The organism is Formosa sp. S-31 (genome assembly GCF_051172795.1).
Classification (GTDB): Bacteria; Bacteroidota; Bacteroidia; order Flavobacteriales; family Flavobacteriaceae; genus Formosa.
Genome location: NZ_JAENDK010000009.1, coordinates 228148 through 274793 on the forward strand (window position 1 = coordinate 228148; position 46646 = coordinate 274793).

Genomic DNA, 46646 nt, shown 5'->3' on the forward strand with positions numbered 1-46646 from the left:
GAGGCCACTATCACCATAAACCCAATAATTAAATAACCACTTGAAACGGCTTCTGAAGCCGCAGCTGCCTGAGCTGATTTTACTGCCTCAGCCCCCAAGCCTTCACTGGCGATAATTGCTGATTTTTCAGCAACTGCCGATTTAGATTTTAGCAATAATGCGGCAAGAAATGCACCCACATTACCACCAGCACCTACAATTCCTGAAATAGAACCTATCGCCTTTTTGTTTACAAAAGGAACCACAGAAAACGTTGCTCCTTCTGCCATTTGTACAGACAAACTAAACAATACCAGAAATACAATACCCAGAACCAGGCCATTAACAGATGAAAATACAGACAAGATTATACCTTCGGCAGCCAGGATTACAGAAAGAAAAAGCACTCGTCCTCTTAATCCTTTAAGACTCCCGAATTTATCTCCAAAAAAGCCACCTAAAGTACGTGCAAAAATATTCATTAAAGCAAAGGACAACACGATATTTCCTGCCGAAACACGTTCCAGTTGAAAAGTATTCTGCAAATAATCATCCATAGTACCGTATACCGTAAGCTCAATACCAAAACATGCGGCATACACAAAAAATAAAATCCAGACACGATAATCTTTTATAGCTTCCAAAAAGCCAACCTCATCTTTTTTAGTCTTTGGTAATTTACCTTCGGCCTTTAAAGCCTTAAAATTACCATCTAAAGTATCCTGAGTGAAATTGTAATACACCAGTCCCATTAAAAAACATACTACCCCGGCAATAATCATAGCGTATCTCCAGGCTTCAGCTTCAGCAACTCCGAAACCCACAACTGCAGCAGCAATTAAAGGCATTCCTAAGCGGTTGGCTCCTCCTCCTAAATTTCCCCAACCCGCCGAAGTAGCATTAGCAGTTCCCACGATATTAGGTGCAAACATTATAGACGTATGATATTGCGTAATCACAAAAGAAGCGCCGATAAACCCGATAAAGAAGCGACACACTAAAAACTGAAATGGAGTTTGTACCAGCCCAAGTAGCACCACAGGTATTGCTCCTATTACCAGCAACCAGCTATAACATAATCGCGGACCATATTTATCGCATAACTTACCTATAAGCAATCTGGCAAAGACAGTACCTGAAACAGCAAGAATTATTGAATTCCATTTTTGAGAAGGTGTTAAACCCAGATCTTTAACAACATCGGGCATAAATGGTACAATACCAAACCAGGAAAAGAAACAAAGAAAAAAAGCAATAGACGTAATCCAAAATGTACGTATGGGTAAGCTTTTAAAGTTTAAAAGATCTAATTTTGTGGCTTTTGCAGTTTTCATAATAGTCAGTATTATACGTTAACGACATAAAATTAAGTATTAATACTTAATTAATACTTAAAAATTTACGTATAATTTCAACTATTACGTACTTAACAAAAAATCAAAATTATTTTAATAAAAATTCAAAAAATCAGATTAAAAACTACGTTTTAACTAACTTAAATTCAGCGAAAAACTTAAATAAGATTATATTTTGAAGCTATTTTAGTTAATTCCATCAAGTTCTTAACCTCCATTTTTTTCATTAGATTAAATCGATGTACTTCTGCGGTACGTTTACTTACATTTAAATCTTCTGCAATTTCCTTATTACTTTTTCCGTCTAAGACCAAAGCCAGAATCTGCTTTTCTCTTTTGGTTAACTTAAATTGTTCTGCCAAAGTATCCTGAACAACGGGAGGCTCTGTCCCTCTGGCTTTAAGGTTATTTACTATAATTGAAGACACATCTCCAGAGAAATATTTCCCCCCTGAAGCCACCATATTCAAGGCTTTCATGAACTCTTCTTTACTCGACCCTTTTAGCAGATAGCCATCTGCCCCGGCATTTATAGCGTTTAAAACATACTCTTCGGAATCGTGCATAGACAACACAAGAGTCTTAACCTTGTGATTTTGTTCTTTTAACGCTGCAACCACCTCTATTCCATTCATTTCCGGCATACGAATATCAACAATAAGAATATCAGGGTCAGATACCTTTAAAATCTGGAGTGCTTCCTTTCCGTTTGAAGCTTCATTTATAACGTGAACCCCTTCCTGATCTTCCAAAAGCGACTTGATACCGTCACGAACTAAAACATGATCGTCGGCTAAAACAACATTTATCATACTATATTACCTATTTTTATATAAGTACAAATTAATTAAAATTTAAGTAAAATCACGTAATTAAATTGGGATATTAAGTGTAATTCTGGTTCCTGTTTCTGGTGATGAACTTAAAAACAGGCGTCCGTTTATATAATTAATACGTTCTTTCATAAAAGTCATTCCCATACCTCCGTCCCCGGTTCTTACATTTTTAGGTTGGTTTACATCAAAGCCTTTTCCGTCATCGTCTATAACCACGCTTAAAATATGTTCGCTATGAGAAATCGTAATTAATATATATGTAGAATCTGCATATTTAATAGCATTATTTATGGCTTCCTGCGTAATGCGATAAATATTTATTTCTACGAGATTATCTAAACGCTTATTAAAATTACTGGTATTATGAAGTACTATTTTTTTCCCGGTTAATTTAGAAAGCTCCTGAGTAAGCTTAGTTAATGCCGGCACAATACCATAATCGCTCAACTCTGGCGGTGTTAAATTAAAAGTAGCAGCCCGCACCCCCTGAATTATACTAGCGGCCAAACCTTTGAGGTCTTCTACTTTTTTGCTCGCCTTTTCAATATTATCCAGATTAATACTCTCCAGATTATACTTTAATCCCGTAAGCATCTGGCCTATGCCGTCATGTATATCCTTAGCTATTCTGTTTTGTTCTTTCTCCTGGTTTTCAATAATCTTACTCGAAATTATTTTCTGCTGATTCATTCGCTCTTCATAACTTTCGCGAGTAAGTGTTTCCACTTCCAGTTGGGCCTGTTTCTTATCTGTAATATCTGAAGCTATAATTATAAGTTCGAATTGTTCCTGTTTTAATTGCACCGGAACCATATACATTTCCAGCCAAAGCATATTTCCTGCTTTCGTTTCCGCCTTAATTTCACCTTGCCATCCTGATTTGTGATACGCCTTTAATAAATGTTCTAGATATTCCTGCTGTTTTTTGTCCTGACTTAAGATTTCTGAAAACGTCTGCCCATTCGAAGAGTTGGAAAAATTGAACAAGCGGGAAAATTTACTTCCGATGTGTAAAATATGTCCTTCAGAAGTCACTCGGGCAAATAATAAAGTCTTGTCCATTGCCTGACTCAAAACCCGTAATTCTTTAACCGATTTTTCATTTTCTTCCCGTAGACGATCAGCTTCATGAGCGGTATTAATGGCCTTTTGCTCAGACACCATTAATTTATTTATTATTTGCATGACCATACGGGCAGTTGGCTTAAATATGAAGAAAAACTCTGCCAGTAATAAAATCAAAGTAAATACCGTTAAGGCAAGTTCCCAGTGCTGTAGTAATTTTACTTTCTGATTGGTTTCAAAATCGTATTGATTTACAATATCATCCATTTTAATCAGAAACTGCTGTTCGTTGGCAATCACCTTATTCATATAAGGCAATAATTTCTCTTTTGATACTTCCGGATTAGAATCCAACACCCCAATCAACGACTTTGCTGCTTCCGAAATAACCGTATAGGGCTGCTCCAGATCTGAAAATTTAAGTAGTACAGCCGAACTGTTACGTCCGGATAAGTTGAGACTGGCATCGCCCTCTAATAAAGCTTTATGACTTGTTTGCCAAAGTTGTAAAGTAGATTTTAAAGTATCCTTAAGAGCTTTCCGCTCCGATACGATACTCGTATTAGTCAGTAACAAAACTTCTTTACTCAATTTCTGACTCAACATACGTTGCCGCCCGGCTACGTTTATAACGGTAGAGTCGTCCTGCTGATCCTTTAAGAAGTTACGGATAATAAACTGACTAACAATAATGGAAAATGCAATAGCACTTAAAGCAATAATATATAAACGGCGTAGCCTGTTAAATGTACTGCTATCTAAAGAACTACTGTTGCCATTCATGCAAAAATTAAGCTAAAGCTTGTTTTATAAGATTTAAACTCTTGTCTGAATATGATAATTCAAGTGCTTTTTTATGTCCGGTTTCAGACATTTTATTCCAGGTTTTTTTAACTATATCAATCAACTTTTCATCACTGTGTTTTGAAGCGAAATCTTCAAAATAATACTGAAGAAAAACCAGACACACTACATCCTCCAAAGTCTGAGAATCGGCGTCCTTTTTAAACGATTTTTTACTGATTAAAAACTGAACACGTGCTATAAATTCTTCGTCGTACCCCACTTGTTTCAGAATATCGCCCGCTAAACCAACGTGCATTTTTTTAAGCTCATTTCTCCAACTCATATAGCCAGGTTTATCCATTGGATAATCTTTTCTCGGGATTTCCCATCGGCAAATATGCTGAGCTCTGGCTGCAATTTGAAGAGCCTCTGAGGCATCGGATTTGAAATTTAACAAACAATCTGTCATTCGACGAGAATACACTAACTCCTTCGGATAAGATACTCCATCTATAATTTCCTGATTTTGATCTTTCGAGTTTTTTTCATCGATTAATGCTATAGCCTGTTCAAATTTTGTACTCACGCTGATTTAATTAGGTTAAGATATACTCAAATCTATTCAGAAAATCCGATATACACAAAGTTGTCCTCTACTTTTACCGGATAAATAGTAATTGCATTCAAATCGCCATTTAGATTTTCACCTGTTTCCAGAGAAAATGTTTTTTTATGTAACGGGCATGCTACTTTCGGAGTCCCTTTTTCATCGCCAATCATCCCTCTGGACAAAACCATTTCCAGTTTGTGCGGGCAAACATTCTGGCAGGCATACCAGGCATTACGTCTTTTAAAATAATAGACTGCTATTTGCTTATCCTTATACTTTACGCAAACACCGCCGTTAGCAGGAAACTTACTCACTTCAGCTGCCCGAAACCAGACATTAACAGCTGTAGAGGTACTTACACTGGCATATCGCTCTAATATTGTATTCATGACTTTGTATTTTTAGATGTTAAAAATTAAACCGTCCATGGTTCAGGCATTTTTTGATCGCGCATAGGTACAAATACCAGATTATCATCGGAATCATCGGAATTGATAAAATGTTTAAAACGCATTTTCTTTTCTTCACTTTCAATAACCTGTTTCCATTCGCATTCGTAAGCATTTACAAGACCTTGCATTTCGCGTTCTAGATCTTCTCCTATGCTTAAACTATCATCTATTACCACTTTTTTCAATTGTTCCAAACCGCCTTCAAGCTTCTCCAGCCAGGTTGCTGTACGCATTAAAGGCGCCGCTGTTTGGATATAATACATTAAAAACCGATCCAGATATTTTATAACAGTATTATTATCTATTTTTTCAGCCAGTAACACGGCGTGTTTAGGTGTTGCTCCTCCGTTCCCGCACACGTACAAATTCCAACCGCCTTCCACAGCTATGACACCGAAATCTTTACCTCTTGCCTCTGCACATTCTCTGATACAACCCGAAACTCCTCCTTTAATTTTATGAGGTGAACGCAGACCTTTATAGCGTTCTTCGAGTTCGATTGCGAAACTTACACTTTCATCCAGACCATAGCGACACCAGGTCGATCCTACACAGCTTTTTACGGTCCTTAATGATTTGCCGTACGCATGTCCGCTTTCAAAACCAGCATCTATTAATAATTTCCAGATGGCAGGTAAATCATTTAGTTCGGCTCCAAATAAATCGATACGCTGCCCACCGGTAATTTTAGTATATAAATCGTATTTCTTGGCTACTTCACCAAGTACTATAAGTTTATCTGGCGTAATTTCTCCTCCCGGAATTCGGGGCACTACAGAATAGGTACCATTGCGTTGAATATTAGCAAGAAACTTATCATTGGAATCCTGAATAACATCTTCTTTATTTGCGGTATCCATATAAAGGCTGGCAAAAATAGAAGCAACCAAAGGTTTACAGATTTCACAGCCATCGCCAGAACCACAAACTTCTAAAGCCTCATCGAAGGTTTTTAATTTTTTAACTTTTACAATGCCGTATAACTCCTGTCTGCTATAGGCAAAATGTTCACAAATTACATTTTTAACTGTTTTTCCCAGAGACTTTAAGGTTTCATTTACCAAATCGGTAACCATAGGCTTACAACCGCCACAACTCGTACTCGCTTTAGTACAGGATACTACTGCTGATAAACCTTCGCATCCTCCCTCGGATACAGCAGAACAAATTGTCCCTTTAGACACATTTTCACAAGAACAAATTTGAGCATTATCCGGTAAATCGAGCACGCTTCCAAAAGAAGAAGCCCCATCGCTGGCTGGTAAAATTAACTGAGACGGATCTTCCGGAATCGTCATTCCGTTTAAATATATTTGATGCAACATGTTATAATCGGAAGCATCACCTACTAGAATTCCACCTAACAGTGACTTTCCGTCTAAACTCACATTTATTCTTTTGTACAGGTGCTGGGTTTTATTTTCAAAAATTACAGAATGCCCCTTAGAAGCAGGCATAAACGGCTCTCCAAAACTAGCTACATCAACTCCTATTAATTTTAATTTAGTAGACATATCTATAGACTCAACCATCAATGCAGATTCTCCTAAAATCTGATTTACCGCAACCTCGGCCATATCATAGCCCGGAGCCACCAAACCATAAATCATGTCCTTATACAAAGCCACCTCGCCTATTGCAAAAATAGCCTCATCGGAAGTCTGCATCTTATTATTAACAACAATACCGCCACGAAATCCCATTTCTAAATTACAGGTTTTTCCCAGCTCGTCACGCGGCCGAATTCCAGCCGATATTATAAGCATCTCCACATCCAGCACATCATCCTCACCAAACTCCATACCCGTAATAGCACCATTCCCTAGAATCTGATTTGTTGCCTTACTTAAATGAATATTCAGCCCCATAGACTCTAGCTTTAATTTAAGTACCTGACTACTTCTTGTATCTAATTGTCTTGGCATTAATTTAGGCGCAAATTCTACTATATGAGGCTCTAAGCCCATATCTAAAACAGCCTTTCCTGCTTCCAGCCCTAATAGTCCACCTCCTAAAACTGCTGCTCTGGCCTTCGGATTCCTTGCTTTTAACTTAGCTGCATAATCCAGCATGGCTTCCAGATCTTCTATGGTACGATACACAAAAACACCGTCTTTCTCTACCCCTTTAATAGAAGGTACAAAAGCAGATGATCCTGTCGCCAAAACCAGATAATCATACGAATAATCAACATCTTTAGTCGTTGTAATTTTTTTACTTTCCCTATGAATATCGGTTACCCGTTCTCCAACAATTAAATCGATATTATTGTCCTTATACCATTCTGCAGGAGCCATTTCCAAAGCCTTCGCATCTTGATTTTCGAAGAACTCACTCAAATGTACACGATCGTAAGCTGGTCGGGGTTCTTCCCCAAACACTATTAGTTTATAAGCTTCTCCGACTAATTTAGCTACAAATTTTTCACAAAATTTATAACCAACCATTCCATTTCCAACGACGATAATTGTTTTCATATACGTAGTATATTTTCGATTACTTAATCAAAATTAAGTATTTATACTTAATTAAATATATTTTTACGTATAAAAATCTTACGCAATACGTATTTTTAACAATAATACATTTTGAAGCCTCTAATTTTATGAAAACTGAAAGATTTTGGATTATTTATGCGCCAAGTGTTATTTAATAACACTAAAATTCAAAGCCATAGACATCTAATTTACAGGCTAAGAGAAAGTCTTTTGAAGTAACACTAAACTATTTCCGGAATACCTGATTTTAAAATAAAGTATACATTAAAGCCATATAAATCGCCTGAATAAGGAAAATAGAAAGAGCCATTGAAATTTTGGCAGAAGGCTTAGTAAAGAATAAACTGGGACATTAAAAACTACATTAGTACTATTATAGTAAATAAAACAAAAAAGCCTGCCGAAAGCAGACTTTTTTGTTTTATTTATTAATTTACCAAATATTTAACGGGGTTTCCTTTATGTTTCCATTCCGAAATCCCGCCTTGCAGGTCGTAAACTTTTACAAAACCCGCTGCTCTCAGCTCTTTGGCACATTTGGAACTTTTTGTTCCACTGTGACAATACAAAACCACCGGGCGTTGTTTATCCAGATTTTTAATATCTTCTTTAAATGTTGGCGAATTAAAATCGATATTCTGTGAATTATGAATATAGCCGTGTTCTTCAATTTCCGACGGATGTCTGACATCCACAAGCTGCACATCGTCCATGGCTATTATCGATTGCATTTCAGTCACAGAAACCTGCTCTATAGTATTAGATGTATCGTCTTTACAGCTCACACCGCACAACAATACCAGAACAATTCCTAAATTTAGAACTAAGGGTTTCATATTTGATAAAATCTTATGGCTCAACAATATCTCCTGCCCAGTCCATAAAACCGCCTAAAAGGTTATAAGTGTTTTCAAATCCTAATTGATTCATAATAGCACAAGCCTTTGCACTACGCATTCCGGATCTGCAATACACATAATAGGTTTTAGACTTATCCAGAGCATCAACCTGTTTTACGAATTCTTCGCCTAAATAAATATCGATATGCTTCGCATTTGGAATATACCCCTGATCTACTTCATCATCGGTTCTTACATCCAAAATTACTGCATTATCATCGTTAGCCAGTTGGTCTGCCCACTCTTCCTGTGTTAAATCTGCCATGTTATTTTCGCATTTATTGCACAAATTTAGAATTTCTTTAAGAGATAAACGAAAAAAAATCCGAAATATGATATTTCGGATTTTAACATAAAATATTTTAGAAATACTAAGCCTTAATAGTACAGCCTATAGCTTTTGTTTCGGTTTCTTTTATTTCCTCACCAGATAACAAAGCATCTACAGCATTTTCTACATATTTTGTTTTTACTGCTGCAGGATCCTGATAATTATCGTCGATAGCTCCTATATATTTTACTACATTTCCTTTATTCGTTTTCTGAAGTACAAAAACATGCGGCGTTTTAGTTGCACCATACTGCGGATATATAGACTGATCGGCATCGATTACATACGGAAATGTAAAGCCTTTTTCTTTAGCTCTTACTTTCATCGCATCCAGATTATCAGCTGGTTTAATATCTGTATTATTTGGCATTATAGCAATTACAGGATACCCCTTAGAAGCGTACTTTTTATCTAAAGCTATAATTCTGTCTTCATAGGAAACAGCATACGGACAAGTATTACAGGTAAAAATAACAATATATCCTTTAGCATGTTTAAAATCCTTTAAGGATACCATTTTACCATCTACGTTTTTAAGATTAAAATCGGTTGCAATGTCGCCAACCTTATAGCCTCCTGAATTAATACCTGAGCTAAATGCAGACATAATTAATAGCATAATGACTGCAGAAAGTGTTTTTAGAGTTTTCATAATATTTAATTTATAAATTGTTTAATAGCGTGTTCTAATGCTTCATAAGTAAACGATTGCTCAAAAAATTCTCGCTTATCTTTGGTATATATTATAGTAGCCGGTATGGATCCAGACCAATCTGCATTAACCTTTGGTATCCAGGTATTGGCATCAGGATCGTTTAAAGCTATAACTTCCGATTGTATTTCATGCTCCCTTATAAACGGTTTAAGCTTAGTTTCGTATTGGTTTACAAAATCTAAACTTACCAACAGGACCTCTACATCTTTATCTCCATAAGTTGTTGGTAGCTCTTCAAAATAAGGTAATTCCTTTACACAGGGTCCACACCAGGTGGCCCAGAAATTCACAACATAAATTTTATCGCCTGTTTTATGTAATAGCGGCTCAAGTTCATTAAAATTATAAATAGTCAATTCCGGATTTACAATTTCTTGAGTTTCTCCCATCTCCTCCTTCGGGTGATTTAAAACAACGTTTTCTTTCGGAGCTTCTTTACAGGATACTACTGCCAATAAAACTAAAATTAATATATGCTTCATACTATAAATGTAACGAACCAAAAATGTCAATTTAAAAACTTTAACAAAAAAATATGAATTAAATGTATCGCGTATTCAAAAAATCCACTACATTTGTATATACAAATATTGTACATGAAACAATTGGAAGACATATTAAAATCTACAAAGCCTATTCCACTAAAACGGAAAACGGTTCTCAATATTAATTACTCCAGTATATGGACAAAAGATATTGTAAATTGTGTTTTAAAATCTTTCGATATTTCTAACGAACAATTTAATGTATTACGCATTTTAAGAGGTAAAAAAGGAAGTCCTGCCAACTTACAGGATATTCAGGATCGTATGATAAACAAAATGAGTAATACCACGCGATTGGTCGATAAACTTATAGCCAAAGGGTATGTAGAACGTTTTGTTTGCGAAAAGAACAGACGCAAAGTTGAAATTTTCATCACTCAGGATGGACTTAAACTGCTAAAAGAAATAGATCCTGTTCTGGAACAAACTGAAGCCGACATTACCGCTAACCTATCGGCCGAAGAAATGGAAACTTTAAATTTTTTATTGACAAAACTGAGATCGTAATTTTTTTAAAACTCAAACACTTGTATATACAATTAAAGTAAAGACAACAATACTATGAATACTTATATTAAACAACTTAACTGGAGATATGCTGTAAAGCAATTCGACAATACTAAAAAAATATCCGAAGAGGATTTAAACATTTTAAAAGAAGCTATTCAGTTGTCAGCATCTTCTTACGGTTTACAACCTTATAAAGTTATAATTGTGGAAGATAAAGCCACAAGAGAACAACTAAAAGCTGCTTCATGGAATCAATCTCAGATTACAGACGCCTCTCACATGATTGTTCTTGCAAATATGACTGATGCCGATGAATCGCTTGTAGACAACTATATTGATAATGTTAGCGAAACTCGAGGCATTGCCAAAGAAAATCTAACGGGATATTCAGACATGATGAAATCTAATGTTGTTGCACTTCCTACAGAAGTAAAAGACAACTGGACAGCAAAACAGGCCTACATCGCCTTAGGAAACTTATTATCAGCCGCTGCATTCTTAAAAATCGATGCCTGTCCTATGGAAGGTTTCGACAGTAAGGCGTACAATCAAATTTTAGGTTTAGAAAAAGAAAACTTAAACGCAGCTGTGGTAATTACTCTGGGATACCGAGCAGAAGAAGACCAGACACAACATTATAAAAAAGTAAGAAAACCTGAAAACGAATTGTTTTCAACTATATAATTAATTCAAATAAAAACAAAACCTAAATTAAATTTCAAATGAAAAATTCAATTAAAAGAGCAGCAGTTTTAGTATTAGCCTTAGCTTTTGCTTCATTCACAACTTTAAAAGACAAAAAAGTTGATGTTAAAGAAAGTACAATCACTTGGGTAGGTCACAAAGTAACTGGAGAACATAACGGTACTATCAGTTTAAAAGAAGGGGCGCTTTCTTTTAGTGGGAAAACCTTAGTCGGTGGTGACTTTACTATGGATATGACAAGCATTAATACAAAAGACCTTGAAGGAGAATGGAAAGATAAATTAGACGGGCATTTAAAAGCAGACGATTTCTTTGGTGTTGAAAAATATCCGACGGCTACTTTAAAATTCACGAAAGTTGAAGGTTCTGGAGCAGATTATACTGTAACTGGTGACTTAACTATTAAAGGAATTACTAAGCCTATTACATTTAAAATGCATGTAGCTGATGGAACTGCTACTGCAGCTTTAAAAATAGACAGAACTAAATACGATATTAAATACGGATCGGCTAGCTTCTTCGACAACTTACAAGACAAAGCCATTTACGATGAATTCGATTTAAACGTGTCTTTAAAATACTAAGAACTCCCTAATTCAATTCTTGATAGCAATGTGTGATTGCTTTAATTCCTGCAGTCTTAATAGTAAACTATTGAGCTGCAGGAATTTTTATTTTACTTTTTAAATATTTTTATTTGATAACTAAATATACATTGCTATATTTGATACAAATAAATAACAATTTTGAAAATAAATTTAAATATTACTTGGTGGTGGAACTCTCGAAACTCAAACTTCGTGAACTAGACCTATAGTATATTTTAAACATAATACAAACAAGGCTTGTCATTCACGACAAGCCTTTTTTATTGCAATTAAAAGATGAAAACATTCAAATTAACCACACATTACAAAAAAATCCTGGCCGACACGATAACCCCGGTAAGTGTTTATCTAAAAATTCGGGATAAGTTTCCTAACAGTATTTTATTAGAGAGTAGTGATTACCACGCCAATGATAACAGTTTTTCCTATATCTGTTTTAATCCCATAGCCTCGATTAAAGTACAACATGAGAATATAACCCAACGATTACCCAATGGTGAATCAATCACAAATATTATCGATCAAAACACGAATGTTACGGAAAGCATTCACGAATTCACTAAACGATTTAAAGTGGACTCGAACAGCGATTTTAAATTTATAAATAATGGTGTTTTTGGCTATATCGCATACGATGCGGTACGTTATTTTGAAGACCTTTCCATTTCAAAAAAAGACAAAGGTTTAGATATTCCCGACATTTATTATGCCGTATATCAAAACATTATTGCAATAAATCACTTTAAAAACGAAGCCTACATTTTTGCACATTGTTACGATGGCGAAAATAATATTGATGATATCCATCAACTCATTAAAGCCAATCAGTTTGCCAGTTATCAGTTTTCTGTGGAACAAGATATCAAATCTAATTTAACAGATGCAGAATACAAAAAGCATGTGGAACTGGCTAAGCAACATTGTGCACGGGGTGATGTATTCCAGTTAGTGTTATCTAAAAAATTCTCTCAGGAATTTAAAGGAGACGAGTTTAATGTATATCGTGCTTTACGTAGTATTAACCCCTCGCCTTACCTGTTTTATTTCGATTATGGAATCTTTAAAATTTTTGGCAGTTCTCCGGAAGCACAACTAGTAGTTAAAGACGGTCAGGCAGAAATTCATCCTATTGCAGGAACATTTAAGCGCACCGGAAACGATGAAAAAGATGCCGAACTGGCTAAACAATTGGCTTTAGACGACAAAGAAAATGCCGAACACGTTATGCTGGTCGATCTGGCAAGGAACGATTTAAGCCGTCATGGTAATGAGGTAACTGTAGATACCTACCGCGAGGTACAGTTTTTCTCTCATGTCATTCACCTGGTGAGCAAGGTTACCGGTAAAAAACACAAAAACACCTCAACCATGCAAGTCGTAGCCGATACTTTTCCGGCAGGCACTTTAAGCGGAGCTCCAAAACATATGGCCATGCGGCTTATAGAAAAATACGAAAAAACCAGTAGGGAATTTTACGGCGGTGCCATTGGTTTTATGGATTTTGATGGTAACTTTAATCATGCCATCATGATACGAACATTTTTAAGTAAAGACCATAAATTGCACTGGCAGGCCGGAGCAGGAATAGTTTCAAAATCTAAACCGGAAGACGAATTACAGGAAGTATACAACAAACTGGGCGCCCTAACCAAAGCTATCGAACTAGCAAATAGCATCTAAAAAACTTAAACGATACATCGCATTATGAAACATATATTAGTTATAGATAATTACGACAGTTTTACTTATAATCTGGTGCATTACCTCGAGGATCTAGGCTGTCAGGTTACCGTACGTCGCAATGATAAAATCAGTCTGGAAGAAGTCGCTGTTTTCGATAAAATTGTACTGTCTCCCGGCCCTGGAATTCCAGACGAAGCCGGTCTGTTAAAACCTATAATAAAAACCTATGCCCCTACCAAAAGCATTCTTGGGGTATGTTTAGGACAACAAGCTATAGCCGAAGTTTTTGGTGGTACTATTTCCAATTTAGATACGGTTTACCACGGGGTGGCCACTCAGGTTTCTTTAGCTGTAAACGATGAAACTTTATTTAAAGGGTTTGACACCTCTTTTCCTGTAGGTCGCTACCATTCCTGGGTGGTAGACACGAAACTTCCGGAAGTTTTGGAAGCCACTTCTTTTGATGAAAACGGACAGATAATGTCCTTACGCCATAAAATTTACAATGTTAGAGGTGTACAGTATCATCCCGAATCGGTTTTAACGCCTAATGGAAAACAAATGCTTAAAAACTGGTTAGACTCCTAATTATGAAACAAATACTTAACAGACTCATCAATCACGAGCATATTACTAAAAAAGAAGCGAAAGATGTTCTTGTAAACATTTCACTTGGTAAATACAACCAAAGCCAGATAGCTTCTTTTTTAACGGTCTATATGATGCGCAGCATTACCACCGACGAACTGGAAGGTTTCAGGGATGCCCTGTTGGACTTATGTCTGGCAGTGGATTTTTCGGAATATAATACCATTGATTTATGTGGTACAGGTGGAGACGGTAAAGATACGTTCAACATCTCAACACTGGCTTCATTCATTACGGCCGGAGCAGGTGTAAATGTTACCAAACATGGCAATTACGGAGTCTCTTCTGTTTCTGGTTCCAGTAATGTTTTAGAAACTCTGGGTGTAAAATTCACTAATGATTCCGGTTTTTTAGAACGCTGTCTGGAAAAAGCCGGCATTTGTGTTTTGCATGCTCCCCTATTCCATCCCGCCATGAAAAACGTAGCTCCTATAAGAAGAGAACTTGGTGTAAAAACGTTCTTTAATATGCTTGGTCCAATGGTAAATCCTGCCTTTCCTAAAAATCAGTTGGTGGGGGTATTTAGTCTGGAACTGGCAAGGTTATATGGATATTTATACCAGAATACAGATAAAAACTTCACGATTTTACACGCTTTGGATGGTTACGACGAAATTTCACTGACCTGTGATACCAAGGTGATTTCAAACCATGCGGAAACCATGTTGTCACCTGAAGATTTTGGAGTGTCCCGTATTTCTCAAGAGGCTATTTTTGGAGGAAATACCGTGCATGAAGCCGCAGATATTTTTGTTAATATTCTAAATGGAAAAGGAACGGAAGCACAAAATAATGTGGTCTGTACCAATGCCGCTATGGCCATAGCTACCGTGAATAAAATCTCGATTTCAGACAGTTTCGAAGCAGCCAAAGTTTCTTTAGAATCAGGTGAAGCCTTAAAACGATTCAAAATTTTAGTAGACTTAAGCGCATAGCATCATGAATATATTAGAAAAAATTGTAGCCGACAAACGACTTGAGGTTGCCTTAAGAAAAAGCCTGATTCCGGTAGAGCAACTAGAACATTCTGTACTATTTAACAGGCCCGTAAACTCATTGGTTTCAGCTTTGAAACAGAGTACAACAGGTATTATTGCAGAACATAAACGCAGATCACCATCAAAAGCCTTAATTAACCAGAGTTTAAATGTTTTCGATGTGGCTAAAGGTTACGAAAGTGCAGGTGTTTGCGGGATGTCCGTATTAACCGATGGCAAATATTTTGGAGGTAGTTTAGATGATTTATTAACCGCAAGAGCGTCTTGCAATCTGCCCTTGTTGCGCAAAGAATTCATCATAGATGAATATCAGATTATCGAAGCCAAAGCCTACGGTGCAGATGTTATTTTATTAATCGCTGCTATTTTGCCCCGTGAAGATATTAAACGCTTTTCCGAACTGGCTAAAAGTTTAAATTTAGAAGTGCTATTAGAAGTACATAATCAAGAAGAACTTCATAAGTCTGTTATGCCCAGCCTGGATATGCTTGGTGTAAATAACCGGAATTTAAAAACTTTCGAGGTGTCTTTGGAAACCAGCAAAAGCCTTAGTGAAATTATTCCAACCGATTTTGTAAAGGTCTCTGAAAGTGGCATCAGTAGTATCGAAGCCATAAAAACCTTGAAACCTTTTGGATACAAAGGCTTTTTAATTGGTGAAAATTTTATGAAAACCGATAACGCCGGAGCAAGTGCTGCACAGTTTATAAACGCTTTAAATTCGTAATATGAAACTGAAAGTATGCGGCATGAAATACCCTGACAATATTAAAGCGGTTGGCAGTTTAAAACCAGACTATCTCGGATTTATATTTTACGAGAATTCAGCACGGCTTTTCTCTACTGAAATTCCGGAATTGCCGGAAACCATTAAAAAAGTTGGTGTATTTGTAAATGCCGATCTGGAAACTGTAAAATCAACAATTTTAAAACACAATCTTCACGCAGTACAGCTGCACGGTGAAGAATCAGTTACTTTCTTTAAAACGTTAAAAAATCAATTACCAGATATAGATCTTATAAAAGTATTTTCTATACAAGATGATTTCAACTTTACTATTTTAAAACCCTTCGAACCCTTTTGCCACTATTTTCTATTCGACACTAAGGGGAAGCTTCCAGGAGGAAATGGTTATACTTTTAACTGGAATATTCTTAAGAATTACCCGTCTACAAAACCCTATTTTTTAAGTGGAGGCATTGGTCCGGATGAAATTAAAAAGTTAAATGATTTTTTTAATAGTCCGGCCTCAAAATACTGTTATGCCATAGATGTTAACAGTAAGTTTGAGACCAAACCCGGGTTTAAAAACCTAAATACTTTAGTTCATTTTAAAACAAAATTACACATTAACACTACAACACCAGCTATGAGTTACAATATAAACGATAAAGGGTATTACGGCGAATTTGGGGGAGCTTATATCCCAGAAATGCTGTACCCTAATGTAGAGGAATTACGCCAGAATTATTTAAAAATAATGTATGAGCCTTCTTTTCAGGAAGAATTTCAACAATTATTAAAAGACTATGTTGGAAGGCCATCTCCCCTTTATTATGCTAAGCGCTTAAGTGAAAAATACAATACAAAAATCTATTTAAAACGTGAAGATTTAAACCACACCGGTGCACATAAAATTAACAATACGATAGGTCAGATTTTAATGGCAAAACGTCTTGGTAAAAAACGAATTATTGCAGAAACTGGTGCCGGTCAACATGGTGTGGCCACCGCTACGGTTTGTGCACTTATGGGGCTGGAATGCATTGTATATATGGGTGAAATTGATATTGCCCGCCAAGCGCCAAATGTGGCTCGCATGAAAATGCTTGGAGCTACTGTTGTTCCGGCGCTTTCAGGAAGCAGAACTTTAAAAGATGCCACTAACGAAGCCATACGCGACTGGATTAATAACCCGGTTAACACCCATTACATTATAGGAAGCGTTGTTGGACCTCATCCCTACCCCGATATGGTAGCCCGTTTTCAGGCGGTTATTTCGCAGGAAATAGAAGGGCAATTACAGGAAAAAGAAGGACGTAAAAAACCAGACCACATCATTGCCTGTGTCGGTGGAGGCAGTAATGCTGCCGGGGCTTTCTATCAGTATTTAGACGAAACCGATGTGAATTTAATTGCTGTGGAAGCTGCAGGTTTAGGAGTGGATTCTGGAGAGAGTGCCGCAACCTCAGCACTTGGAAAAGAAGGTATTATTCATGGCAGTAAAACCTTGTTAATGCAGACAGAAGACGGACAAATTACGGAGCCCTATTCTATATCTGCAGGTCTGGATTACCCAGGAGTGGGACCAATGCATGCTAATTTATATACAACAGGCCGTGCAGAATTTATCTCAATTACAGACGATCAGGCCATGCAAGCCGGTATGGAACTTTGTAAACTGGAAGGTATTATTCCTGCTATTGAAAGTTCGCACGCTCTTGCTGTATTTAACACCCGAGAATTTAAACCAGAAGACATAGTGGTATTGAGTTTATCCGGACGTGGTGATAAAGATTTAAACACCTACATTAATTATTTTAAGTTATAGTTTGAAATCATGAATAGAATTAACAATACACTTCAAAACGAAAATACTTTACTGTCTATATATTTTACGGCTGGATATCCTGAATTAAGCAATACAGTTACTATCATAGAACAACTGGAACAAGCTGGTGTTGATTTGATTGAGATTGGCTTACCGTTTAGCGACCCTTTAGCCGATGGCCCAACCATACAAGCCAGCTCTACAAAAGCATTACAAAATGGCATGACTACAACCATATTATTCGAACAATTAAAAGATATCAGAAAAACCGTTTCCATTCCATTAATTATTATGGGCTATTTTAATCCTATGCTACAATATGGCGTTGAAGCATTTTGTAAAAAGTGTGCTGAAATTGGTATCGATGGATTAATTATTCCCGATTTACCCGTAGCTGAATACAACGCGCATTACAAGACAATATTTGATAAATATGGATTGATTAATGTCTTTTTAATTACACCTCAAACCTCCGACGAACGAATAAGATTTATTGATGATATTTCCAACGGGTTTATTTACATGGTTAGTAGTGCCAGCGTAACCGGAAGTCAGTCGGGATTCGGCGAAGAACAAACGGCATATTTTAAACGTATTTCCGAAATGCAACTTAAAAACCCGCAGATTATCGGTTTCGGAATTAATAACGATACTACATTTAATCAGGCTACAACCTATACCAAAGGCGCTATAATAGGTAGTGCTTTTATAAAACATTTAACGGAAAACGGGGTATTAAAAATTAAGGATTTTGTATCTAAAATAAGGGCATAAGAAAATATATATTCATTTGATATACTTAAAATTACGGTATCGATTTTCTATCAACATGAGCTTTTAATTTGTACATTTCAGTACTAAAACTCCGGACTCCTAAACCTAATTTGAGATTCTGGTGTTACGAATTATAGTTGATCAGTAAACCACCATGCTATGGAAGACATTGAAAATATTGAACTGGCGTATTTAAGTTTAGATGATTATCAGGAACTCAAGGCTGCCATGATAGAATCATACAGCAGTATGCCCGATTCGTACTGGCGGGAACACCAGATTGAAACCCTGATTAAACGATTTCCAGAAGGTCAGGTTGTTATTAAAATAAATAACCAGATTGCCGGTTGTGCATTATCGATAATTGTAGATTACAAAAAATTTGACGATGCACATACCTATAAACAAATTACCGGAAATTATACATTTAGCACCCACAACAAAAACGGCGATGTTATTTACGGTATCGATGTGTTTATAAAACCGGAATTCAGAGGGCTTCGTCTGGGGAGACGTCTATACGATTATCGTAAAGAATTATGCGAGCGGCTTAATTTGAGAGGGCTGGCCTTTGGAGGCCGAATCCCTAATTACCACAAATATTCCAGTGAGTTAACACCTAAACAATACATTGAAAAAGTAAGACGCAAAGAAATACACGATCCGGTATTAAATTTTCAGATTTCTAATGACTTCCATCCTACCCGAGTCTTGAAAAATTATCTGGAAGGCGACACCAATTCTGAAGACTACGCTGTATTACTGGAGTGGGATAATATTTATTATGAGAAGAAGGAAACTAAAGCTGCCACTATAAAAAAAATAGTTCGCTTAGGGTTAATTCAATGGCAAATGCGTCCGTACAAAAATCTGGATGAAGTGATGCAGCAAGCCGAATATTTTATTGATGCTGTATCGGGTTACCGCAGCGATTTTGCTTTATTCCCCGAATTTTTTAATGCGCCGTTAATGGCGAAAGACAATCATTTGTCAGAGCCTGAAGCTATCAGACTACTTGCAGAACACACAACCGAAATTGTACATCAGTTTTCAAAACTGGCCATTTCATATAACATTAATATCATAACCGGGAGTATGCCCGAAATTGCAGAGGATAATCGCTTATACAATGTGGGGTATTTGTGCAAACGAGATGGAACAACAGAACGCTACGAAAAACTACATGTAACGCCAGACGAAGCGAAAGTCTGGGGTATGGAAGGCGGACATAAATTACAGGCTTTCGATACCGATTGTGGTAAAATTGGTATTTTAATCTGCTATGATTCCGAATTTCCGGAATTAAGCCGTTTGCTGGCCGATGAAGGTATGGATATCTTATTTGTACCCTTTTTAACCGATACACAAAACGGCTATTCACGCGTTAGACATTGTGCTCAGGCCCGTGCCATTGAAAACGAATGTTATGTTGCCATTGCCGGCAGTGTGGGTAATTTACCCAAAGTTCATAATATGGATATACAATTTGCCCAATCCATGGTATTTACACCCTGCGATTTCGCCTTCCCTGCCAACGGTATAAAAGCCGAAGCTACTCCAAATACCGAAATGATTTTAATTGCCGATGTCGATATCGACCTGCTTAGAAACCTCAACCAGTTTGGAAGTGTAAAAAACCTGAAAGACCGTAGAAAAGACATTTTCGAACTCAGAAAAAAATAAAATTTCCATTTATACATTTTTAACAAAAATCACTGTAGGATAAATAAAACCTTACAGTGATTTTCCTTTTTTATACACCTTTACAAAGTCACTTGCATTAGTCTTTGTTAATTTTTTACAAATTTTAACATTTAAACAAACGTTTAATTTAAACAAGTGTTTAATTTTGTAGCCTGAAATTCAAAATGGCTAGGTATGGAATTAAACGAGAAACAAATTAAAATCCTGAAAACTGCGGAAGAACTTTTTGCGGAACACGGTTTTGATGGTACTTCGGTAAGGTTAATAGCGAAAGCTGCAGGCATAAATATTGCGATGATTTCGTATTACTTCGGTTCTAAAGAAAAACTTTTAGAAGCCCTTTTGGTTTACCGTTTAAAATATTTTCGTTTACAGGCAGAAGCCATAATAAATACACAAAGTAATTATTTCGAAAAATTAGACGCCTTCATAGACCTGCTCATAAAACGTATTCATAAAAATCGTCGCACCTATAAAATTGTAAATTTTGAGTATTCCAACGGTACACGTACTATCGATTTTGAAACCTACGAAAACTATAAAAAGAAAAATTATCAGATTCTGGAGCATTTTGTTTTGCAAGGACAAAAGGACGGTGCTTTTAAAACCGATGTCAATATCCAGTTAATCATCCCTAGTATTTTAGGACCCTATTTCCATTTTTATTTCAATAAACTCTTTTATAAAAATTTACTAAATCTAAACACAAAAGAAGATGTAGAATATTACGTCCATAATCAATTAACAAAACACATACAGCAAACAATAAAAGCATTATTAACTTATGAAAAATAAAATTACGTCTCTACTATTAATAACACTACTTAGTGTTTTCTCGACGTATGCCCAGAGTACAAAGACTATAAGTCTGGAAGAAGCAGTTAGCCTGGCTATAAACAACAGTGATATCTCTAAAATAAATGAAGCTAAAATAGCAGCTTCCCAAAGCGAAGTAAACGTAGCTAAAAATGCACAGTATCCCGATCTAAGTATAGGTGGACAATATCGTCATTTAACCAAAGTTGATTTCGAAAATAAATTAGGAGCATCTTCAGCAGATACTAATTCCGAATCGACTACACTACCTAATGTTAATCAGTTACTGATGGGGCAGGCAGATATAAGCATGCCACTGTTTTCCGGATTTAAAATTAAAAATGCCGTTGAAGCAAGTAAAAACCTCCATCTCGCCACAACATATAAGGCAAAAAATGACAATGAACAACTCGCACTGACGACTATAAATTTATACATAACATTGTATAAGGCCGAAGAATCCATAGCCCTGTTCGAGGATAATTTAAAAAGTGCAAAACAACGCGTCAAAGATTTTACAGCTATGGAAGAAAATGGCATTTTGGCCAAAAACGACCTTTTAAAAGCTCAACTTCAAGAATCTAGCGTAGAGCTTTCACTTGAAGAAGCACGAAAAAACAAGCGTATTTTAAATTACAAACTGGCTGTCTTATTAAAGCTTCCGGAAGACACGGTTATTTCTACCATTCATAAGGATTTTGGAATGGTACCCGAAACCGTTAAAAGTGATTCCATATATAGAAACGACCTTCAGGCTTTAAAGTATCAGGAATTGGCTACCGAAAATCAGATAAAAATGGCCAAAGCCAATTACTATCCATCTATAGGTTTGGTGGGTGGATATATGGCAGCCGATGTCCGTAATGCATTTACCTTAACAAACGCCATAAATTTTGGTGTTGGCGTATCGTATAATCTATCTGATATTTTTAAAAATAAAAGCGAAGTCGAAGTTGCTAAAAGTAAAGCTGAAGAACTTCAATATGCCATAGATAAAGTGACCGATGATATTAAAATAGAAATTGAAAATGCAAACCAGGAATATCTGCTGGCCTTAAAAAAGTTAGACGTTTATACCATTTCGGAAGAGCAGGCTGTTGAAAATTACCGTATCGTAAAAGATAAATTCGATAATGGATTGGCCGATACCAACGATACGCTTGAAGCCGATTTACAACAATTACAGGCCAAAATAAATTTAGCTTATGCCAGAGCAGACATTTCTCAAAAATATTACGAGTTACTTACAGCTCAAGGTAGATTAACACAATTAATAAACAAGTAATAATACACGACATTAAACATGGAAAAGAATAAAAAAACCAATAAAAAATTCATACTCATCATTTCGGTTTTAATGGGTATAGGCATAGTATATGGTACATATAAGTTTATACATTCGTTATCTCATGAAGAAACCGATGACGCTCAGGTTGAAGCCCATATGACACCAATTATACCACATGTAAGCGGGTATATACAACATGTTCTGGTTGAAGATAACCAAATGGTAAAAAAGGGAGACACCTTGTTTATCGTAGATAATACAGATTATATTATTCAGTTGGAACAGGCTCAGGCTAATGTCGCAGGTGCAGAGAGTGGTTTGGCTGTTTCTCAGGCCAGCATCGGGTCGTATAAAGCAAACTCTAACGCTGCCTCTGCTCAGGCCAATTCTGCTACCGTTAATATTGAAACGGCAAAAATCAGATTATGGAGAGCACAAAACGATTTTAAACGTTACGAAAATTTATATCAAAACCACTCCATTACTACACAACAATACGAACAGGCTTTAGCCGCCAAGCAGGAAGCTGAAAAACAACTTGAAATTTTAAAGCAGCAACAAGCTGCGAGTTCCAGCCAAAGTCACGCAGCCTCAAATCAAACGGTTATTTCTGAAAAGCAGGTTACTGTTGCCGAAGCCAAATTAAAAGTAGCACAAGCTTCTTTAAGTAAAGCGCTTCAGGACGTAGCCTATACTTTTGTAACTGCACCAATAGACGGGCAGTTATCTGCTGTTCGTATTCAGGAAGGTCAGTTCGTGCAACCAGGGCAATCGCTGTTTTATTTGGTAAATACTAAAGACAAATGGGTCGTTGCTAATTTTAAAGAAACCCAACTGTCCAAAATGCAAATCGGACAGAAAGTAAGTATTAAAGTTGATGCTTATCCGGACGCTAAATTCGAAGGTATTGTATCTAATTTCTCACCGGCAACAGGTTCTAAATTTTCACTTTTACCTCCGGATAATGCAACTGGAAACTTTGTGAAAACCATTCAGAGATTACCTGTAAAAATAAACTTTACAGATAATAATGACGCCGAACAATTTTTAAAATTACGTTCGGGTATGAACGCTGTTATTGATGTGCATTTAAAATAAATTATGCAACAAACAAACGAAAACAGTTTAATAGAATATGGTTTTAGACGGGTAATTATTACCATAACAGCTGTGTTATGTGCCCTTCTGGAAATTATAGATACTACCATTGTTAATGTGGCCCTAAACGATATGAAAGGAAGTTTGGGTGCAACATTAACCGATGTAGCTTGGGTAATTACAGCTTATGCTATTGCCAATGTTATCGTTATTCCTATGACGAGCTGGTTGTCTAAACAGTTTGGAAGACGAAATTATTTTGCGGCTTCTATTATAATTTTTACAACGGCATCGTTTTTATGTGGTAACGCTACAAATATCTGGGAGCTTGTCGCCTTTAGATTTATCCAAGGGCTTGGTGGAGGCGCGTTACTTGTAACTGCTCAAACTATCATTACAGAAAGTTATCCCATGGAAAAACGAGGTATGGCTCAGGCCATTTATGGTATGGGGGTCATTGTTGGCCCTACTCTGGGGCCACCTCTGGGAGGCTATTTAGTAGATAATTTTTCTTGGCCTTATATTTTTTATATCAATATTCCGTTAGGAATTATTGCTACATTTTTAACCTTAATGTTCGTAAAAAGTCCTAAATATGGTGAAAAACTAAAAGCCAGTCAGGTAGACTGGTGGGGCATAATACTTTTAGCAACTTTTATAGGATCCCTACAGTTTGTACTGGAACACGGGCAGCAGGACGACTGGTTTGATAACGGTTTAATTACAACACTAAGTATAACCACTTTATTCGGGTTAATATTATTTATCTGGAGAGAGCTAACTTACGAGCATCCTATTGTAAACCTTAAAGTTTTAAAAGACGGAAATTTAAGAGTAGGAACCATAATGACCTTCATTTTAGGATTTGGTCTATACGGGTCTACCTTCATCATCCCAATTTACACCCAGTCCATTTTAGGATTTACAGCAACAGATGCAGGATTACTTCTTATACCGAGTTCAATTACTACCGGATTAATGATGCCCATTATTGGTAAACTCATCCAAAAAGGAGTGCCTCAGAAATACATGGTAACGGCAGGTTTTTCCATATTCTTTATCTACAGTTTATGGATGTATATTGAAATGACTCCAGACACCGGGGTAGAACATTTTTACTGGCCCTTAATCGTTCGAGGGGTTGGACTAGGCCTTTTATTTGTACCTATTACCACCTTATCACTATCCACGTTAAGAGGTAAAGATATTGGAGACGGCGCTGCATTTACAGGAATGATGCGGCAACTTGGTGGTTCTTTTGGTATTGCTATTATTACTACCATGATTTCCAGATGGACACAACAACATCGGGTTAACCTGTTACCCAATCTGGATGTAACAAAATTTAATGTTCAGGAACGCATACAGGGCATACAACATATGTTTACGGGGAAAGGGTATTCCACAAACGAAGCCTTAAATAAAACCTTTCAATTACTTGACATGTCTGTAATGAAACAGGCCACGGTATTATCATACATGGATATTTTCTTATACCTTGGCGTTTTATTCCTCTTATGTGTACCTTTTGTATTATTAATAAAAAAAGGAGCTGGAAAAGTAGATATGAGTGCCGCGCACTAATCCAAATCATTTTAAGTTTACAACCCTTATTTGTTTTCAATCTTTTTTAGGTTGAGGCATTTAAGGGTTATTTTTTTAATTAAAAAGTTTAGTATCTTAGCTTTAAGCAAATTTATTTGCACCTACAGCTTATATCAATATCAAAATAACCAACTCATGCTAAACCAACGATTAGCCTCCAAACATTTGACCTTCTTGTTTATTTTAACCAGTTGTATATTTACAACACTTCAGGCGCAGGAAGAAACCTCTAAAGACACTTTAGTCTTAAATAACAAAGACAAAATTATTGGTGACATTAAAGAAATGACCAAAGGCGTTTTAACCTTTGAAACGGATTATAGTGACAGTGATTTTAAAATAGAATGGAAAAATGTCATTTACGTAAGCAGCGCTCAAACGTATTTACTTTCCCTGTCTAACGGAAGACGCATTAACAGTACACTACAAACCAAACCAAGCGATTCTACCAAAGTTACTCTGGTCCAGGAAGGAGAAACCATAGAAACGACGATTGAAGACATTGTCTTTATTAAAGCTATTGAAAACAGCTTTATTTCCAGACTTGACGCCAGCTTATCGGTAGGATTTAACTTTGCTAAGACCAATAATCTAACTCAGTTTTCCATTTTGAGTAACTTGGGCTATACAGCCGAAAAATGGGGGTTTACTGCAGCTTTTAACTCAGTGAGAAGTAATCAGGACGATGTAGATGAAACCAAACGTACCGATGCGAGTCTTGGTGCCAAATACTTTATGAGGCACGACTGGTTTGCCCTTATGAATGCCAACTTTTTAGCAAACGACGAACAGTTATTAAAATTACGTAGCTCGCCTCAAGGGGGTATTGGTAAATATTTTGTTCATTCCAACAAAGTCTATTTTGCCACAGGTACCGGTTTAGCCTGGACTAATGAAATTTATACCGACTCGTCTATAGATACAAAAAACAGTTTGGAAGCCTTTGTCTCTTTAGAACTAAACATGTTCGATTATGGTGATTTAAGCCTCTACTCTAAATTTGTTGCCTATCCCAGTTTAACTGAAAAAGATCGTGTTAGAACCGATTTAAATTTAAACGTAAAATACGATTTACCTTTGGATTTCTTCGTACAGGTAGGTTTAACGCATAACTACGATAGCAAACCTGTACAAGGGGCTTCTACTGTGGATTATGTGTTTCAAACGACTATTGGATGGGAATTGGATTAAGCTCTGTGAACAGTATCTAAAAAGCCGGAATCTTGACAATTCCGACTTTTTTATATCTTCTTTTTTGAAAGCATTACATACGCTCAGGAACCTGAATTCCTAATAAACTGAATGCATTTTTAATTGTGTAAGCTACCGCTTGCGACAATTGTACTCTGAGTATTTTTTCGTTTTCATCATCTGCACCTAAAATCGATACATTTTGATAAAACGAGTTAAACTCTTTTACTAAATCGTATGTATAATTTGCTATTAAAGCCGGACTAAATTGCCCTGCTGCCAATTGTACCGTTTCCGGGAACAATTGTAATTGCTTTAATAAAGACTTCTCTTTTTCGTGTAATTTTAATCCGGTAACCGCTGAAGAAAAATCAAAATCGGCTTTGCGAATTATAGACTGAATTCTTGCATAGGTATACTGGATAAACGGCCCTGTATTTCCCTGAAAATCGATAGATTCCTTAGGGTCAAATAAAATTCGCTTTTTAGGGTCTACTTTTAGAATGTAATATTTTAAAGCGCCCAGGCCTATCGTACTATAAAGTGCCTGTTTCTCATCTGGAGTATAACCATCCAGCTTTCCAAGCTCTTCTGAAATTTCTCCTGCAGTCTCGGCCATTTCCGAAACTAAATCGTCTGCATCTACAACAGTTCCTTCTCTACTTTTCATTTTTCCGCTAGGCAGATCTACCATACCATAACTTAAATGGTAAAGATTCTCAGCCCAATCGAAACCTAATTTCTTTAAAATTAAAAACAGCACTTTAAAATGATAATCCTGTTCGTTTCCTACAGTATAAACCAGTCCTCCAACATCCGGATAATCTTTAATACGTTGTATGGCTGTTCCTATATCCTGGGTCATATACACAGCTGTACCATCTGCACGAAGTACCAGCTTTTCATCAAGCCCTTCTTCTGTTAAATCGCACCATACAGAACCGTCTTCTTTTTTATAGAAAACTCCGGTTTTTAAACCTTCAGCAACAAAAGCTTTTCCTAACAAATACGTATCGCTCTCGTAATAGTAGCAATCAAAATCAACACCAAGATTCTTATAGGTCACATCAAAACCATCGTAAACCCATTGGTTCATCGTTTTCCATAAATCCACAACTTCTACATCACCCGACTCCCATTTTAGCAGCATGTCCTGAGCTTCTAAAAGCAAAGGCGCCTGTTTCTTAGCATCGTCTTCACTTAAACCTGTGGCTTTTAAAGCTTCTATTTCTTTTTTGTATTCCTGATCGAACTTAACGTAGTAATTTCCTACCAGCTTATCGCCTTTTAAACCTGTAGACTCCGGAGTTTCTCCATTTCCAAAACGCTTCCAGGCTAACATACTTTTACAAATGTGAATTCCACGATCGTTTATAACCTGAGTTTTATATACCTTTTTTCCCGAAGCTTTTAAAATTTCGGCAACACTATAACCTAATAAATTGTTTCTGATGTGCCCTAAATGCAAAGGCTTATTTGTATTTGGTGATGAATATTCAACCATAACAGCTTTATCATCAGATTGAGGAGTTACAAAACCATAATCGGTTAAGCTTTTAATTTGATTAAACCAACCCTGATAATACGAGTCGGAAATCACAATATTTAAAAAGCCTTTAACGACATTAAAGCCGGTAATTACATCCACTTCTTTCACTAAAAACGCTCCTATAGCCTCACCTATTTGTACCGGATTTCCTTTAACAACGCGAAGCATCGGAAAAATAACTACGGTAATATCCCCTTCAAACTCTTTACGGGTGGATTGAAATTCCACAGTTTCCAATTCGGCGCCATATATAGTTTTAACCGCTTGTTTTACTTGAAAAGATAATGTGTCTTGTAATTGCATTCTACTGGTTTTTTAAGTCTGCAAAGATACTATTTTTATCAGATTTTACCTTCGGAAACCCTTGGAAGATAATATGCATTTACTCTAAAACACCGAAATAGAATTAAAATTTAAACGAAAATTCATCTCATATTTATTAAAAGTGCATTTCGTCGACAAAACTGTTGTTTTTCCTACTTTTTAACCGTTCATCGAAACTGTGTATTTTCAACTTATAATGAATCAACATTTTAACTAATTTATTAGTATTAAATCGCAGAAATTAGATTTATAATACGCTTTTCATAACTTTGATTTTGTAAGACGCTATTACTCTACCTCTTAATTATTTAGAAGAAGAGACATTAACAATTTAAAAACACGCCTTAATCTACTATTGTCTACACTTAAATTTTGACAATAAAATTTAGGCGTGCGATTCGCACTCGAATGAGAAAGATAATTTTATTAATTATTCTTTTATATGGATTTTCTGGCTTTGCACAAAACGAAGCTATAGACAGTCTATCGGTACAACTGGCTTTTCGCCAGGCCGATACGACCAAAGTCGATCTTTCCATAAAACTTGTTAATGAATTGTATGATAAGAAGGATTACGATCTGGCCTTAAAATATATAAGTCAGACAGAAAAACTGGCTACAGATTTAAATTACAAATCTGGACTTGCAAAAATTGCTTATCTAAAGGCATTAAATTACATAAAAAAGGAAGATTACCTTAATGCCATAAACCATTTCTCCGAAGCAAAATCACGGTTTTCATTACTTCACGATACTTTAGCGATTAGCAGAATAAATAATCAAATCGGTTTAATAGAAATTTCCCGAGGTCATTACGACAAAGGCTTACAGCATACTTTATCTGCAATTCAGGAACTTGAAAAAAGAAACCTGACTTCCGAATTAAAAGATACCTATAAAGCACTTACCAAAGCCTATCTGGTAAACCGAAAATACGATAAGGCGATTTCCAACAGCTTAAAACTATTGGAAATTGAACAAAAACTAGGCAGTACAACCGATTTAATTGATGTAAACAAAAATTTAGGTCTGCTCTACGGTTTAGAACTTGAACATAAAAAATCCATAGATTATTACGAAAAAGCTCTAAGCCTGAATACGGAAACAAACGATTCTCTTCTTGCTTTTATACTGCCCAAACTAGGCTACGAATACATTCAGTACCGGGAATATGAAAAAGCCGGGCAATATCTTGCCAAAAGTTTAAAACTAAACCGACAAACGAACAACAGGACTGCACTAATAGAAACCCTGAATGCCACAGGCGAATTAAACCTTAGACTCAATAAAACCAATCTAGCAGAGCATCAGCTTTTAGAAGCTTACACCTTATTAAGAGATGATCAGAATAAAACTGCAGAGTTAAAAAATTACGACTTATTAAAAACCGTCGATTCCTTACAACGGGATTATCAGCGGGCATTAATGTGGCAGCAAAAATTCTACACTCTAAAAGATAGTTTACATAGGTTACAACAGATCTCAATAAACGAAACTAAAGACAACATAGAATCTCTAAATACATTTGACTCTCCAGAATATACTATTTCTCAAACCGACGTAAAACCCTCGTACGCCGGTTTGGGAATGTCTGGCGACGACCAGCAGGAATTTAATAAGTTACGCATTATTTCTTATTCTCTGTTTGCTGCTTTTGCTATAGTAACCACGTTTTTAGTCCTGACTTATTTAAATAGAAATCGTCGTTTAAAATACACGCACGATCTGGAAGAAAAAAACAAAAAGATTGAATTACAAAATAAAGCGATACTCGAACAATCTGCACACCTGGAAAGTATAAATCATGTTAAAGATCGCTTGTTTTCGATAGTTTCTCACGATTTAAAAGATTCTCTAACCTCCATAAACGGTTTTATAGATTTACTGAAAGAAGGATCGCTAAGTCGACAGGAATTCGACAAATTAATCCCGGAATTAAGCGAAAATGCCAGCAACGCCTCCCTGCTATTGTTTAACCTTTTAAACTGGTCGAAATCTCAAATGGAATCTTTAGAACCTAATGCCAGTATTTTTAATATTCGGGAAGTAGTATTGGATAAAGTAAAACTACTGGAACACAAATTATCAGACAAAAACATAACCTTAATAGATAACACACTTAAAGATTTTGTTTACGCCGACCAAAGTATGATAGAAATTGTAATACAAAACCTGTTAACCAATGCCATAAAATTTAGCAAGTCCGGAGATACCATTACCATAACGAACAAAATTAGTAATGGCAATTCTATTATCAGTATTTCAGATACAGGGATAGGCATCTCTAAATCCAATATAGACAAGTTATTTAAAAATAACAGCTATACCACGGTAGGAACTAAAAACGAAAAAGGTACAGGTTTAGGCCTATCTATCTGTAAAGAATTAGTCGATCTAAATCAGGGGAAAATCTGGGTAGAAAGCATGGAACATGTTGGAAGTACATTCTATGTGCAACTGCCAAAATCTAAAATTGACTAATTTAGCTTAGGCAAAAACACTTCTGCCATCATACAACGGGCACTTCCCCCTCCACAGGCTTCAATAGTATCTAAAGAACTATGTACTATTTTACAATGATTTTCTATACTTTCAATCTGCTTAGGTGTTAAAGACTGATAAGCCGCACTACTCATTATTAATAGTCTTTCATTATTTGCTCCTTTCACCTGTAACATATTCCCTGCAAAATGCTGCACCTGTTTTTCTGTAATAGCTATAACTTCTTTTCCACTTTCTTTTAAATGCTGTACAACCTGTTTACGTTCCTTTTTGTCATCAATGCATTCCAGACAAATAACTGCAAAGGTTTCAGCTAGACACATCATAACATTTGTATGATAAATGGCTTTACGGTCTCCATTTACGGTTTGATTTGCAGTGAATACCACAGGAAAATACTCAAAGTCTTCACAAAACTCAATAAACAAATCTTCATCGGCTCGAGGAGACAAAGCACAGTATGCCTTTCTGTTTTTGCGATCCAGTAATAAGCTTCCGGTCCCTTCTAAAAACACACCGTCGTCTTCGGCACTGGTATAATCTATAATATTTTCTATTACAAACCCTTGTTCTTCAAGAATATCAAGTACATCTTCCCTACGCTCCAAACGTCTGTTTTCTGCAAACATCGGGTAAAGTGCTACGGTGCCGTTTTCATGGAAAGAAATCCAGTTATTCGGAAAAATGGAATCCGGAGTATCAAACTCCTTAGAATCTTCTATCACTATAACATGCACTCCAGCTGCCTTTAACTTCTCAACATAAGCGTCAAACTCGCGTTGCGCTTTGGCGTTTACACTTTCTGGAAGCATACCGTCTAAAACTTTTTGATAATAATTATTAACCGCCGTTTGCTCATTCATTCTGAAATTCACCGGGCGAATCATTAAAATAGTATTTGTAGTTTGTTCCATTAGTGTGAAATTTTCTGCGAAATTAAGACTTTTTATGCAACTATAATTGAATTAATTACTCGCGATGATACATTAAATCTAAGAGCTGATTCATATGATTAAAGGTTTTGGTAGCATGACCTTGTAATTCATTATAAATATCCTGTTGGGTAAACCCAAAAACATCAAACCCTCCGGCTTTTGCTGCTGTTACTCCGGTAAAACTATCTTCGATTACCAGACATTCGTCAGGGCTAAATCCCATGGTTTTGGCCGCCCAGAGAAACACTGCAGGATCCGGTTTCCAGGTATTGATCGTGTAGCAGCTAAATATTTTGCCTTCAAACTGATTTAAAAGCCCTGTTACTCCCAGATTAAGTCTGATTTTTTCTTCGGGTCCACTGGACGCTACACAAAATGGTATTTCTAGTTGCTGCAGAACTTCCGAGACACCCTCGATAGCTTTCATTTCTGTTTTAAAGATTTCGAAACTTATACGGCGATAATCGGATTCAAAAGATTCTGGTAAAGTCTTACCAATACGTTTTTCTATTTTAGAAATACAGGAACCTACACTACCGCCCTTAAACAGCTTAATGGCCGATTCCAGATTTAAATCAGCACCATGCTCATTGGCCAATTCGGCTAAAACACCGTTACTCAAGGCTTCACTATCCACTAAAACACCGTCACAATCGAAAATGACACATTTATACTTTCCCATACTTAAGGAGTTGTTGAGGAAACCTGCAATACTTTTCCATTATAAAAAGCATGCCCTGTTAAGGCGAAATTAGAAATGTACCCCGCCATTGCTTCGGGTGTGGTAGGTGCTATATATCCTGGAAAGGCTTCGGCTAACATTTCAGTTTGAACTGCCCCAAGAGCCAGTACATTAAAAGCGATACCGGAGTCTTTATATTCTTCCGCAAGCAATTCAGATAAGGTGATTACCGCTCCTTTACTAGAACTATAAGCTGCCAGTCCAGGAAATTTTAAACTTCCCTGAATGCCCCCCATAGAACTGATGGTCACAACATGACTTCCTTTGTTCATAAAAGGTAAAGTTACCCGAGTTAACTCGGCAACCCCAAAAACATTCGTTTGATACACCTTTAAAAAATCTTCTGAACTTAATTCTGAAAAAGGTTTATTTACAAGCGCTCCGGCATTGTGAATTAAAATATCGACATGCTTAAAATTATCCTGAATAAAAGTTTCTGTTTTCTTATAATCTTCAGGCGAACTTAAATCAAACGGTAAAGCTGTAACCTGTGCTAAATTTAATTTTTTCACAGGTTCGGTATTTCTGGATAAGGCCATTACATTGTGCCCCAATGCGGCAAAGCTCTTAACTAACTCTAAACCAATTCCCCTGCTGGTACCGGTAATTATAACATTTTTCATTTTCTGATTTCTCTTTTAAATACTAAAATCATTTACCTTAACAAATATAGCTGCTCCAGTTTACTTTCCACAGGAATTAATAAGACTTTATGTTTTAAAACAACTTACTTTATTCCCTTGTTTCAAATTTTCCATACACTGGTTATAGCTTTACTAAGAATTCAACCTAAATATTATTCATTTTTTTGTAACTTTAAGTACATTCCTTTAAATGTTGCTTTCTCTGTTTTGGATATTTCCATTATTCAAACCGTATTTCAATCCTATATCTTTAAAACAAATAGTTAGTTGCATAATTGCCCTGTTTTCTATGTAGTACGAGTTCCTCCTTCCATTTGTGGTGCCTAAAATAAAATATAACCCTTTAAACACTACTAATATGAAAACACAAAAACAGCATCTATTATCCCTTACATTTTGTCTTCTGGCACTAGGTATTCAAAACCAACTTCAAGCTCAGGACTATGAAATGTCTATGGCAAAAACGGCAGATGACATGACTTTAACCTGGAACAAGGCGCCTGACTTTTTTCCTGGTTGTACTTTTACTATTCTACATGGTGACCTAGCTAAACCTAATCTTGATTTCTTTTTTAAAATTGAACCAGATACTGAAGTTGTAGAACATACGCATAATTCTTCTGAGCGAATGATTTTAATATCTGGCGAACTGGAAGTACAGTATCAAGGCGAAAAATCTCAAATTATGAAACCGGGAACTTACGCTTATGGTCCACCGAAAAAACCACATCGCGCAAAATGTTTAAAAGGAGATCCTTGTGTATTATTCATTGCCATGGTTGAGCCATTTTCTGCCGAACCTACTGGCTTAGCAATGAAAGACTAAAGTCTCATGATTTTTAAAACTTTAAAATTAGATAAATCCTGTGTAAACAGGATTTATTTGCTTGAACACGTGAGCAATTACAGCTCAATCCAGCTTTAAACTGCAACAAAATAAAACCAGTTATCGACTAAAATTGCATAACACACTAAAAATCACTATTTTAAAATTAAAAAATACGATTATGCCAATATTTATGGATCGCCACGACGTATCTGAAAATGTTTCAGCGGAAATTCTGGCTGAGATACATCAGGAAGATTTAAAAATTGAAAAGGACTTTAATTGCAAAGGTTTTACATATTGGTTTGACGGTAAACGAAAACATGTATTTTGCTTAATTGAAGCACCAAATAAAGAAGCTATAGAAGACATGCACAGACAGGCGCATGGAGATGTACCCAATACCATTATAGAAGTGGAGCCCGACATAGTGGAATCCTTTTTGGGTCGTATATCAGATCCCGAGAACAAAAAAAACACCAGCCTAAATATTATTGAAGACTCAGCATTTCGCATTTTAATGGTTGTTAAAGTCAATTCCACATTACAACATAATACCAAAACAACTAATAAAAATTATACGAAAGAATTGAATAACTGTATTAATGACCTAATACAACAAAATCAAGGAACGCTTGTAAAAAAAAGGACTAACTATTATCTAATTTCCTTTACCTCGGCTGCACAGGCAGTTTCATGTGCTTTAAGACTTAATTTAGCAATGAAACCAAAACACTGCTCTGATACGATTTTAAAAATTGGCATTGCATCCGGCGATCCTGTAACAAATAAAGCAGAGATTTTTGAAGACACCATTATGTTAACCAACCAGCTTTGTGAACATGTAGATTCTGAAATCACTATTACTTACGAAGTAAAGACATTGTACGAAAACGAAAAAAACATTTTTATAAAATCACATTCTAATATAAGAGTATTATTGCCTTCAGAAGAAAAATTTCTGACCAGCCTCATCCAGATTACTGAACATTCATGGCAGAACCCAGAATTTAACATTGATGATTTTAGTGAAAACATAGGGTATAGCAAGTCACAACTCTATCGAAAATTAACCAATTTAACAGGAAAATCACCAAACAGCTTTATTAAAGATTTCAGATTAAACCGAGCAAAATACTTGTTGGAACAACAAAAAGGGAACATATCTGAAATTGCTTTTGAAACCGGATTTAATAGTCTGGCCTATTTTTCAAAATGTTTTAAAAATAAATTCAATATTCTACCTTCCCAGTACTTAGCCTAAGAACTTACACCTCATAACACATAAATGGTCAATGATTGAATTCTACTAATTTTTGAATTATTTGTACAAATCGACTTTGTAATAGCTTATTAATTTTATAAGTGAAAAAATAGTATAGTTATTAATCTAAAACCAATCACTTATGAAAACATTAAAATCATTCTTTTTTCTCTGTCTTGTATTAACGTCAACCATCGCAATGGCTCAGGAAAAATCTGTTGCCGATTTATTACGAGATGAAGCCGCTACTCCCGATAAACACATGTATGTTATAGAACGCGAAATGCCCGATGTGGGTTTATTAAGCGATACCGAGCTTCAAGGTGCCAGCCAGACCTCCTGCAAAGTACTACATGAGTTAGGATCCGATATAAAATGGGTAAGTAGTTTTGTAACTGGAAATAAAATTTATTGCATTTACCTGGCCACAGACAAAGATCTGGTAATAAAACACGCCAAACAGGCTGGTTTCCCAGCAGATGCTGTTTCTGAAGTTGTAAATGTAATAGATCCGTCTACTGCTAAACTATAATTTAAAACCGAATATTATGCCACGATAAGTTATAGAACGAGAGATTCCCGGGGCTGGGAATCTCACTAAAGAAGAACTTAAGTCCATTTCGCAAACCTCATGTAATGTGTTAAGAAACATGGGACCTGAAATTAACTGGGTACACAGCTATGTTGCCGAAAACAAAATATATTGTGTTTACATTGCTCCAAATAAAGCACTGATTGAAGAGCATGCCAAACAAGGCGGATTCCCTGTAAACCTGATTAGTGAGGTTACTACAGTAATTGATCCTATTACATCTGAATAGATAAAAAAGCAAAAGCCTAACTCCTTTTGGAGTTAGGCTTTTAATATTTAGGATACTATCTGGAAACCATATGATTTCCAAATTAAAGTATTACATTAACATTGATAACGGATTCTCTATAAATCCTTTTAATGTTTGTAAGAATTCTGCACCAGTAGCACCGTCTACGGTTCTGTGGTCGCAAGCTAAACATAACTTCATAGTATGTCCAACTACAATCTCACCATTTTTTACTACCGGTTTCTGTACAATTGCACCTACCGATAAAATAGCTGAGTTAGGCTGATTAATAATAGAAGTAAAACTTTCTATACCAAACATTCCTAAGTTAGAAATAGTAAAGGTACTACCTTCCATTTCTGCAGGCGTTAATTTCTTATTACGAGCTCTTCCTGCAAAATCTTTAACTGCAGCACCAATTTGAGGTAAACTTAATGTATCTGCATATTTTACAACCGGAACAACTAAACCGTCTTCTACTGCTACTGCCACACCAATGTTAACATGGTGATTTAAACGCATTTTATCTGCAAACCACTGAGAATTAACCTGCGGATGTAATTTTAACGCTTTAGCACATGCCTTCACCACGATATCGTTAAATGATATTTTAGTATCCGGAATTTCGTTTACCTGCTTACGGAATGCCATCGCATTTTCCATATCAAACTCCACATTTAAATAATAATGCGGTGCAGTAAATTTAGATTCTGATAACCGTTTAGCAATAACCTTACGCATTTGAGAATTTGTTTTCTCTTCAAAATCTTCAACACCCTGAGCAACCGGAGCTGATGCTGCAGGAGCAGGAGCTGCTGCCGGAGGTGTAAAGTTTTCTATATCGCGTTTTACTATACGTCCATTTTCTCCAGAACCTTTAACCTGAGCCAGGTTAATTCCTTTTTCGTCGGCAATCTTTTTCGCTAAAGGAGATATGAATAATCGTCCGCCTTCATTATTTACTACTGGCTGAGCCTCCACTGCTTTTACTTCTGCCTTTGGAGCTGCTGCAGATTGTGCCGCTTTTGGCGCCTCTGTCTTAGAAGCTGCTTCTGCCTTCGGGGCCGGAGCTGCGGTTCCAAAATTATTTACAATTCCGGAAACATCTGTTCCTGCAGGACCGATTATAGCTAAAAGTGAATCTACTTTTGCTGATTCGCCTTCATTTAAACCTACATATAATAAAGTACCGGCATTGAAAGATTCAAATTCCATAGTAGCTTTATCTGTTTCTATCTCGGCAAGGATATCGCCTTCTTCAACAGTATCTCCTACTTTTTTCAACCAACTAGCTACAGTACCCTCTTCCATAGTATCACTTAATCGTGGCATAGATACCACTGCAACACCTTCAGGAATGGCTACTTCTGCAGCCGGGGCTTCTGCAACTGCAGGAGCTTCGGTTTTCGGTTCTTCTGCTGAACTTGGTGCAGCCGATCCACCACTAATTATGCCTGAAATATCTTCACCTTCCTCACCTATTACAGCTAAAAGCTCATCTACTTTTGTCGTTTCACCTTCCTGAACTCCAATATGAAGTAGAGTCCCTTCGTGGAACGATTCGAACTCCATAGTAGCCTTATCTGTTTCTATTTCGGCAAGGATATCTCCTTCTGATACTTTATCTCCTACTTTTTTTAACCACGTTGCAACAGTACCTTCTTCCATGGTATCGCTTAAACGAGGCATAGTAATAATTTCAGCCATAGCTTATAATTTATGTTGTAAAAATGGATAATCTTCTTGTTCGTAAACAACATCGTACATTACGTTCTTTTCTGGGAACGGAGATTCTTCAGCAAATTTTTCACATTCGCTTACTAAATCTTTTACGCGCTTATCAATTTTCTTGATATCAGCTTCTGTAGCATATTTCTTTTTAAGAATAATATCCTTAACCTGAGTAATAGGATCTATTTTCTTGTATTCTTCTACTTCTTCTTTAGTACGATAATGTTGTGCATCACTCATAGAATGCCCGCGATATCTGTACGTTTTTAATTCTAAGAAAGTTGGTCCTCCACCGCTGCGAGCTCTTTTAATAGCTTCATCGAACGCTTCGGCAACTTTTACAGGATCCATACCATCTACTGGTCCACAAGGCATTTCGTAACCTAATCCAAGCTTCCAAACTTCTTCGTGGTTAGCTGTACGTTTAACAGATGTTCCCATAGCATAACCGTTATTTTCACAAACGAAAACTACAGGTAAGTTCCATAGCATGGCTAAGTTAAAAGTTTCGTGAAGTGAACCCTGACGCGCAGCACCATCACCAAAACAACAAATGGTTACTCCACCTGTTCCGTGATATTTATCACCAAAAGCCATACCTGCTCCTAATGGAATCTGACCTCCAACAATACCGTGACCACCATAAAAACCGTGCTCTTTAGAAAAAATATGCATAGAACCACCTAAACCTTGAGATGTCCCTGTTGCTTTACCATAAAGTTCGGCCATTACACGTCTAGGATCTACCCCCATACCTATAGGTTGTACGTGATTTCTATAAGCGGTAATCATCTTATCTTTAGACAAGTCCATTGCATGTAAAGCACCTGCTAAAATCGCTTCCTGACCATTGTATAAGTGTAAAAATCCTCTTACTTTTTGTTGAATGTAAACTGCAGCTAATTTATCTTCAAATTTTCTCCAGAATAACATGTCTTCATACCATTTAATGTATGTTTCCTTTGTGACTTTTTGCATGAGTAACGTTATTTTTAAAAACGAGTAACAAAAGTAATACTTTAGACATTAAGGAAAAAACCGAAAACCTTAAAAATTAACAAAAAAATCATAAAACAGATTTTTCAAACACAAGAGGTAATAAATTCTTTAGAGAATTCGATTTTATCACTTTTCCGGTTTCGCCCATAAAATAAATTTCTATAGGCGTTCCTTGCTTAATTTCATATTCTGAAATCGCCTGCCTGCACGCACCACAAGGCGGAATTGGAGTATTTGTTACCGTTTTTAAGGAACCGGCTGTTAACGCCATTCGAACTATTTTAGCTTCAGGGTATTGTGCTCCGGCATAATAAATTGCCGTGCGTTCTGCACATAATCCGGAAGGATAAGATGCATTTTCCTGATTGCTACCGGTAACAATTTTTCCATTATCCAAAAGCAATGCGGCGCCGACTAAAAATTTGGAATAGGGGGCATATGCCTTTTTTCTTATTGCAATTGCCTCGTTCATTAAATCTATGACTTCCGGATCTAATTCTTCAATACTGTCGTAAACAAAAAGTGTAGCTTCTATTTTTAATTCTTTCATTAAAACATGTTTAAATGCATCGTATTAAAGATAAGAAACTTCTAAAAACAAAAAACTATTGCCGATGGCAATAGTTTTTTATACATCCTATGGTTAAAAACCCTTAGTATTCGGTATAAGTACCTTCTCCTAAATTAAACGTTAAAGAGAAACGTAATGTATTTTCTAAAGGACTTTGAACTTTTGAAGTTGAGAATAAATAAGATAAATCGATATTGATTACATTATATTTAAATCCGGCACCTAGAGCAAAAAACTGTCTGGCACCTTTCTCCTGACTCTCGTGAAAATATCCGGCTCTGAATCCGAATGATTCCTGATACATATATTCTGCACCTAATGCATATGTAAACTCCTGCATTTCTTCTTTAAATCCGCCTGGAGCATCACCAAAAGACTGGAACATTCCTCTTAAGAAATTTACATCCGGATCTTTACCATCGTAAATAACACCTGTGTTTACCACAGAACCTAATTGATCTACGTCTTCGTCGTATTGTCCGTTTCCGTTTAAATCTTCATATTCGTATTCCGTACCATAAATTGGAGGTGTTGGCACCAATAGTTTTGTTACTTCGGCAGTTACTGCCAACTTATTGTAATCATCGAATATAAAATCGAATCCTCCTCCTAAACGTAAAGTGGTTGGCTGAAAGTTATCTACTCCACCTTCGTCATACTTAAATTTAGGTCCGATATTCTGAATAGCAAAACCACCTCTCCAACGACCATTAAAATCGTTATAAGCTTCTTCCTCACTTTGGTAGTATCCACTAATATCCACACCAAAGGTATTAGCAGCTTCAGCGTTTGAGTCTACACCACTAATTCTAAGATCTGAACGTAAATAACGCATAGCTACAGACATAGAGAACTGATCGCTAAGCTTTAAAGCGTAGGACGCATCTAACGATAACTCGTTAGGACGCTGAATTAAAGCTTCTGTAAATTCATCCTGAACGAATTCGATATCACCTAAAGAAAAATAACGAAAACTTGCAGCAAAAGCACTACGTTCATTAATTCGATTATAATAAGACAGATTACCTAAAAAGATATCGTTTACCAGTTTACTCAAATATGGTGTATAACTTACAGCTATTCCCTGCTTGGCTTTAGAGAATGCGTATTTAGAAGAGTTCCACTGCTGTGAAAACCCATCTACCGATGTCGCAACTCCCATATCTCCCATAGACGCTGCTCTTGCATCGGATGCTATAAGTAAAAAAGGAACTCCGGTTGTAATTACTCTCGAATCATAATCATCTGGAATTATTGTCGTAGTTTGTGCTTGGATGTTGATAGCGAATAATACAAATAGAATTGCTAAAAGTGTTGTTTTCATGTAAATAATTTATTTTGCAAATATAATTTTTTATTAAAGTATGACAAGTTTCTCTATTTTTTCTACGGTTTTATTTAAGGTATTGGACTTAACAGTTAATTTATAAACATAAACACCTTTACCTATTTTATCTCCAAAATCGTCTCTCCCATCCCAAACGATATCTCTTGACAAAGAAGAACTTCCCTGATTACAGCATTCTCCCCCATTTGTCTGTCCATTTAAAGTTCTAACGAGTTTTCCCGAGACGGTAAAGATTTGTATTGAAACGTCTAAAGTATCGGAACTATTGTGGTTAAACCAAAATTCTGTGTAATTAACGAATGGATTTGGGTAATTTAAGACGTTATTGACTACTAATTTCTGATCTTCATCGAAAACGATGAACTGAATTTCGGTAGTCGAGGAATTATTATAAACATCCCAGGCCTTAACACTTAAGGTATGTAAACCTGGTTCTAAATCGCGAAACGGATAAGTTGCCACACCTTTTTGATAACTATCAATCTCAGTTTCATAATAATCGTTCAACACATAAGGATTGGTTTCATCTCCATCTATTAAAGCTACAATATCATGCCCGATACCGCTTGCCGTATTTATTCCGTTTTCATCCTCCAGTTTTACCAGTAAAGAAGGCGAGGTATTGGTAATTCCACCAGAGACAAAATTTTCATCATTCATAAAGATCGAAACTAATGGTCCGGTGTTATCTTCAGGAGCATTTTCATTTATTCCTCCTATTTTCACCTGATTTACACTTGCCCCGGTCTGGTCCTGTGTGGGATTTTCTGTTTTTGAATAAAAACTTAATTTACCGTAACCTTCCGGCACTCCAATGTCCTTTGGCACAACAAATTCAAATTGAAACTGCCCATTGGATACCGAGGCTTGTCCTCTAAAAATAATTTCACCCAAGGTGGTAAAATCCATAGTATATACCGATCCGTTTACGGTAGTTCCATCATTACCCAAAGTAGTCCGCTCAATTTCCTTATCGTAAATTGTAGATGTTAGAACTCCGTTATAATCTGTTAACACCTGGCCAGAAGCATCGGTAACCTCCCCGGATAATGAGACTTTACTTAAGGCTTTTAAAGGTTCAGTTGTTGGGGAAACCGCTTTACCGTTAACCTGAGTTAGTCTGATATTTGGATTTGGAATAGCCAGTTTCATGGCAGGATCCCCAATATAAAACACCAAATGTCTTTGGCTTGTTCCCGATATAGAAGAGTTTGTTTTTGTTAATCGCAAGGCTTCAGCCATAGAAGGATACGTATTACCTGTACTACCAGAACCATTGTAAGCAAACAGATATTCACTCAACACCGTATTAAAAGCAATACCAACACTTACAAATATTTCTCTTGTTGTAGTTATCAAACTTATTGCTCCTCCATTAGTGTTCCAGAATGTGTATTCTCCGGCAGTTGGTCGCAAGGGGTTATCAAATCTAGTGTATTCACAGGTCACCGTTACAAAGCAATTCATTTTACACACGTTCGTTAAGTTTTCTGCATCCGGCTTCATAAAAATACGTTCGTGCGCCAGACCGTCTTCTCCTCCATGCCCAAAATAATTCACTAACAATGCTCCGTTTTCAATAGCATTAACCATAGCCTGATTTACTTCTGTATACCTATTTCCTCCGGCAGAAGATTCCTGTTGATAGGCATCGGAATGTATTTTTGTGACATTTAAAAACGGTTTATGTTCCGATATGAGGTTCGCTATATTATCTGTTGTTTGCTCTAACACTACTTCCCAGGATTCATCAACATCATCCGAAACCATAACTACACCATTTCTCCAACTCCCGAATGAAGCATCTGTATAATATCGCTCAATTTTATCAACCATATCTTTGGCCTGAGACGGAGAATCTGCTATTATTCGTCCAACAGCAATATCCAATCGATCTGAAGTTCCCATATTTCCTTCATTTTCATCCATCATACCATAAAAATCATCAGATATATACGAGTTTGTCAAGCTGAAACTTTCATAAGAATGCCAGGAGGGTACAATATTGGTATTATTCTGCACTCGATCTTTATAATCGTAAGATCCATCTCCAAACAAACACACATATTTTAAACGATTTGCTTCGGAACTGGCATTATCGTATACATACTTAATTAAGTTACGAATTGCAGCAATATCTGGATTACCAGTACTAAATTCTTTATAAATTTCCTCGAGTGTTACAACCTTGACATTTAAACCATATTGAGCTGTATTAATATCGGCTAAACGCATAGCCTGAGTATAAAAGTTTTCGGGAGCTACAATTATATAGTCTATATCCTGAAATTGTCCTGACTCGTTTGAAAAAATACTGCCTTTTAAATCCTGATTGCTAATTCGGGTACTGGACTCTCTTCGTGGTGTAAAGTAATCTGAGGGTGTAAGCGCCACGAATTTTTCCAAAAGCCCCGATTGGCGCTTAAATGTAATTACACCAGCACTTTCCGTATTTTCTAAATTTGTTACATTATTAATATCGGTAACATTCCAGATTTCGGAGATTCGACTGGCTTCCTGAACTTCGTAAGCAACGACTCCCGAAGTTGTAGTTACCCTATTGTTATAAAATTCAAACTGTTTACCGTAAAATTTTAAACCTCGTGTAGGCTCAAGAGAAATATAATCTAAATACCCTAAAGCACTTGGATTTCCTCTTTTGTCATAATTTAATCCGATTCTGATTGTTTCATTGGTACTTTCGATTTTCGTATTCAATACCGCCTGATTGGCTAATGTAGGATCGTTCGCCGCACTAACATTAAGTGTTGTTATCGAATTTCCATTAACACTTACATTAAAGGCTGAAGGATTACCTGAGGTAGAAGCAACAATGGTTTTTAACGGAATAGATTCCGTAGTAATCAGATCAGGAATTTCAAAAGTAAACAACTTTTGCAGAGTGACATCAAAACGATCTCCAAACCAACGTCTCCCGAGACTAGCCAGATTATAATCATCATTTTCATGAAACACGTACATTTGATGTGTATTAATTGTATAATCTGAGGCTGACTCAGGTTGAATAAAATTCTGAATACGTTTCCCATCGTTAGGCCCGATTTGTAAATAATACGATGTTTTATCTGTATAACAGTTTATATTGGTATTTTTCGAACTGTCATATCCTCTAGGACCAACAGCATAAAACAAAATATAATCGCCGTTATCAAAACTTCCATCCTCTTCCCCTACAACTTTAATGGCATTTTCCACAACATCGAATGGCTGAACTTCACTATTACTATAAGGAATCATCTGACCACCGTTACCAAAAATTTTTAACTGTTTAGGATTTATATTATTCACATTTAATCCTAAACTTTCAATAAACGATTTAGATAATCTGTATACGCCAGTGGTATCCACAAAAAACTGGAACCACTCCCCAGACTTTAATACAGAACTACTAATAGTTTGATTATACCTATTGGTTCTTTCACTACTTATTCCAAATTTATAACTTACTTTAAACGAGGTGATCCTTTTATAAGTATTTTGTCCATCTTTTACAATAGGTGATAACTTTAAAAAAGCATACGTTTTTTCACGAGCCTTGGCAGTCTTCAGGCTAAATTCGACCTTCGAAGGAATCTTTTGTGTATCTAATTGCCCAAGTTCTTGTTTTGAAATAGCACTATAAGTAACATTTTCTAACTGTACTGAACGTTCATTTATAGGTCCACTAGTTTCCCATTGTTGAATATAAGAAATCCCTTCTTCAAAACTATAATTAAATGCGTCACTATTAAATGAAGGCAGTTCTAAAGTATAACTTCCTGCTGAAATAGTTTGCGACTTCCCCCATGAAATCTGGAAATCTTTAGATTGAGAAAAGCCTACAAATGAGACACATAAAACAAAAAATAGTATAAAAGTCGTTTTCATTATTTAGTTAACGTTTCACAAGGTCAGTTAGTATAATAGCTGAATAATTTAAAAATTGATTCAAAAGTACAATAATAATTTATCTAAACCAGCGTTTATAAAATCGAGATAAGTGGTCAAAAATGGTCAAAATCATCGGTATAAGGTTAAAAAAATAGGATGAAATACACTTTTTTTAGATCAAATTTTATATATTCGCTTGTGGTATAAGGTTAAATTCTTATATTGCGTCACCAAAAATAACATTTGCTTACTTAAACGTATGGATATGAAAAACGTAGTAACAATTAAAGGAGTATTAGTAATAACACTCGCTTTAGCCGCTATTAGCTGTAAAAATTCAGGCTCGAAAAACAGTTCGAGGGCCACAGGATGGGAAATTAATTCTAAAGAGGGAGGTTTCCAATACAACACTCAATATAAAGAGCAAGAAACTGCTCCTGGTTTAGTGTTTATCGAGGGAGGTACCTTTACTAAAGGTAAAGTACAAGATGATGTAATGCACGACTGGAACAATACTCCAACACAACAACACGTACAATCGTTCTATATGGACGAAACGGAAGTAACAAATATTATGTATTTAGAATATTTAGATTACTTAAAGCGTTTATATCCACCTTCACAAGAAAACTTCAGAGCAATTTATAACGGAGCTTTACCAGATACTTTAGTATGGAGAAACCGTTTAGGGTATAACGAAGTAATGACTGACAACTACCTGCGTCACCCTGCCTATGCAGAATACCCTGTAGTTGGTGTTAGCTGGATTCAGGCTGTAGAATTCGCAAAATGGCGTACAGATCGTGTTAACGAACACAATTTAGCCGATGCGGGTTACTTAGACAAGAATGCCATTTTAACTGATGTTTCTGCCGATTCAAACTTTTCTACCGAAGCTTATATTAATGCTCCGTCACAAACCTATGCTGGTAATGAAGAGATTAAAATAACAAGTAAAAAAGGGACAACTAAAACCGATCCAGAAGGAAATGAAGTTGAAACCAATATTTATGCTACCCGCGAAACAGGTATCATTTCGCCATCGTATAGACTACCTACAGAAACAGAATGGGAATACGCCGCTTTAGGTCTTTCTGAATTAAGAGAATACAACGTATATCGTGGTAGAAAGAAATACCCATGGGATGGTCAATATACACGTTCTGGCAAACGTAGAACTTTAGGCGATCAAATGGCTAACTTCAAACAAGGAAAAGGAGATTACGGTGGAATTGCCGGTTGGTCTGATGATAATGCCGATATTACTGCTGAAGTTAAATCATACGAACCAAACGACTTTGGATTATATGATATGGCAGGAAACGTTGCTGAATGGGTAGCTGATGTTTATCGTCCAATTGTAGATGATGACTTTAACGACTTTAACTACTATCGTGGAAACGTTTATACTAAAAATGCTATAAATGAAGACGGAACAGTTAAAATAGTTACAACTAATGATATTGTGTACGACACATTAAGCAATGGTAAAATTGTAGCAAGAAATTTACCAGGAGACATTTTACAGGTTCCAATCACAGAAGAAGAAACCTATTTAAGAACAAACTTCGATTCTAGTGATAACAGAGACTTTAGAGATGGTGACAAACGTTCTTCCCGTTATTTTGGACAAACATTCAATGATGTGACTGAAAGTGATGAAGACGCCCAAACAAAAAAGATGTACCACGCACCTAAACATACTGTAACTACAGATTCTGCTGGTAACTTAATTAGAGAATACGACAAATCTAATTCTAAGACCTCTTTAATTAGTGACGAAGTTCGTGTTTATAAAGGAGGATCCTGGAGAGACAGAGAATACTGGTTAGATCCGTCTCAAAGACGTTACTTCCCACAGGATATGGCAACAGACTATATCGGATTCAGATGTGCAATGTCTAGAGTTGGTTCTAAAACCAAATCGAAGATAAAGACAAAACATTAATCGTTTTTTATTCATAAGTTTTAAAAAGGTGTTCATATTGAACACCTTTTTTTATTGCACTAAATTAGCCATTAGAAAACCAACTGCACAATACGTATTAAAGCAAACAAAATTTAAACCGGAATAGAATACACAATTACTTATAACCAGGAACTAACTTATAAGCAGTTTACAGTTCCTGATTATTTGAAAAAATGCGGTAGAATTCGCAGAAGATTCAACCACACAAGGCTGGATAGACTTAAAAGCACGTGATATTTCCACTAAAGATGTGGTTATAGGAATTGCCGCCTCGGGAAC

General features: G+C 36.2%; 40 protein-coding genes and 2 pseudogenes (1 of these 42 running past the window's edge). 23 read left to right on the forward strand and 19 right to left on the reverse strand.

Going from position 1 to position 46646, the window contains the following annotated elements:
• The 10 genes from I3217_RS14740 to I3217_RS14785 all read right to left on the reverse strand — a co-directional run.
• A protein-coding gene (locus tag I3217_RS14740; RefSeq protein WP_435050541.1) for an MFS transporter crosses the window boundary here: on the reverse strand, window positions 1-1313 show its 5' portion. The gene continues 91 nt to the left of window position 1, outside the view; the window shows 1313 of its 1404 coding nt (coding positions 1-1313); its start codon is at window positions 1311-1313; its stop codon lies off the left edge, out of view.
• Window positions 1314-1492: 179 nt separating this feature from the next.
• Window positions 1493-2146: a response regulator gene (locus tag I3217_RS14745; RefSeq protein WP_435050542.1), complete on the reverse strand. Its 654-nt coding sequence runs from the start codon at window positions 2144-2146 to the stop codon at window positions 1493-1495.
• 60 nt (window positions 2147-2206) lie between these two features.
• Window positions 2207-4018, reverse strand: a complete 1812-nt coding sequence (locus I3217_RS14750; RefSeq protein WP_435050543.1) for a type IV pili methyl-accepting chemotaxis transducer N-terminal domain-containing protein — start codon at window positions 4016-4018, stop codon at window positions 2207-2209.
• A gap of 7 nt (window positions 4019-4025) precedes the next feature.
• Entirely contained in the window at window positions 4026-4607 is a 582-nt protein-coding gene (locus tag I3217_RS14755; RefSeq protein ID WP_435050544.1) for a DUF4202 domain-containing protein, read from the reverse strand.
• A 32-nt stretch (window positions 4608-4639) separates the two neighbouring features.
• On the reverse strand, window positions 4640-5020 hold the full coding sequence (nirD, locus tag I3217_RS14760; RefSeq protein WP_435050545.1) for a nitrite reductase small subunit NirD: 381 nt from the start codon (window positions 5018-5020) through the stop codon (window positions 4640-4642).
• 26 nt (window positions 5021-5046) lie between these two features.
• The gene (nirB, locus tag I3217_RS14765; RefSeq protein ID WP_435050546.1) at window positions 5047-7560 is read right to left on the reverse strand and encodes a nitrite reductase large subunit NirB; all 2514 of its coding nucleotides are present in this window, start codon (window positions 7558-7560) and stop codon (window positions 5047-5049) included.
• 449 nt (window positions 7561-8009) lie between these two features.
• Window positions 8010-8417 (reverse strand): rhodanese-like domain-containing protein, encoded by a 408-nt coding sequence (locus I3217_RS14770; RefSeq protein ID WP_435050547.1) that lies wholly within the window; start codon window positions 8415-8417, stop codon window positions 8010-8012.
• A 13-nt stretch (window positions 8418-8430) separates the two neighbouring features.
• Entirely contained in the window at window positions 8431-8745 is a 315-nt protein-coding gene (locus I3217_RS14775) for a rhodanese-like domain-containing protein (protein ID WP_435050548.1), read from the reverse strand.
• 106 nt (window positions 8746-8851) lie between these two features.
• Window positions 8852-9463 carry a thioredoxin family protein gene (locus tag I3217_RS14780; RefSeq protein WP_435050549.1) on the reverse strand — a complete coding sequence of 204 codons (612 nt, stop codon included), beginning with the start codon at window positions 9461-9463 and terminating at the stop codon, window positions 8852-8854.
• Window positions 9464-9468: 5 nt separating this feature from the next.
• Complete coding sequence (locus I3217_RS14785; protein WP_435050550.1) at window positions 9469-10008, reverse strand: TlpA family protein disulfide reductase; 540 nt, start codon at window positions 10006-10008, stop codon at window positions 9469-9471.
• Between the two features lie 114 nt (window positions 10009-10122).
• On the opposite strand from I3217_RS14785, the gene I3217_RS14790 reads away from it, so the two are divergent.
• The 16 genes and pseudogenes from I3217_RS14790 (at window position 10123) to I3217_RS14865 (ending at window position 26251) form a co-directional block, all read left to right on the forward strand.
• Window positions 10123-10578 carry a MarR family winged helix-turn-helix transcriptional regulator gene (locus I3217_RS14790; RefSeq protein WP_435050551.1) on the forward strand — a complete coding sequence of 152 codons (456 nt, stop codon included), beginning with the start codon at window positions 10123-10125 and terminating at the stop codon, window positions 10576-10578.
• A gap of 54 nt (window positions 10579-10632) precedes the next feature.
• Window positions 10633-11265 (forward strand): NAD(P)H-dependent oxidoreductase, encoded by a 633-nt coding sequence (locus tag I3217_RS14795; protein ID WP_435050552.1) that lies wholly within the window; start codon window positions 10633-10635, stop codon window positions 11263-11265.
• Between the two features lie 38 nt (window positions 11266-11303).
• Window positions 11304-11870: a YceI family protein gene (locus tag I3217_RS14800; RefSeq protein WP_435050553.1), complete on the forward strand. Its 567-nt coding sequence runs from the start codon at window positions 11304-11306 to the stop codon at window positions 11868-11870.
• 300 nt (window positions 11871-12170) lie between these two features.
• A complete protein-coding gene (locus I3217_RS14805) occupies window positions 12171-13574 on the forward strand; it encodes an anthranilate synthase component I family protein (protein WP_435050554.1) in 1404 nt (467 codons plus the stop codon).
• 24 nt (window positions 13575-13598) lie between these two features.
• The gene (locus I3217_RS14810; RefSeq protein WP_435050555.1) at window positions 13599-14165 is read left to right on the forward strand and encodes an anthranilate synthase component II; all 567 of its coding nucleotides are present in this window, start codon (window positions 13599-13601) and stop codon (window positions 14163-14165) included.
• Between the two features lie 2 nt (window positions 14166-14167).
• Window positions 14168-15160, forward strand: a complete 993-nt coding sequence (trpD, locus tag I3217_RS14815) for an anthranilate phosphoribosyltransferase (protein ID WP_435050556.1) — start codon at window positions 14168-14170, stop codon at window positions 15158-15160.
• A 4-nt stretch (window positions 15161-15164) separates the two neighbouring features.
• Window positions 15165-15950: an indole-3-glycerol phosphate synthase TrpC gene (gene trpC, locus I3217_RS14820; protein ID WP_435050557.1), complete on the forward strand. Its 786-nt coding sequence runs from the start codon at window positions 15165-15167 to the stop codon at window positions 15948-15950.
• 22 nt (window positions 15951-15972) lie between these two features.
• Window positions 15973-16545 (forward strand): annotated as a pseudogene (locus I3217_RS14825) (phosphoribosylanthranilate isomerase); the annotation flags it as partial.
• A 48-nt stretch (window positions 16546-16593) separates the two neighbouring features.
• Complete coding sequence (gene trpB, locus I3217_RS14830) at window positions 16594-17775, forward strand: tryptophan synthase subunit beta (protein ID WP_435050585.1); 1182 nt, start codon at window positions 16594-16596, stop codon at window positions 17773-17775.
• Between the two features lie 9 nt (window positions 17776-17784).
• Window positions 17785-18549 (forward strand): tryptophan synthase subunit alpha, encoded by a 765-nt coding sequence (gene trpA, locus I3217_RS14835; protein ID WP_435050558.1) that lies wholly within the window; start codon window positions 17785-17787, stop codon window positions 18547-18549.
• 159 nt (window positions 18550-18708) lie between these two features.
• On the forward strand, window positions 18709-20232 hold the full coding sequence (locus I3217_RS14840) for a bifunctional GNAT family N-acetyltransferase/carbon-nitrogen hydrolase family protein (RefSeq protein WP_435050559.1): 1524 nt from the start codon (window positions 18709-18711) through the stop codon (window positions 20230-20232).
• Window positions 20233-20427: 195 nt separating this feature from the next.
• Window positions 20428-21048, forward strand: coding sequence for a TetR/AcrR family transcriptional regulator (locus tag I3217_RS14845; RefSeq protein WP_435050560.1), 621 nt, complete (start codon window positions 20428-20430; stop codon window positions 21046-21048).
• Window positions 21038-22354, forward strand: coding sequence for a TolC family protein (locus I3217_RS14850; protein WP_435050561.1), 1317 nt, complete (start codon window positions 21038-21040; stop codon window positions 22352-22354). Before I3217_RS14845 ends, I3217_RS14850 begins: the two co-directional genes overlap by 11 nt.
• 18 nt (window positions 22355-22372) lie before the next feature.
• Window positions 22373-23455 (forward strand): HlyD family secretion protein, encoded by a 1083-nt coding sequence (locus I3217_RS14855; protein ID WP_435050562.1) that lies wholly within the window; start codon window positions 22373-22375, stop codon window positions 23453-23455.
• A gap of 3 nt (window positions 23456-23458) precedes the next feature.
• Window positions 23459-25039, forward strand: a complete 1581-nt coding sequence (locus I3217_RS14860; protein WP_435050563.1) for an MDR family MFS transporter — start codon at window positions 23459-23461, stop codon at window positions 25037-25039.
• Between the two features lie 156 nt (window positions 25040-25195).
• Window positions 25196-26251, forward strand: coding sequence for a DUF481 domain-containing protein (locus I3217_RS14865; RefSeq protein WP_435050564.1), 1056 nt, complete (start codon window positions 25196-25198; stop codon window positions 26249-26251).
• A gap of 73 nt (window positions 26252-26324) precedes the next feature.
• Here the strand turns inward: I3217_RS14865 and argS are convergent, their stop codons facing one another.
• The gene (gene argS / locus I3217_RS14870; RefSeq protein WP_435050565.1) at window positions 26325-28103 is read right to left on the reverse strand and encodes an arginine--tRNA ligase; all 1779 of its coding nucleotides are present in this window, start codon (window positions 28101-28103) and stop codon (window positions 26325-26327) included.
• 429 nt (window positions 28104-28532) lie between these two features.
• Between argS and I3217_RS14875 the strand changes: the two genes are divergently transcribed.
• Window positions 28533-30605 carry a tetratricopeptide repeat-containing sensor histidine kinase gene (locus I3217_RS14875; protein ID WP_435050566.1) on the forward strand — a complete coding sequence of 691 codons (2073 nt, stop codon included), beginning with the start codon at window positions 28533-28535 and terminating at the stop codon, window positions 30603-30605.
• Here the strand turns inward: I3217_RS14875 and ctlX are convergent.
• Genes ctlX through I3217_RS14890 form a run of 3 tightly spaced genes read right to left on the reverse strand, consistent with a single transcriptional unit; the run spans window position 30602 to window position 32926 of the window.
• Window positions 30602-31540, reverse strand: a complete 939-nt coding sequence (gene ctlX / locus I3217_RS14880; RefSeq protein ID WP_435050567.1) for a citrulline utilization hydrolase CtlX — start codon at window positions 31538-31540, stop codon at window positions 30602-30604. The two genes, I3217_RS14875 and ctlX, sit on opposite strands and share 4 nt — an antisense overlap.
• A 55-nt stretch (window positions 31541-31595) precedes the next feature.
• Entirely contained in the window at window positions 31596-32243 is a 648-nt protein-coding gene (locus I3217_RS14885) for an HAD family hydrolase (protein ID WP_435050568.1), read from the reverse strand.
• Window positions 32244-32245: 2 nt separating this feature from the next.
• The gene (locus I3217_RS14890; RefSeq protein WP_435050569.1) at window positions 32246-32926 is read right to left on the reverse strand and encodes an SDR family NAD(P)-dependent oxidoreductase; all 681 of its coding nucleotides are present in this window, start codon (window positions 32924-32926) and stop codon (window positions 32246-32248) included.
• 379 nt (window positions 32927-33305) lie between these two features.
• Here I3217_RS14890 and I3217_RS14895 point away from each other — a divergent pair, with 379 nt between their 5' ends.
• The 4 genes from I3217_RS14895 (at window position 33306) to I3217_RS14910 (ending at window position 35858) form a co-directional block, all read left to right on the forward strand.
• Complete coding sequence (locus I3217_RS14895) at window positions 33306-33773, forward strand: cupin domain-containing protein (protein WP_435050570.1); 468 nt, start codon at window positions 33306-33308, stop codon at window positions 33771-33773.
• A gap of 181 nt (window positions 33774-33954) precedes the next feature.
• Window positions 33955-35037 carry a nickel-binding protein gene (locus tag I3217_RS14900; protein ID WP_435050571.1) on the forward strand — a complete coding sequence of 361 codons (1083 nt, stop codon included), beginning with the start codon at window positions 33955-33957 and terminating at the stop codon, window positions 35035-35037.
• A gap of 142 nt (window positions 35038-35179) precedes the next feature.
• A complete protein-coding gene (locus I3217_RS14905; RefSeq protein ID WP_435050572.1) occupies window positions 35180-35569 on the forward strand; it encodes a DUF4242 domain-containing protein in 390 nt (129 codons plus the stop codon).
• A gap of 31 nt (window positions 35570-35600) precedes the next feature.
• A complete protein-coding gene (locus I3217_RS14910) occupies window positions 35601-35858 on the forward strand; it encodes a DUF4242 domain-containing protein (protein ID WP_435050586.1) in 258 nt (85 codons plus the stop codon).
• A 90-nt stretch (window positions 35859-35948) separates the two neighbouring features.
• Here the strand turns inward: I3217_RS14910 and I3217_RS14915 are convergent, their stop codons facing one another.
• From I3217_RS14915 to porU, 5 genes are all read right to left on the reverse strand, one after another.
• Window positions 35949-37565, reverse strand: coding sequence for a pyruvate dehydrogenase complex dihydrolipoamide acetyltransferase (locus tag I3217_RS14915; protein WP_435050573.1), 1617 nt, complete (start codon window positions 37563-37565; stop codon window positions 35949-35951).
• Window positions 37566-37568: 3 nt separating this feature from the next.
• Entirely contained in the window at window positions 37569-38567 is a 999-nt protein-coding gene (gene pdhA / locus I3217_RS14920; RefSeq protein ID WP_435050574.1) for a pyruvate dehydrogenase (acetyl-transferring) E1 component subunit alpha, read from the reverse strand.
• 88 nt (window positions 38568-38655) lie between these two features.
• Window positions 38656-39138, reverse strand: coding sequence for a cytidine deaminase (cdd, locus tag I3217_RS14925; protein ID WP_435050575.1), 483 nt, complete (start codon window positions 39136-39138; stop codon window positions 38656-38658).
• 103 nt (window positions 39139-39241) lie between these two features.
• Window positions 39242-40483: a type IX secretion system outer membrane channel protein PorV gene (gene porV, locus I3217_RS14930; protein WP_435050576.1), complete on the reverse strand. Its 1242-nt coding sequence runs from the start codon at window positions 40481-40483 to the stop codon at window positions 39242-39244.
• A 33-nt stretch (window positions 40484-40516) separates the two neighbouring features.
• Complete coding sequence (gene porU / locus I3217_RS14935; protein WP_435050577.1) at window positions 40517-44395, reverse strand: type IX secretion system sortase PorU; 3879 nt, start codon at window positions 44393-44395, stop codon at window positions 40517-40519.
• A gap of 262 nt (window positions 44396-44657) precedes the next feature.
• On the opposite strand from porU, the gene gldJ reads away from it, so the two are divergent.
• Window positions 44658-46346, forward strand: a complete 1689-nt coding sequence (gldJ, locus tag I3217_RS14940) for a gliding motility lipoprotein GldJ (RefSeq protein ID WP_435050578.1) — start codon at window positions 44658-44660, stop codon at window positions 46344-46346.
• A gap of 190 nt (window positions 46347-46536) precedes the next feature.
• A pseudogene (locus tag I3217_RS14945) lies at window positions 46537-46646 on the forward strand (N-acetylmuramic acid 6-phosphate etherase); the annotation flags it as partial.

What these genes read in the sequence shown, in the direction of transcription:
- I3217_RS14745 (WP_435050542.1), bottom strand. Translation starts at nt 2,146, where the DNA reads ATGATAAATGTTGTTTTAGCCGACGATCATGTTTTAGTTCGTGACGGT.
- I3217_RS14750 (WP_435050543.1), bottom strand. Translation starts at nt 4,018, where the DNA reads ATGAATGGCAACAGTAGTTCTTTAGATAGCAGTACATTTAACAGGCTA.
- nirD (WP_435050545.1), bottom strand. Translation starts at nt 5,020, where the DNA reads ATGAATACAATATTAGAGCGATATGCCAGTGTAAGTACCTCTACAGCT.
- nirB (WP_435050546.1), bottom strand. Translation starts at nt 7,560, where the DNA reads ATGAAAACAATTATCGTCGTTGGAAATGGAATGGTTGGTTATAAATTT.
- I3217_RS14770 (WP_435050547.1), bottom strand. Translation starts at nt 8,417, where the DNA reads ATGAAACCCTTAGTTCTAAATTTAGGAATTGTTCTGGTATTGTTGTGC.
- I3217_RS14775 (WP_435050548.1), bottom strand. Translation starts at nt 8,745, where the DNA reads ATGGCAGATTTAACACAGGAAGAGTGGGCAGACCAACTGGCTAACGAT.
- I3217_RS14780 (WP_435050549.1), bottom strand. Translation starts at nt 9,463, where the DNA reads ATGAAAACTCTAAAAACACTTTCTGCAGTCATTATGCTATTAATTATG.
- I3217_RS14785 (WP_435050550.1), bottom strand. Translation starts at nt 10,008, where the DNA reads ATGAAGCATATATTAATTTTAGTTTTATTGGCAGTAGTATCCTGTAAA.
- I3217_RS14790 (WP_435050551.1), top strand. Translation starts at nt 10,123, where the DNA reads ATGAAACAATTGGAAGACATATTAAAATCTACAAAGCCTATTCCACTA.
- I3217_RS14795 (WP_435050552.1), top strand. Translation starts at nt 10,633, where the DNA reads ATGAATACTTATATTAAACAACTTAACTGGAGATATGCTGTAAAGCAA.
- I3217_RS14800 (WP_435050553.1), top strand. Translation starts at nt 11,304, where the DNA reads ATGAAAAATTCAATTAAAAGAGCAGCAGTTTTAGTATTAGCCTTAGCT.
- I3217_RS14805 (WP_435050554.1), top strand. Translation starts at nt 12,171, where the DNA reads ATGAAAACATTCAAATTAACCACACATTACAAAAAAATCCTGGCCGAC.
- I3217_RS14810 (WP_435050555.1), top strand. Translation starts at nt 13,599, where the DNA reads ATGAAACATATATTAGTTATAGATAATTACGACAGTTTTACTTATAAT.
- trpD (WP_435050556.1), top strand. Translation starts at nt 14,168, where the DNA reads ATGAAACAAATACTTAACAGACTCATCAATCACGAGCATATTACTAAA.
- trpC (WP_435050557.1), top strand. Translation starts at nt 15,165, where the DNA reads ATGAATATATTAGAAAAAATTGTAGCCGACAAACGACTTGAGGTTGCC.
- trpB (WP_435050585.1), top strand. Translation starts at nt 16,594, where the DNA reads ATGAGTTACAATATAAACGATAAAGGGTATTACGGCGAATTTGGGGGA.
- trpA (WP_435050558.1), top strand. Translation starts at nt 17,785, where the DNA reads ATGAATAGAATTAACAATACACTTCAAAACGAAAATACTTTACTGTCT.
- I3217_RS14840 (WP_435050559.1), top strand. Translation starts at nt 18,709, where the DNA reads ATGGAAGACATTGAAAATATTGAACTGGCGTATTTAAGTTTAGATGAT.
- I3217_RS14845 (WP_435050560.1), top strand. Translation starts at nt 20,428, where the DNA reads ATGGAATTAAACGAGAAACAAATTAAAATCCTGAAAACTGCGGAAGAA.
- I3217_RS14850 (WP_435050561.1), top strand. Translation starts at nt 21,038, where the DNA reads ATGAAAAATAAAATTACGTCTCTACTATTAATAACACTACTTAGTGTT.
- I3217_RS14855 (WP_435050562.1), top strand. Translation starts at nt 22,373, where the DNA reads ATGGAAAAGAATAAAAAAACCAATAAAAAATTCATACTCATCATTTCG.
- I3217_RS14860 (WP_435050563.1), top strand. Translation starts at nt 23,459, where the DNA reads ATGCAACAAACAAACGAAAACAGTTTAATAGAATATGGTTTTAGACGG.
- I3217_RS14865 (WP_435050564.1), top strand. Translation starts at nt 25,196, where the DNA reads ATGCTAAACCAACGATTAGCCTCCAAACATTTGACCTTCTTGTTTATT.
- argS (WP_435050565.1), bottom strand. Translation starts at nt 28,103, where the DNA reads ATGCAATTACAAGACACATTATCTTTTCAAGTAAAACAAGCGGTTAAA.
- I3217_RS14875 (WP_435050566.1), top strand. Translation starts at nt 28,533, where the DNA reads ATGAGAAAGATAATTTTATTAATTATTCTTTTATATGGATTTTCTGGC.
- ctlX (WP_435050567.1), bottom strand. Translation starts at nt 31,540, where the DNA reads ATGGAACAAACTACAAATACTATTTTAATGATTCGCCCGGTGAATTTC.
- I3217_RS14885 (WP_435050568.1), bottom strand. Translation starts at nt 32,243, where the DNA reads ATGGGAAAGTATAAATGTGTCATTTTCGATTGTGACGGTGTTTTAGTG.
- I3217_RS14890 (WP_435050569.1), bottom strand. Translation starts at nt 32,926, where the DNA reads ATGAAAAATGTTATAATTACCGGTACCAGCAGGGGAATTGGTTTAGAG.
- I3217_RS14895 (WP_435050570.1), top strand. Translation starts at nt 33,306, where the DNA reads ATGAAAACACAAAAACAGCATCTATTATCCCTTACATTTTGTCTTCTG.
- I3217_RS14900 (WP_435050571.1), top strand. Translation starts at nt 33,955, where the DNA reads ATGCCAATATTTATGGATCGCCACGACGTATCTGAAAATGTTTCAGCG.
- I3217_RS14905 (WP_435050572.1), top strand. Translation starts at nt 35,180, where the DNA reads ATGAAAACATTAAAATCATTCTTTTTTCTCTGTCTTGTATTAACGTCA.
- I3217_RS14915 (WP_435050573.1), bottom strand. Translation starts at nt 37,565, where the DNA reads ATGGCTGAAATTATTACTATGCCTCGTTTAAGCGATACCATGGAAGAA.
- pdhA (WP_435050574.1), bottom strand. Translation starts at nt 38,567, where the DNA reads ATGCAAAAAGTCACAAAGGAAACATACATTAAATGGTATGAAGACATG.
- cdd (WP_435050575.1), bottom strand. Translation starts at nt 39,138, where the DNA reads ATGAAAGAATTAAAAATAGAAGCTACACTTTTTGTTTACGACAGTATT.
- porV (WP_435050576.1), bottom strand. Translation starts at nt 40,483, where the DNA reads ATGAAAACAACACTTTTAGCAATTCTATTTGTATTATTCGCTATCAAC.
- porU (WP_435050577.1), bottom strand. Translation starts at nt 44,395, where the DNA reads ATGAAAACGACTTTTATACTATTTTTTGTTTTATGTGTCTCATTTGTA.
- gldJ (WP_435050578.1), top strand. Translation starts at nt 44,658, where the DNA reads ATGGATATGAAAAACGTAGTAACAATTAAAGGAGTATTAGTAATAACA.